This window comes from Vibrio diazotrophicus, assembly GCF_038452265.1.
Taxonomy (GTDB): domain Bacteria; phylum Pseudomonadota; class Gammaproteobacteria; order Enterobacterales; family Vibrionaceae; genus Vibrio; species Vibrio diazotrophicus.
In genome coordinates, this window is sequence record NZ_CP151842.1 from 807,402 (window position 1) to 865,072 (window position 57,671).

Genomic DNA, 57,671 nt, shown 5'->3' on the forward strand with positions numbered 1-57,671 from the left:
GAAATAAGACGAGTGAATAAAACGATTGGTAGTGGGTCTTTGGCAAACATCTACATTCGTAGATGTTTGCGTCCCTAAAATATCAGCTGATTACAAGTACTGTTCTTCCAAATGTACATACGCTCGATGACGTGCTAGCACTTTCTTTTTTGTATTGGCTAGCATACGGCGACGGCGGTTAGCTGATACTGCTTTGTTAAGGAGTTTAGGCCTACGTTTAAGCATAAAACGTCCCCCTTTCAGTACTAACTATCACAACAAACCCCAATTATTCATCCAATCAGGGCGCCAAACTATCAAACTTATTTGACGTTTTTATGTATCCGACTCCTACTTGTTTTTATTTGTAGAGTAAGAGCGGATGCACATATCTATTTATGGGTTCCGAAGAAAAAAATCAAGTGTTTATTTTTGAATTGATGCAGGGTTATCGCTTGTCGATTCTTCTTGCTCAGAATCTAAGCTCTCTTCATCGTTTTGCGAATCATCAATAGACTCATCAAGGGTACTTTCATCACTTTCATCCTCTTCCGGTAAATGAATCACCGTGATGTCATCGGTGCCAGATTCGACGCTAACCACTTTCTGTTGCTCTAAATGGCCAATGATACTTTGATAGTAACGACGTATGTTCTCAACATAGTTTCTCGCTTCATCACCACGTGCATAACCATAGATGGTCTTCGAGAAATATTTCTTCTGACGTAACAAAGGTAGTCTGTCTTTTACTTCTGCCCAAGTATCCGGATCACTGCCCTGAAGTTTGGTGAGTCGACGAGCATCCATCATGTGACCGTAACCGACGTTATAGGAAGCAAGGGCAAACCAGATTTTTTCGTGATCAGAAATGGAATCTGGAACTCGCGCCACCATTCTTCGTAGGTACTCGACACCACCTCTAACCGATTGTTCTGGGTCAAGGCGGTTGGAGACATCAACACTTTTCGCAGTTGGTAGCGTCAGCATCATCATGCCACGTACACCGGTTGGCGATTTAGCTCTAGGGTTCCAGTGAGATTCCTGATAAGCCAGTGCCGCAATCAAGCGCCAGTCAAATTCATCCGAATATTTCTGGAATAGTGGTGCCCATTTAGGCAGTCGGTTATCAAGTGCTCGAATAAATGCACGCGTATCTACATAGTCGAAAGTGCCAATGTGACCGATGTACTTTTCTTCTAATGATGCGAGCGATCCTGATTGTTTTAGTTCACCAAAGAACTCAATCATCATGGCATACAGGCTTTCGTCTTGTGAACGACGCATAAACCAAGAGATAGGTTGGTCTTCTGTCACTTCAAAGGCAGACGCGAGGTCAGGATAAATACGTTGAGAAAGTGAAACTTCTACCGAATCTGCCATAGTAAACAGCAATGAACCTTCAGAAACGCTTTTGAGCAGATCGTTGACGTCTGAGTTGGTATCAATATGGAAATCAAAATCAGGGTAATCTTTCTTTAGTCCGTTGAGCGTTGTTTCAAAGTGAGAATCATCAACCACACTGAAAATAGATTGACCGTCATTTTGATCTTCAAGCTCTTGTTGCTTATTGACAAGCTGCTGAATATTACGCGGACGCCATTGGCCTTTTTTATACACCACTTGTTGAGATACGTAGTAGTAAGCAGGGCCGGCGCGGTAGTCTTTCAGGCGTTCTTCCGATTGACTAAGACCTGCAGCGATGATATCGATCTCGCCGTTTTTGAGAGCAGGAAACAGACTTGAGAGGCGATAAGCGGGCTTCATCTCAAGTTTGACATTCAGTTGTGCTGCAAATTCTCTGGCTAATTCATAATCCAACCCAGAAGGGCCATCTGGACCGATGTAGTAAGAGAGTTGGTTGTTTAATGTACCCACACGCAAGATGCCGCGTTCACGGATCTGGTCAAGTTCACTTTTCGGTTCGGAATCTATTTGGCAACCACTTACGAGAAGAGTCATTAAAAATAGAGTGAAGCCACGGCTGAGTGAATGATAAAAAAGCTTTGTCATTAATTTGAGATCTCTTACATCAATTAGTGCCTTTATATCAAAGGCTGCTCGTATGGCAAAGTGATAGCTTGTTACTAAGCTTGTTGTGTCTGAAAATTGTTCAAACAGGGTGAAATTCAAAATTAATGAAAAAAATGACGCAAACGGTTGCTTTTGGTGTTACGTCACAAAAAAAAATCCTCTATAATGCGCTCGCATCAAAGAGATGAAATCGGCATAAGTTCCAATTAATTAGTTTAACATACTGATAATTAGATGAATTTATACCAATTACACCTCAATCAATGGATATAGAGACCTTTGCACATGAGAATTTTGCGTGGTTCCCCAGCTCTTTCTGAGTTTCGTGTCAATAAACTACTCGAGACGTGTCGTGAACAAAACTTACCTGTGACGGGTATCTATGCAGAGTTCATGCACTTTGCTGATCTCAAGGCAGATTTAGACGACAGTGAAATCGAAAAACTTGAGAAGTTATTGACTTACGGTCCAACAATTCAAGAACACGAGCCACAAGGTTTGCTACTTCTTGTTACTCCTCGCCCGGGTACAATTTCTCCTTGGTCTTCTAAGGCAACAGATATCGCTAACAACTGTGGCTTGGCAAATGTTAAGCGACTAGAGCGCGGTACGGCTTACTACATTGAGTCTGAAGGTGAACTTTCAGCTGACCAAATCGCTAGCATCAACGCTTTAATTCATGACCGCATGATGGAAGTGGTTTTTACTGAACAAGAGCAAGCTGCTGCACTATTCAAATCTGCAGAACCAGCGCCTGTTGCTTACGTTGATCTACTTTCAGGTGGCCGTAAAGCGCTTGAAGAAGCAAACGTTACTCTTGGTCTGGCTCTTGCTGAAGATGAGATCGACTACTTACTTGAAAGCTTTGTGACTAAGCTTGAGCGTAACCCAACTGACATCGAATTAATGATGTTTGCACAAGCAAACTCAGAGCACTGTCGCCATAAGATCTTCAATGCAGATTGGACAATCGACGGCGTGAAGCAAGACAAATCGCTGTTCAAGATGATCAAGAACACAATGGAGATGACTCCAGATTACGTTCTGTCTGCTTACAAAGATAACGCTGCGGTAATGGAAGGCTCTGAAGTTGGTCGTTTCTTCCCGAACCCAGAGACTCGTCAATACGGCTACAGCCACGAAAAAGCACACATTCTGATGAAGGTGGAAACACACAACCACCCAACGGCTATTTCTCCATGGCCAGGTGCTTCTACAGGTTCTGGCGGTGAGATCCGTGATGAAGGCGCAACCGGTATCGGCGGTAAACCGAAAGCTGGCTTAGTTGGTTTTACAACCTCTAACCTTCGTATTCCAAACTTTGTACAGCCTTGGGAAACGGATTTTGGTAAGCCAGGTCGTATCGTTAACGCTCTGGATATCATGCTTGAAGGTCCTTTAGGCGGCGCAGCATTTAACAACGAATTTGGTCGTCCTAACCTTTTAGGCTACTTCCGTACCTACGAAGAGAAAGTGACTTCTCACGCGGGTGAAGAGATCCGTGGTTACCACAAACCAATTATGATTGCTGGTGGTTTAGGTAACATCCGTGATGAACACGTACAGAAGAAAGAAATTCCAGTAGGTGCAAGCTTAATCGTGCTTGGTGGTCCTGCAATGAACATCGGCCTTGGTGGCGGTGCTGCTTCTTCTATGGCTTCAGGTCAGTCTGCGGAAGATCTCGATTTTGCTTCTGTACAACGTGAAAACCCTGAGATGGAACGTCGTTGTCAGGAAGTTATCGACCGTTGCTGGCAGCTTGGTGACGCAAACCCAATCGCATTTATTCACGATGTGGGCGCGGGCGGTATTTCTAACGCATTGCCAGAGCTAGTAGATGACGGCGAGCGTGGCGGTATTTTCCAACTGCGTGACGTGCCAAATGATGAGCCGGGAATGAGCCCGCTGGAAATTTGGTGTAACGAATCTCAAGAACGTTATGTACTGGCAGTTGCGCCAGAAAACATGGCGGCATTCGATGCTATCTGTAAGCGTGAACGTGCTCCATACGCAGTTGTAGGTATCGCGACTGAAGAGCGTGACCTGAAGCTGGAAGATACACACTTCGACAACACGCCTATCGATATGCCAATGGATATCCTGCTAGGTAAAACACCTAAAATGCACCGTGATGCAAAAACAGCGAAGGTGAACAGCCCAGCTATTGATCGTTCAGGTATTGAACTGGGTGATGCGATTGAACGTGTTCTTCGTCTACCAGCCGTTGCAGAGAAAACATTCCTTATCACCATTGGTGACCGTACGGTAACTGGTCTGGTGGCTCGTGACCAAATGGTTGGTCCATGGCAGGTTCCTGTTGCGAACTGCGCAGTAACAGCGGCAAGTTACGACACTTACCACGGTGAAGTTATGGCTATGGGGGAACGTACGCCTGTAGCATTACTGGACTTCGGTGCGTCTGCTCGTCTAGCGGTTGGTGAAGCAATTACTAACATCGCTGCAACTGAAATCGGCGATATCAAACGTATCAAACTATCTGCGAACTGGATGTCTCCAGCGGGTCACCCAGGTGAAGATGCTGGTCTATACGAAGCAGTGAAAGCGGTAGGTGAAGAGCTGTGTCCGGCACTTGGTCTGACTATCCCTGTGGGTAAAGACTCAATGTCGATGAAGACTAAGTGGAACGAAAATGGCGAAGACAAAGAAGTGACTTCTCCACTTTCATTGATCATCACTGCGTTTTCTCGCGTAGAAGATGTTCGCAAGACAGTGACTCCACAGCTTCGCACAGATTTAGGCGAATCAAGCCTAGTGCTTATTGACCTAGGTAACGGTAAGAACCGTCTAGGTGCAACAGCACTGGCTCAGGTTTACAAGCAGTTGGGTGATAAGCCTGCTGATGTAGATAACGCAGAGCAACTAAAAGGTTTCTTCAACGCTATTCAAAGCCTAGTCAGCAACGATAAGCTGATTGCTTACCACGATAAAGGCGACGGCGGTCTATTTGTTACTCTTGCTGAGATGGCATTCGCTGGTCACTGTGGTGTGAAGGCAAACATCGAAGCTTTAGGTGAAGATACTCTTGCTGCGCTGTTCAACGAAGAACTCGGTGCAGTTGTTCAGGTTAAGAACGATGAACTTGAATCTGTGCTGGCAACACTAGCAGATAACGGTTTAGCAGCATGTTCACACGTTATTGGCGCAGTAGAAGCTTCAGACAAGCTAGTGATCACTTCTGGTGAAACAGTACTGGTCGACCGTTCAAGAACAGAACTTCGTACTATCTGGGCTGAAATGACGCACAAAATGCAAGCGATGCGTGACAACCCTACGTGTGCAAACCAAGAGTTTGAAGCGAAGAAAGACAACTCAGACCCAGGTCTGAACGTGAAACTCAGCTTCGATACTAACGAAGACGTAGCAGCGCCTTACATTGCGAAAGGTGCTAAGCCTAAGATGGCAATTCTGCGTGAGCAGGGTGTTAACTCGCATGTTGAAATGGCAGCAGCGTTTGACCGTGCAGGTTTTGAAGCTACCGATATCCATATGAGTGATATCTTGACTGGTCAGGCTGTATTGGAAGAGTACCAAGGCCTTGTGGCTTGTGGTGGCTTCTCTTACGGTGACGTACTGGGTGCTGGTGAAGGTTGGGCGAAGTCAGTGCTATTTAACGCACAGGCTCGTGACCAGTTTGAAACCTTCTTCAACCGTGAAGATACCTTCTCTCTAGGTGTGTGTAATGGCTGTCAGATGCTTTCTAACCTGAAAGAACTGATCCCAGGTGCAGACTTATGGCCTCGTTTCGTACGTAACGAATCTGAGCGTTTTGAAGCTCGTTTTAGCTTGGTAGAAGTTCAGAAATCTGATTCTGTGTTCTTCGACGGTATGGCTGGTTCTCGTATGCCTATCGCGGTTTCTCACGGTGAAGGTCGTGTAGAAGTTCGTGATGAAGCACACCTAGCGGCTATCGAAAACTCAGGTACGGTAGCGGTTCGTTTTGTTGATAACTTGGGTAACCCAACACAACAATACCCGAACAACCCGAATGGTTCGCCAAACGCAATTACTGGTTTAACAACTGCTGATGGCCGTGTGACTATCATGATGCCTCACCCTGAGCGTGTATTCCGCACAGTGGCGAACTCATGGCATCCAGATAGCTGGGGCGAGAACGGTGCTTGGATGCGTATGTTCCAAAACGCACGTAAGAACTTGGGTTAATAACAGACCTGTGAATTAAAGCTACTAAATTTCAGATAATTAAAAACGCAAACCCTTGGGTTTGCGTTTTTTTGTGGGATTAGATTAATGAGGCGACATTTTGTAGTTCCTCCCCTTTTTAAGGGGAGGCTAGGTGGGGTTACTTACGCAGTGGTTGATTGAATTCGTGGACGCGGAATTCAACCTCCTCTAACCCACTCTCATCAGAGGGGGAGAACTGGAGGAGCGAAAAGATTATCTAAACTGACCCGCCTCAGGTAGAAACTCAAAGCCGGCTGTGGCCAGCTTTGCTTCAAGTGCGGTTCGGTCAATATCGAAGTAGGCAACCAGCTTATCTAAATCACCGTTAAAGTCGTCACGCAGCTTCATGTTCACAATGCTCATTAGCATGACTGTGTCCATAGAGGCGAAATTGGCGAGATTCATTATTTGTCCTCGAAATCAGAAATCAGTAAGTTTGCCGCAGCAAAGGCGGCTTTTTCTCTTACTTCTTTTGGTAAAGAAGTATCCGCTGCCACATCGTTCAAAGCACGAACCGCGCAACTAATTGCTTGAGGAATATAGGCTTGATCGCCACTACCAATTTGAGCGTATAACTCACGAACTAAATCACAACAACCGTAAACTTGCATATCTCTATCCTACTTTTACAGAACGACCTACTTTTACAGAATGAATAATACAGAACGAGACGTCTGTCTTATAAATGATAACTGCTCTCAATATACACAGAGAGCAGAATGAAGACAAAAGTTACCTTTGAGCTGGCTCAATGTTGAGTTTCAGCCGGTGAATTATTCACCGTTTATCTGTTGATGAATGTTATTTACTAACTCTTCACTTAAACCGAGTTGCTTCGCCAATTCTTGCAGATACGCTTTTTCCATAAAGTTTTGCTCGTCGGCAACCAAGGCTGAAGCAAGATAAATCTCCGACGCTTGAGCCGGAGTTTGCGCCAGCGCCGCGATTTCGTTCGGGTCTAAAGGCTTTTTCAACTCTTGTTGGAACAGGGTTTGAACGTCGTTATCGGCACCAATCTCATTAATCACTTGGTTTATCTTAGCCATTTCTTGCTCATCTACGTGTCCATCTGCTTTGGCGGAAGCGATCATCGCTTTAAGAATGAGTATTTCATGGCGAGGATTTGATTGGTCAAAGGCCGCTGGCTGAGTTGGTTCATTTTGATTGGCTTGCCAGTCGTTATACATCTTATAAGCGAGAGCCCCCAGAGCCGCAGAACCACCAATGGCGAGCGCTTTTTTGCCCAACTTCTTGGTTTTCTTTGAACCCATTAAAAGGCCTATGATACCTCCGCCGAGTGCACCTGCACCAAGGGTGGCAAGCTGGCTTTTATCCTGAGCTAAAGACTGAGCTTGCTGCTTACCGGATTGAACCAAATTGGAGTTGAGTGCTTGATTGAGTAGGGCTTTGAGATCCATGTCTTTCTCCTTTTTGTTTTTATGCAGTGTAGAAGAGAAATGATGAATCCAGCATTAATAAAAAAGGCTGCCAATAGGCAGCCTTCAAAGATAGACGTTCGAGATTAAGCCATTTTCGACTTGATGTGCTCGACGATATCAGTCATTGCTACTGGCGTTTTGTCACCAGTGCGACGGTTTTTATATTCGAAATTACCTTCGTCCATACTACGATCACCGATAACGATCGTATGAGGAACACCAAGTAGCTCCATATCAGAGAACATAACACCTGGGCGTTCTTTACGGTCATCGAATAGAACTTCGATACCAGCAGCTGTCAGTTCAGCATATAGCTTCTCTGCGGCTTCTTGAACGCGCTCAGATTTGTGCATGTTCATTGGAACGATAGCCACTTGGAACGGTGCAATAGCGTCTGGCCAGATGATACCGTATTTATCGTGGTTCTGTTCAATCGCAGCAGCCACCACACGAGTAACACCGATACCGTAACAACCCATTTCTAGAATAACGTTTTTACCGTCAGCGCCTAGAACACCACAGTTCATTTTCTCAGAGTAGTTAGTACCAAGCTGGAAGATGTGACCAACTTCGATACCACGCTTAAGCATGATAGTGCCTTTACCACATGGGCTTGGGTCACCTTCAACAACGTTACGTAGGTCTTCAACTTGACCTAGTTGAACGTCACGGCCCCAGTTAATGCCGAAGTAGTGTTTACCATCAACGTTTGCACCAGCACTGAAGTCGCGGGTTACAGCAACCGTGCGGTCAACGATGAATGGCAGTTTTAGACCTACTGGACCTAAAGAACCTGGGCCTGCACCGACTAGAGCACGAATCTCTTCTTCAGAAGCCATCTCTAATGGAGAAGCGACTTCTTTCAAGTTCTCTGCTTTAACTTCGTTTAGCTCGTGATCACCACGGATGATCAGGGCAATGATGTCTGCGTCAACTTCATCTGATGCTTTAACGAAAAGCGTTTTAACTGTTTTCTCGATAGGCAGTTCAAATTGCTCAACAAGTTCTGCAATGGTTTTCGCATTTGGCGTATCAACCAGAGTCATCTCTTGAGTCGGAGCTGCAAGTTCTGCTGCAAGTGCAACCGCTTCTGCTTTTTCAATGTTCGCTGCGTAATCAGATTCAGTAGAGAACGCGATTAAGTCTTCGCCGCTTTCCGCTAATACGTGGAACTCTTGAGAGCCGCTACCACCGATAGCGCCGCTATCCGCCAATACTGGGCGGTAATCCAGACCCATGCGGTCGAATGCTTTACAGTAAGCATCGTGCATAGCGTCGTAAGATTTTTGCAGACCTTCTTTATCGATGTCGAAGCTGTATGCATCCATCATAGAGAATTCACGAGAGCGCATCACGCCAAAACGAGGGCGGCGTTCATCACGGAACTTAGTCTGGATTTGGTACAGGTTCAGCGGAAGCTGCTTGTATGAACTCACTTCATTACGCACAAGAGCAGTAATCACTTCTTCTGCTGTTGGGCTTAGTACAAACGGACGAGTGTGGCGGTCAGTAAAGCGAAGCAGTTCTGGGCCCATCTTTTCAGAGCGACCAGTCTCTTCCCATAGTTCAAACGGCTGCACAACGGGCATTAGTGTTTCGATTGCCCCTGCATTGTCGATTTCTTGGCGAATGATGGTTTCGACTTTACGCAGTACGCGAAGACCGGTAGGTAGCCAAGTGTAAAGACCTGAAGCTAGCTTACGGATCATACCCGCACGTAGCATGAGCTGGTGGCTCACTACTTCTGCGTCGTTTGGAGTCTCCTTCAGAGTAGAAAGAAGATATTTACTGGTACGCATTTATGGTATCCGTTTATCAAAGGTGGTAATAAATTTAGCCGCTAATAATATCAGCCAAATGCGAATGTCAAAAGTGTTCAATAGTAGTAACTGTCACTAAGTTACCAGATATGGTGAATTTTACGTTCAAATTGTACAAATGTACTGCGTATTGCTTATCGTCAGGCTTATTTTTCTTGTAAGCAGGACGTGGATCTTGTGCTAGAACTTCGCTAATCACCGCTTGTTTGACGGTTGAATCGGGTAGCGACTGCAAAATAGCCAGAGCTGTAGGGCTGAATTCAACCTCAACTTTTGGAGGCTCCGCATCAGCGTATCCACCTTTTGCTTCTGGTACGGAGTCAGAATAGGGGATATAAGGTTTGATATCGATGATGGGAGTACCATCAACCAGATCAACACTGCCCACTTCTATATAGATTTGGTCGCCTTCTTTTTCTATGCCTCGAAACTCCACCGCAGACATACCAATTCCATTCGGACGAAATGTTGAACGGGAAGCCAATACACCCACTCTTTCATTGCCACCAAGACGCGGTGGACGAACCGTTGGTTTCCAACCTGCTTCAAGATTTTGATCAAACAAGAACAATAACCACAGATGACTGAACTGCTCTAACTCACGTACTGCTTCCATACAGTTCAGCTCGCCTAATAATTTGATGCGTGCTGTTGCGCTGGACACTAAACGCGGCTGGCGGGGAACGGCAAACTTCTCTTTATATGGAGTTTCGATGGTAGCAATCGGCGTGATGGTGTGCATTGGCGTGTATTGAGTTTGGCTAAAGAAATAAAAGTGAAAATATCACACCTAACAGAGAACAGTAGTAATTATTGTTGACAGTAATTCTATTTTGTTATGTTATATTATAACAATAATTAATTGCGAGGTTTCATCCATGAAAGTATTAAGTTCTCTGAAAAGTGCAAAAAATCGTCATCCAGGTTGCCAGATTGTAAAACGTCGTGGGCGTCTTTACGTTATCTGTAAAGCTAATCCAAGGTTTAAAGCAGTGCAGAGATGAGTCATTGCTACGACTTGAATATCGTTATTAACTTATAATATTCGTTAAATACATTTGTTTGGTTTATAACACAACGTATTGTGCTGATTTGGATTATTTTATGCTTAATTTGAAATAATCTGTAACATCTTTGATTTTGTAATGTTCACTCCCTCAAGTACTCTTCGCCGCGCTTTTGACATTTTTGTCACAAATGCATAGAGAAAACTACAAGGAGGAAACAGATGAGTTCGTCTGCTTCAATAAACAAACCAGCACCTAAAAAGTCACTTTTTACCCGCTTCTTAGATGGTGTTGAGTATTTAGGGAATCTATTACCCCATCCGATTACTTTATTCGCTATTTTCTGTTTAGCGATTCTTATTTCATCAGGTATTGCAGGCTACTTTGAAGTCTCAGTTATGGACCCACGTCCAGAAGGCGCTAAAGGCCGTGCCGCTGATGGTATGATCCACGTTGTTAGCCTGCTTAATGCTGAAGGTTTACAACTGATCGTAACTAACCTAGTGAAAAACTTTGTTGGTTTCGCACCTTTAGGCACAGTGCTTGTTGCTATGCTTGGTGTGGCAATTGCTGAATATTCTGGTCTTTTATCTGCTGCAATGCGTGGCCTTGTTATGGGCGCATCTGCTCGCATGGTGACAGTTACAGTTGTATTTGCAGGTATCATTTCTAATACAGCATCTGAACTTGGCTACGTGGTATTGATTCCACTTGCAGCTATGTTGTTCCACTCTTTAGGTCGTCACCCTCTGGCGGGTCTGGCTGCCGCATTTGCAGGTGTATCTGGTGGTTACTCTGCAAACCTTCTGATTGGTACTGTTGATCCACTGCTTTCAGGTATTACTGAAACCGCAGCACAAATGATTGACCCAACTTACACGGTTGGCCCAGAAGTGAACTGGTACTTCATGTTTGTCTCTACCTTCTTTATCGCAGGTATGGGTGCTTACGTAACTGAGAAGATCGTTGAACCTAAACTGGGTAAATACAACCCAGAAGAGGCAGCAGAAGACCTTTCTAAAGACAAGATGGGTACTCTGACTGATATTGAAAAACGTGGTTTGAAGCTTGCTGGTATTGCAGTACTTGCAGTAAGTGCTCTTCTTGCTTGGACTATCGTTCCTGCTGACGGTGTTCTTCGCTCTGCTGAAGGTACTGTTGCTGGTTCACCATTCCTGAAAAGTATTGTTGCTTTCATCTTCGTATTCTTCGCAATCCCTGGCTACGTTTATGGCCGTGTTGTGGGTACGATGAAAACTGACCGTGATGTTATCGATGCGATGGCGAAATCTATGTCTTCTATGGGCATGTACATCGTATTGGTATTCTTTGCTGCTCAGTTTGTAGCATTCTTCAAGTGGACTAACTTCGGTCAGGTATTTGCTGTTGCAGGTGCAGACTTCCTGCAAAACATCGGCTTAACAGGTCCAATGTTGTTCTTCGCATTTATCCTGATGTGTGGCTTCATCAACCTGATGATCGGTTCAGCATCGGCGCAGTGGGCAGTAACGGCACCAATTTTCGTTCCAATGTTAATGCTAGTCGGTTATGCGCCTGAAACGATTCAAGCGGCTTACCGTATCGGTGACTCAACCACCAACATCATCACACCAATGATGAGTTACTTTGGTCTGATCCTTGCGGTTGCAACTCGCTACATGAAGAATCTAGGTATTGGTACGCTAATCGCAACCATGCTGCCTTACTCAATTTGCTTTATCGTAGGTTGGAGCTTGTTGTTCTACGTTTGGGTATTCTTGCTAGGTCTACCAGTAGGCCCAGGTGCTGCAACGTACTATACGCCATAAGTCATGTTCGCTTTAAGCTACATACCTTGATTGGTTATATAGCTTGATTAGTTATATAGATAAGAAAAAACCTGCGAGATTCGCAGGTTTTTTTGTATTTAGAATCGAGCTATTTTTTAAACTTCGCCAGATATCTGTCTAAGTGGTTAGCGAACTCGCGTCGATCAGTCTGAGACAGGGCACTTGGGCCTCCGGTTTGAATACCACTTGATCGCATTGTTTCCATAAAGTCGCGAATATTGAGGCGTGCTTTAATGGTGTCTTTCGTATAAAGCTCACCGCGTGAGTTAAGCGCCAATGCCCCTTTGGTAATAACTTCGTCGGCAAGGGGAATGTCGGAAGTGATAACCAAGTCGTTCGCTTCTACTCGTCTTACAATTTCATTATCAGCAATATCAAAACCTGCAGGGACCTGAATGGAGTGAATATTGACTCGCTTAGGTACTGGAATGATGTGGTTAGCTACGAAGGTACACTCTATCCCTGTGCGTTCTGCTGCACGTACAATCGTTTCTCTTATCACTTTCGGGCAAGCGTCTGCGTCAACCCATATCTTCATTGAGTTTTACCGTTAATTTGTTGTTCCAACTGTTCAATACGCTGAGTGAGCTGAACTATGGTCTGTTCTAACTGAGTAATACGATCCGTATCCCCATTGGCTTTTGCCGCAATTTCTACTTTCGGAACACGATTAGCATTCTTCCAGCTTTTAATCGCAGCAATTAGGGCAGCCATAGGAACTGATGTACTCATACGTGCTCTAACTAACGCAACAGTCGGTTCTTTTCCTTGCTGTTGCAGAGTGGTGAGCACACTTTCGAGCTCTTTAGTGACGTCTTGTGTGAGCATAGGTCATCCTTCTATCTGTTGGCGTGATTTTATATCAGATCGATGGATTATTCCTGCTTAAAAGTTTTAGCGTGTCTTCGTTCGTTTTTCTTCAGCTCAAGAGAGCTAGTGAAAGTAATACGTTCTTGTGCGAGATCTCTTACAAGTAGTGTGAGATATCAGAGTTTTGTGAAGCGGAAAATGCTATTTTCTTGTTTTAACTTATTGAATTTTATTGTTTTAATATTTCTGTTTGCTTTGTATGCAGAAATATTTGCGATCAGGTAATTGCACAAAAAATCCAAAGGCGTAGATTAAACCTCGTCGGAAGGGAACTGACATGGAATTGGATACACCACTGGACGGTGATTTCAGGACGAAAAAGTGATTAACGGATAAATCACTACATGGATACGGATACGAACGGATTCAACAGCTAACAGGAAGTTAGTTGGCAAGGAAAGCAAAAAGGATAAACCCTAGGAAAGGGTAGGACACCATCAGGACGATGGGAAGGACACCGCTCAAGGAACAAGTGATGAGCGCTAACAGGAAAGTTAGCACAAAGGATGAAAACGGACACCGCTAGGAAGGCGATGCAAGGATTTGACTGAAGGATTCGGTTTTTTAAGGATGATGCAGGAAGCACGTATTTGTAGCCGGATTGCTGCGCACAAGACTTAAACCCCAGCACTTAGGTGTTGGGGTTTTTCTTAATTTGAAGTTTTCCAATTCAAATTCTGTTATCTCTGCGATAATTTCTACCGACCACATAGTGACCTTTTTATCGTTATCTATGCGAAAATCAGTAAAATAATAAAAATAATCAGTGGCTTAAATTTTTTTGTTTTTGTTAGTAATAGCAAAAACGCTATTCATTTGATGTTGGAACAAGGATTGTTTGTGACAATAGTGACACGACGAACACTGTTAATTCCCTATACAGAATCGTTCGAGTTGGACTTTTTGATGCTGAATTGCTGTGCTAAAAACAGGGCATATATGAACGGCCCTAAAACAGTTTCGGCATCAAGAGAGTTATTCAAGCGCGTACTCAATGACTCCTCCATTCATGCAATGGCGGTTTTGGATAACTATAATCGTGAGTTTATGGGACATGTGTTTATCGAGCGCGATGATATTAAAGCTGAGCTGGGCTTTATTTTCGATAAGCTGTACTGGAAGCAAGGTTTAGCGTCTGAAGCATTAAAAGCGTTTTTCCCCAAAGCCTGTGAGCGATTAGGACTGATGAGAGTCGTTGCGAGTGCGGAAGTTGAAAATCTCTCCGCGATTAAGATATTGCAAGCTTTAGGGTTTGAAAACAAAGGCGAAAATGAAGAATATTTCGCCCCGAGTTATGACTTCGAATGGATTAGACCATCCGATGCGGTGGCAAGTTAAAGCGCATTGGGATGAAACCGCGCATTTCTAGCTTTCCTTGGTAACAGTCGTCGCCTAAAGCCGAAAATTCAAACAAGTAAACCGTATGCCAAAACCAGCGACCATCGCTGGTTTTCCATTTGTGGCCGCCGAATGAGACGCTTAGCAATTGGAGTTCAAGCTGATCGCACTTTCTCAATACATGTGACTTTGCGATTTCAGACTGACGCCTTTGTTGCCAAAAGAGAAAACAGACAAAGCACAGCGCCAAAATTGCCAATAAGTCTCCAATCATCTTCTATCCTAAGACTTTGTATCTTGTTGAAGTTTAATCAGCGCTTGAGCGAGCTCTTCAGATGGTGTGCCATGCAGAAGTGGTAATAACACCATTCTTAGCTCTGGCAACATGACTAAGTCGGCAAATAGCTGATTGAACAGAGTCTGGTTGCCTGTTTGTGCCAGCCTTAGTAAGAACTGCTCTGCTCGCGAATTTAGGTTCAAAACGTGCCACGCACGACCTGCAATCGCAATCAGAACTTCAGGATGGCTTAAACGCGGGCTCGCTAAGATAGCATCGACAATCTTGCTCAGCAGTTTTTCATCTGAACCGGAAAGCGCACGAGTTAATGCCGACAGTAAGAACAGATCTGGGTCCTTGCTTGATATCTCTGCCTGCGCAAATTCTTCAAGACGTTCGGCCAGTTTAGCGGGCAGTTTAGTATGCTCAAGTGCTCCAAGCAGCGCATAAAGAGGCTGCGTGGGTAAGTGAGAAAGCGCCTTACGCACCATAGGTCCGTTTTGTTCTTGGCTTAAGCGTGCGCAGATATCGGTAATACCTTGCAGACCTACGGTTTGCCAGTTGTTCCAGCCAAGACCGCCCGAGAAATAGTGCTGTGCGTGCTCGTAATACTGACTGCAAGGCATATCTAGCTCAGCGCGAATTTGGCTGTGGAAGACCGCCATTTTGTCTTCAGAAGGCTTAAAGGTGTAGGGATTGTTTGCCAGTTTTTCCTGCTGCTCTTCGGTAAGCTCTTTATTCAGACGAGTACCCATAGCTTCAACCACGTACTTAATGAATTGCCCCACATCCGCTTGTAGCAACAATCCTCGTTCGTCTAAAGCAAATTTCAGAAACCAAATCCAAGGCTGTTTGGTTTCATTCCAGTACGCAATAGCAAGGTGAGCGGTTCGCTTTACAGTATATGGGTAAGCTTGATGTCCTTGTTCTACGTGCGAAAACTGATCGTTGTCGATCGGTTGAATACGTCGGCCAAGGTCGAAAATTTGATATTGGCAGCCACTGTTTTTTAGCAGCGCTGTCAGAGTTTGAATATTGTCCATGGGAGCAAAATGTTCCTACTTTTCTTTGGGGCAAGTAACCCTTCTTTCCCCAATAAATGGTACTCTATGGCCCTTTTTCAAGGTGTACGACCAATAAACTTGGTGAATCATGACAATTAACACAAAACTGGCCCAAGCTTTGGAGCAGTTAGAAGCTGAAATGCGCCAATGTGAAGTATGGCAGTCAACGCCTCCGAGCTTGGAAGCGATGCAGAGTGTTGAGCCATTTTCCATCGATACGCTTGACCCGCATGAGTGGCTTCAATGGGTTTTTATCCCGACAATGCAGAAGTTACTTGATGAAGGACAAGCGATTCCAAGAGGGTTTGAGTTGTCGCCTTATTTTGAGGAAGTCTGGAAGCATCAAGATAAGTTTCAGGCTGTTTTGCTGGTGGTAAACCATATTGATAGGGTATGTCAGTAATGTTGGAAATTATCTACCAAGACGAGTATTTGGTGGCGGTAAACAAACCTGCGGGAATGTTGGTGCATCGTTCATGGCTGGACAAGCATGAGACTCAGTTTGTGATGCAGACATTGAGAGACCAAATTGGTCAGCATGTTTTTCCATTGCATCGTTTAGACCGACCGACGTCTGGTGTGCTGGTTTTTGCGTTATCGAGCGAAATTGCTTCCAACGTTATGCCGATGTTTGCTAATCATGAAATGGTGAAAACGTATCATGCAATTGTCCGTGGTTGGATTGAAGAGGGCGATGTGCTGGATTATCCGCTCAAAGAAGAGCTGGATAAAATTGCCGATAAGTTTGCCAAGCAAGATAAAGAAGCACAGTCTGCGGTGACCGAGTACCAACCACTTGCCAAAGTGGAAGTGCCGTTTTCAACCGGAAAATTCCCAACTACTCGCTACTGTTTAGTTGAAATGAAGCCTAAGACAGGGCGTAAACATCAGTTGCGTCGTCATATGGCGCATCTTCGTCATCCAATTGTTGGTGATACCACGCATGGTGATGGTAAACATAACCGCTTGTATCGCGAAGAGTACGATTGTCATCGCTTATTGCTGCACGCCAGCGAACTGCGTTTTGTCCATCCGTACACTAAGCAAGAGTTGGTATTAAAGGCTTCATTTGATGAAAGCTGGCAAAAGTTGTTTGCTGAGTTTGAGTGGAACCATCCACAGCCTTAAATTGCAGGTCTTACACAAAGCAAAAAGCCTTCTCTCTGAGAAGGCTTTTTCGTAGCAATAATCTTATTGGATTACTTATTCAGGTAGGATTCTACGGCAGTTTTGATGCCAGCACCGTCTAAACCAAGTTCAGCATGCATCTCTTCCTGGGTTCCTTGAGCAATGAACTGGTCAGGAAGACCAAGATTCAGCACCGGCTTGATGATTTTTTCTTTCATCATAAACTCAACAACGCCTGCGCCTGCGCCACCTGCAATCACGTTCTCTTCCAGTGTCACAATGATATCGTGGCTCGCTGAAAGTTCTTTGATTAGTGCTTCATCTAATGGTTTGACGAATCGCATGTCAGCCACGGTTGCATTCAATTCTTCAGCCGCTTCCAGTGCATAAGGAAGTAGGGAACCGAAGCTTAGAATCGCCACTTTTTCACCTTGACGCATCATGCGACCTTTACCGATTTCAAGCGCAGTAAACTCTTGCTTGATTTCAACACCCATACCGTTGCCTCGTGGGTAGCGGACCGCACTCGGGCCTTGATGTTGATGACCGGTATACAGCATTTGACGACATTCGTTTTCATCTGCCGGAGCCATGATGGTCATGTTCGGGATGCAACGCATAAAGCTTAAATCGAATGCACCTTGGTGAGTCTGACCATCAGCACCGACAAGCCCTGCACGGTCGATAGCAAACATCACTGGTAGATTCATAATAGCGATGTCGTGAATCAACTGATCGTAACCGCGTTGCAGGAAGGTTGAGTAAATCGCCACAATCGGGTTGTATTTAGCGATTGCCATACCTGTTGCTAATGTCACGGCATGTTGCTCAGCGATCGCCACGTCGAAGTATTGAGATGGGTACTCTTTCGAGAAGCGAACCATGCCAGAGCCTTCACGCATCGCAGGTGTGATTGCCATCAGTTTTGGATCTTGCGCAGCCATATCACACAGGAAATCACCGAAGATCTTCGAGTAGGTCGGTTTGGTACTTGAGCTCTTAGGCAAGCTGCTATGACTTGGGTCGAACTTAGGCACGCCGTGGTAACCAATCGGATCTTTCTCCGCTGGTTCATAACCTTTGCCTTTCTTCGTCATAATATGAAGGAACTGCGGGCCTTTAAGCTCACGCATGTTTTTCAATGTTTTGACCAGTTCAATCACATCATGACCGTCAACAGGGCCGATATAGTTAAAGCCCAACTCTTCGAAAAGCGTTCCCGGAACGACCATGCCTTTCAGGTGCTCTTCCGTACGACGAACCAATTCTTTGATTGGTGGAATACCAGAGAGAACTTTCTTACCGCCTTCACGAATGGAAGTGTACAAACTGCCTGACAGCACCTGAGCAAGATGGTTGTTCAGTGCGCCAACGTTCTCTGAAATCGACATTTCGTTGTCGTTGAGAATAACCAGCATATCTGGGTGAACGTCACCAGCGTGGTTCATGGCTTCAAATGCCATACCTGCGGTAATCGCACCGTCACCAATCACGCTGACGATCTTACGATCAGCGCCTTCTTTGCCAGCACAAATAGCCATGCCCAAAGCAGCACTGATAGATGTTGAGGAGTGACCGACAGACAAGGTGTCGTATTCGCTCTCTTCGCGCCACGGAAAAGGATGAAGGCCATCTTTCTGGCGAATCGTAGGCATTTTCTCACGACGCCCCGTCAGGATTTTATGCGGATAAGCCTGATGACCCACGTCCCAAATCAACTGATCAAATGGCGTGTTGTAGACGTAGTGAATCGCCACTGTCAGTTCAACAGTACCTAAGCCAGAAGCTAGGTGTCCGCTTGATTGACTAACAGAGTTAAGCAGATACGTTCTGAGTTCATCACAAAGCTTTGGCAGAATGTTTTTAGGCAGACTGCGTAATTCGTCCGGCGTATTCGCCAGAGCCAGTGTTGGATATTTTGAAATATCAAGAGTCATAATTATGCGCGCTTATAGTGTTAATTTTTGCGCTCGATGACGTATCGGGCGAACTCTTCAAGACATTCTGTATTGTAAGGAATGGCTTCAAGTGCTTGAAGTGCTTCCTGTAACAGAGTTTGGGCTTTATTTATCGCTCCGTCCAATCCTAATAGAGCTGGGTACGTACTTTTGTTGAGCTGTTGATCTGAACCTTGAGGTTTACCCAAAGTTTCGGTATCGCCGATGACATCCAAAATGTCGTCTTGTACTTGAAATGCGAGGCCAACGGCATCGGCATATTTATCAAGCTGTGGCAGAACTTGTAGGCCCTTCTCGCCAGCGGCTAAAGCCCCTAAACGAATCGCACAGCGCATAAGTGCGCCGGTTTTATTGCGATGAATTGTTTCGAGCTCTTGCAACGAAATAAGACGATTCTCTGCGCCAAGATCAAGTGCTTGTCCTAAACACATACCTTGTGCACCGGAAGCTTCAGCAAGTACCTGAACCATTTTGATACGATTGACTTCGCCTTCTTCAGACAGAGTACCTTCGGCCAAAATGGTAAATGCTAAGGTTTGCAGGGCGTCACCGGTTAGGATCGCCGTCGCTTCATCGAACTTAATATGGCACGTCGGTTTCCCACGGCGTAGCTCATCATCGTCCATGGCTGGTAAATCGTCATGGATAAGTGAATACGCGTGGATACACTCCACTGCTGATGCAGGGGTGTCTATATCTTCAATAGAGCAACCTAGCATTTGGCCTGTTATATAGACCAAATAGGGGCGAGCACGTTTACCGCCCAGCAGTAAGCCATAACGCATTGCTTCAATCAGCGCTAAGTCTTGGTTTGGCAGGCGGTTTAACCACTGGTCAAGCTGCTCATTATTTCGTTTTTGATAAGAGGTTAGAGCCTCAATCATAGGACACTCTTAAACGTTTCGTTCAGCCGCTAGTCGCATTATCAATCAGAGAAAAAACGACGAGAGACAATAAATAGTTAAGAACAATAAATATCAGTTATTCAGGTAATTCGTTAAATTCACTGAGTGGCGCATCATCTGTGTTGCTTAGCAGAATGCTAACTCGCTGTTCCGCTTCATCCAGTTTACTTTGACCTGAGCGAGCAAGAGCGATACCACGTTCGAATTTTTTCAGTGCATCGTCTAGTGTTAAATCACCATTTTCTAGCTGCTCGACCACTTGATCTAACTCTTCAATGGTCGCCTCGAAAGACATGTTTTCTGGTTTTTTACTCGCCATAATATTATTGCCTTGGGAAAGATGCACGAAAGTTACCTTAGCCTGTGTTGATGGTCAAATTTAACCAACCAATTTTGTCAGAATTACGGAGGTTTTTAGTCGATACCGATAACGAATATGAAAATTCACGGTGGTGCGTTATTCGTAATTAATGAGCATTTTGTGCAATCTATGAATACCGAAGGTGCATATTGGCACGCTTTAAGTATAAACTTGTTGTTGGCGTAATTGAGGCACAAGTGTCCTTTCGTCAATTTTCTATTTAAGAATTTGATTCTCTTGTCGATAAGAGAATAACTGAGAGTCGTTCGGCTCTAATCAATGCGAACATATTGTCTGAGGAGTGCTTCGTGGATTTAGCTACGCTGATAGGTCTGATTGGTGGCCTAGCTTTCGTTATTATGGCGATGGTTTTAGGTGGAAGCCTAACGATGTTCGTCGACGTAACCTCAATTCTTATTGTTGTCGGTGGCTCTACTTTTGTTGTTTTGATGAAGTTTACCATGGGGCAGTTTTTTGGAGCTGCTAAAATTGCTGGTAAAGCATTCATGTTCAAAGCCGACGAACCAGAAGATTTGATCGCAAAAATCGTAGAAATGGCTGACGCTGCACGTAAAGGTGGTTTCCTTGCTTTGGAAGAGATGGAAATCAGTAACAGCTTTATGCAAAAGGGCATTGATTTACTGGTAGATGGTCATGACGCGGATGTGGTTCGTGCAACTCTACAAAAAGACATTGCATTAACGGATGAGCGACACGAATTTGGTTCGGGTGTTTTCCGCGCATTTGGTGACGTTGCACCCGCGATGGGGATGATCGGTACGCTTGTTGGTCTGGTTGCAATGTTGTCGAACATGGATGACCCGAAAGCCATCGGCCCTGCAATGGCGGTTGCACTTTTAACCACTTTATACGGTGCGGTTCTTGCGAACATGGTGTTCTTCCCAATTGCAGACAAATTATCGCTTCGCCGTGAACAAGAAACATTAAACCGCCGTCTTATTATGGATGGTGTGCTGGCAATCCAAGATGGTCAAAACCCACGTGTGATTGACAGCTACTTGAAGAACTACCTCAACGAGGGCAAACGAGCTCTTGATATTGATAGCGAATAACCGGAGCAAATGATGGATGACCAAAAGTGTAAATGTCCACCTCCGGGGCTTCCCGCTTGGTTGGGGACATTTGCAGACCTAATGTCCCTGTTAATGTGCTTCTTCGTACTGCTGCTTTCGTTTTCGGAAATGGACGTACTGAAGTTCAAGCAGATTGCCGGTTCGATGAAATTTGCTTTTGGTGTGCAAAACCGTCTGGAAGTGAAAGACATTCCAAAAGGTACCAGCATCATTGCTCAGGAGTTCCGTCCAGGGCGCCCTGAGCCGACACCTATCGATGTTATTATGCAGCAAACCATAGACATCACTCAGCAGACGTTAGAGTTCCACGAAGGGGACGAAGATCGTGCTGGTGGTACTATGCGTGATGCTGGCGATATGACTGGTGGTCAGTCGCCAGAAACATCGTCCGAAGACAATCAAAATACCGAGTCAGAATCTCAACAACAGCAATCTCAGGCAACTTCAGAAGCGACTGAGACCTTGATGGAAACCATTAAGAACGCGCTGCAACGGGAAATCGAGCAAGGTGCAATCGAAGTGGATAACCTTGGTCAACAGATTGTTATCCGTATTCGAGAGAAAGGCGCATTCCCTGAAGGTTCTGCTTTCTTGCAACCTAAGTTCCGTCCTTTGGTTCGTCAGATAGCCGATCTGGTTAAAGATGTTCCGGGTATCGTTCGGGTTTCTGGTCACACTGATAACCAGAGAATTGATTCGGAATTGTATCGTTCAAACTGGGATCTTTCCTCTCAGCGTGCCGTGTCTGTGGCTCAAGAGATGGAATCGGTGCGCGGCTTCTCACATCAGCGCTTGCGGGTACGAGGTATGGCTGATACCGAGCCTTTGGGACCTAATGACACCGCTGCTCAACGCTCTCGTAACCGTCGTGTGGAAATCAGCATTATGCAGGGCGAGCCGATGTACAGTGATGAAATACCATCAGCACAAGCTGGCTCAATTCAGTAGCTAAGCGACGAAATACAGTTCAAAGGCAAGCATCAGGCTTGCCTTTTTCTTTGGCGCGCTTTTATCGTTGCGTCATTATCGTGTATAATCTCGCCCCCTTAGTGATACCCACTCTGGTCGTCGATGAAATTAGCGTTATTGCTGAGTTCAGAGATGTAGCTAAGTACAAGCTACTATTACGTTAATACTTTAATTGCGAAGACACTTATGAAATTTATTGTTAAGCCCCATCCAGAAATCTTTGTTAAAAGTGAGTCGGTGCGTAAGCGCTTCACGAAAATTCTTGAGTCTAATATTCGCAATATCGTAAAGAGCCGTACGACAGGCGTTGCTGTATTTAACCGTCGTGACCACATTGAAGTGACCTCTGAAAGTGACCGCTTCTTTAATGAAACGCTGGAAATTTTGACCAGAACTCCGGGTATTCAACAAGTTTTGGAAGTTAAGCAGTCAGAATTCAAAGATCTTCACGATATTTACGAGCAAGTGCTTGAAACTAGCCGTCATCTGATTGAAAACAAAACCTTCGTGGTTCGAGCTAAGCGTCGTGGTAAACACGATTTTTCTTCAATCGAGCTTGAGCGTTACGTTGGTGGCGGTCTAAACCAAGCGGTTGAAAGCGCAAAAGTTAAGCTAACCAATCCTGATGTGACGATTAACGTTGAAGTTAACTATGAGTTGCTCAACCAGATAATCAAACGTTACAAAGGGTTAGGTGGTTTTCCTCTTGGTACTCAAGAAGATGTACTAAGCCTGATCTCTGGTGGTTTTGATTCGGGTGTTTCAAGCTACTTACACATTAAGCGTGGCTCAAAAGTTCACTACTGTTTCTTCAACTTAGGTGGCCCTGCTCACGAGATTGGTGTTAAGCAAGTTGCCCACTTCTTATGGAACAAATATGGCTCTTCTGCCAAGGTGCGTTTCATCTCTGTTGATTTCGAACCGGTTGTGGCGGAAATTCTTGAGAAAATAGATGACGGCCAAATGGGCGTTATTCTTAAGCGCATGTTTATGCGTGCAGCTGGTCAGGTCGCAGAAAAATTCAATATTGAAGCTTTGGTTACAGGTGAAGCATTAGGTCAGGTATCAAGCCAGACTCTGACTAACCTGCGCCATATCGATGGTGTGACTGATACCTTGATTCTTCGCCCTTTGATTAACTGGGATAAAGAAGACATCATCACGCTTGCTCGTGAAATCGGCACTGAAGACTTCGCGAAAACAATGCCAGAATACTGTGGTGTTATCTCGAAGAGCCCGACGGTTAAAGCGGTGAAAGCGAAATTGGAAGCGGAAGAAGCGAAATTCGATTTCTCTATTCTGGACAAAGTAGTGTACGACGCTCGTGTTATGGATATCCGTGACATTGAGAAAGAGAGCCAAGAGCAAGCGCCTGAAGTAGAGCAAGTTGCAGCGGTTCAGGAACACGCAGTTGTACTTGATATTCGCAGTGCAGATGAACAAGAAGATAAGCCGCTAGAGATTGATGGTGTGGAAGTGAAGCACATTCCTTTCTTCAAACTTTCAACTCAGTTTGGCGATCTTGATCAGTCTAAGACTTACTTATTGTATTGTGAACGTGGCGTAATGAGCCGTTTACAAGCTCTGTACTTGCAAGAGCAAGGCTACAAGAACGTGAAAGTTTATCGCCCATAAGCGTTAGCTGAATACACTAAATAGTAAAGGCGCAACCTGTTGATTCAGGTTGCGTTTTTTTATGTTTGTCAGATATTCAGACATAAAAAAACACCGCCAATAGGCGGTGCTAAAAATTTGACAGACAGGTCAAAATAAATACAGGAAGTATATGTTTTGTAACAGGGGATAACTGCACAAAACAGGCGGTAGAATTCTACCTAACTCGAAAATCGAGTATGCAAACACAACATCGTAATAATAAAGCCAATTGATTCAGGAGAATCAAGCCGTTCAGGCTCATATTACGGGACGAAATATAGATTTTCTCTGGCTGGTTAGCAATGGACAATTTATAATGTTTCAGATAAAAAAAACTAATGAATATTTGGAACAATACATAGGATTGAACCATGTCCAGACGATTACCTCCATTGAACTCACTGAAAGTGTTCGAAGCCGCCGCTCGCCATTTGAGTTTTACTCGTGCAGCAGAAGAACTTTTTGTGACTCAAGCCGCTGTTAGTCATCAAATTAAGGCTCTTGAAGAGTTTCTAGGATTAAAGCTATTTCGTCGTCGTAATCGCTCTTTATTGCTTACCGAAGAGGGACAAGCGTACTTTCTGGACATCAAAGATATCTTTGGTTCATTGGCTGAAGCGACCGATAAGTTATTGGAACGTAGTGAAAAAGGTGCGTTGACCATCAGTCTTCCACCGAGCTTTGCCATTCAGTGGTTAGTGCCTCGGCTTGCCGACTTTAACCAACAGCAACCGGATATTGATGTGCGTATTAAAGCGGTCGATATGGAAGAAGGCTCGTTGACGGATGATGTGGATGTCGCTATCTATTATGGGCGAGGTCACTGGCCTGGTTTACGTGCTGATAAGCTCTATCAAGAGTTTTTGATTCCTCTTTGTTCGCCTTCTTTGTTACTGGGTCAGAAGCCACTGAACTCATTAAGCGATCTTCCTCTACACACTTTGTTACACGATACTTCACGTCGCGATTGGAAACAGTTCGCTAAAGAGAACCATATCGATGGGGTAAACGTGAATCACGGACCAATCTTTAGTCACTCAACCATGGTGCTACAAGCGGCTGTTCACGGGCAAGGTATTGCATTGGGGAACAACGTATTGGCACAACCAGAAATCGACGCAGGCCGCCTTGTAGCGCCGTTTGATGAAGTACTAATGACTAAGAACGCCTTCTATGTGGTTTGTCATGAGAAGCAAGCGGATATGGGGCGTATTGCGACATTCCGCGACTGGATGCTGAAGAAAGCACGTAGCGAGCAAGAGGTCATATTAGATGAATAACGTAAGAATAGAGGGGGAGGAGAACTCCCCTCTGTTTATTTTTGCCCATGGTGCTGGTGCAGATATGGAGCACGAGTTTATGTCGCAAGTGGCAACAGGACTCGCAAGTAAAGGCATTCGTGTCGTACGTTTTAATTTTCCTTATATGGTAAAACGAGCGGAAGACGGTAAACGTCGACCGCCGGACCGCGCGCCGAAACTTCTGGAAGCATTCGAACAAGTCATTGCCGAGCATGCGTCTCAACCGGTTGTTATCGGTGGTAAATCTATGGGCGGAAGAATGGCTTCGATGCTAAGCGATAACCCTATGGTCAAAGGTATTGCTTGTTTGGGTTTTCCTTTCCATCCGCCGGGTAAAGTTGAAAAGTATAAGGGAGAACATTTGGCTTCATTGGAAAAACCGTGTCTGATTTTGCAAGGTGAGCGCGATACCTTTGGTAGCAGAGAAGAGTGTTCAAGCTTCCAGTTTAGTAGCCAAGTAAAGATTGAATATATTCCCGATGGCGACCACAGCTTCAAACCTCGCAAGTCATCCGGTCATACTGAAGTCAGTAATATCGCTCTTGCCGTGGAACATTTAACTCAATTTATTCTGGAACTGAACAATGAAAAGTAAGTATTTGCTCACCTTAGGTGGTTTGTTTTCTGGTATCGCCGTTGCGTTGGGAGCATTCGCTGCTCACGGGTTAAAGGCGTATGTCACGCCGTATCAGATAGACGTGTTCCAAACAGGGGTTCAGTATCAGTTCATCCATGCGGCAGCTTTGATTGCTTGTGGTATTTTGTTGGTTTTGTCTCGCAGTGAAAAAGCGCAAAAATATTTTAGCCGCGCGGCGATTTGCTTTATCATCGGCATCTTTTGTTTTAGTGGCAGCTTATATGCGCTAGCCCTAACAGGAATAAAGTGGTTTGGACCAATTACTCCAATGGGTGGTCTACTCTTTATGATTGGCTGGGCGATGTTTGTTCTGGCTGCCATAAATTTTGATGAGGTGAAACAGTGAAACAAGTGATGCTCTATTGTCGTGCGGGCTTTGAAAAAGAGTGCGCAGGCGAGATCCAAGATAAAGCAACCCAACTTGAGGTTTTTGGTTTCCCTCGTGTCGTTAACAACTCAGGCTTTGTTTTGTTTGAGTGCTACCAAGACGGCGATGCAGACAAACTGATAAAGAATATCGATTTTCAGGCGCTGATATTCTCTCGCCAGATGTTTGCTGTGGCGGCTGAGTTTACTGCTTTACCAACAGAAGACCGTATTTCGCCGATTTTATCTGAACTTGCTGACATCGAAGCATTTCCAATGTGCGGCGATGTTCGTGTTGAAACACCAGATACTAATGAAGCGAAAGAACTGCTGAAATTCTGTCGTAAGTTCACTGTGCCACTGCGCCAAGCGTTGCGTGGTAAAGGTATCCTGACTGCAAAAGACAACGCCAAACGACCTGTTCTGCATGTGTGTTTTGTTAAGTCTGGTCATTGTTTCGTCGGTTACTCATACAGCCAGAACAATTCTAAGTTCTTTATGGGCATCCCGCGTTTGAAATTCCCAGCGGAGGCGCCAAGTCGTTCAACACTAAAGTTGGAAGAAGCATTCCATGTATTTATTCCACGTGAAGAGTGGGATGACCGTTTAGCGTCGGGCATGTGGGCGGTTGATTTGGGCGCGTGCCCCGGCGGCTGGACTTATCAACTCGTTAAACGTTCAATGTTCGTACATGCTATCGATAACGGTATGATGGCAGACAGTTTGATGGAAACCGGTCAGGTAAAACATCATATGGTTGATGGTTTCAAATTTGAGCCGCCACGTAAAAACGTGACTTGGTTGGTTTGCGACATGATTGAAAAGCCTTCTCGTGTGGCACAGTTGATGGGCGAGTGGATCATTAGCGGTTGGGCGAAAGAAGCGATCTTTAACCTTAAACTGCCAATGAAAGGTCGTTACGATGAAGTGCTGCAAGATATTGAGAACTTAAAGATTTTCCTAAAAGATCATAATGTTAAGTTCAAGCTTCAGGCGAAACATCTTTATCATGACCGTGAAGAAATTACCGTGCATGTACAAACGTTAAAAACGATCTCTCCACACTAATCCTCGTTTTAATTGAAGCTGTAAGGGCTGCGTTCATTAACCTGACTTGTACTTGCAGTTTCAATTGGTTAGAAGATAGCCATATATACAAAAAAACGCGCCTTAAGCGCGTTTTTTGTGTATGTGCTAGTCACTCTTTGTTAAAGCGAATGTCTTGAAGATTAAAGCCAAGTTCAATGTCGGTCTTCAGCGTGGAGATTTGCTTACAAATACGCGCCATTTCAATATGTTCGTCGAGCTTCTTGCGGTATTTGGGGGCAAGTTCCGAACTCGCAAAGGCTTCCTCAATGCTAGCAAACTGAGTCAGGATCTCTTTGGCAGCTTTAGGGCCTATTCCAGCAACACCGGGAACTTGGCTGGAGCTGATGCCCGTTAATCCCCAGTAATCCGCAAGCTGTGAAGGCTTAACCCCAAATTCCTTTTCAATAAAAGGTGCATCCAACCAGCGGTGCTGGAAATAATCTCTGATTTGCAATGTGGGAGAGAGCAGTTGGCAATAGCCTTTATCAGTGGAAATGATAGTGACTTTTTCATTGTGGCTTGCCACTTTACACGCCAGCGTTGCCACCAAATCATCCGCTTCATCGCCTTCAGAAAGCAGTGAATCAATACCTAACTCCCACCAAGCTTGCTGAATACGATCTAATCCTTGCTGTAAGGGCTCAGGCATTGGCTTACGGCCTTCTTTATAAGACGGCAATAGCTCTGCTCGCCATCCTCTGTCCTGCAGGTGGTGATCAAACACAGCAATAATATGTGTCGGTTCAGATTCGCTGATTATACGTGCGAGTGTTCGAGAGGTCGTGTTTATGGTTCGCTCGATATCATTAGGATCAGGTTGCGCTGAGTGAACGCGGCGAATGAGGTTAAGAGCATCAATAATGACAAGATGAATAGACATAAACACAAAAAAATAAGGAGCGATAGCCCCTTATTCTAATGAAATTCAATGAGATTACTACCGTAGCTCGTCTTTCATACTCACAGACTAACTTTCTATACGATAACAAGGTACATAAGCACTTCCTCCCGGAAGCTTCATACGATGTTGCTCGACAAAGTCTTTTAGCAGCTTATCCATCTTCTTCATCAACTTCGGATCACCATGAAGTCTGAAAGGCCCATGACGTTCGATTTCACGAATACCTTCCGCTTTCACGTTACCCGCAACGATACCGGAGAACGCTTGGCGTAAATTCGCAGCCAGAACTTCTGGACGTTGGTTAAGGTGCAAATCTAAGTTAGCCATGTTTTCATGAGTCGGTTCAAACGGAAGCTGGAACTCAGGCTCAATTTTCAAAGACCAGTTAAAGCTATACGCGTCTTCGTTGTCTTTACGTTGTTGACGAATTTTAGGCATGGCATTTTTCATGATGCGCGCGGCTTCCGCTGGGTCATCAACCACTATGGTGTAGTGTTTCTGGGCTTCTGGGCCCAACGTTTCACCAATAAATTCATCAATTGAACGGAAATACTCTTCGCTCTCTTTCGGGCCAGTTAAGACGATTGGCATCGGCTGAGTTGCGTTGTCCGGATGCATCATAATACCCAGTAAATAAAGCAGTTCTTCAGCTGTACCCGGCCCGCCCGGGAAGATAATAATACCGTGAGCCATTCGAACAAATGCTTCTAAGCGTTTTTCGATATCCGGCATGATGATCAGTTCATTCACGATTGGGTTTGGCGGCTCTGCAGCGATAATTGAAGGTTCAGTTAAACCAATATAGCGTTTATCCGCATAGCGTTGTTTAGCGTGACCAATCGCCGCGCCCTTCATTGGACCTTCCATCGCCCCCGGACCACATCCGGTACAGATATTTAGCTCACGTAGTCCCAGCTCATTACCTACTTCACGGGTGTATTGATATTCGACAGGGTTGATTGAGTGACCACCCCAGCACACCACTAAGTTTGGAGCCGTACCCGGAATAAGCGCTCCGGCGTTACGTAAAATACCAAACACTAAGTTCGTAATGTGTGTTGAGTTGGTGAGATTGAGCTTCTGTCCTTCCGCGATGTGCATATTGACGTAAACAATATCACGCAGCACTGAGAACAGATGTTCCTGAATCCCTTTGATAATGTGGCCATCAACAAACGCGTGTTCTGGCGGATTGGTGAGTTCCAGTTTTACGCCACGTTCACGGCGCATTACCGTGATATCAAAATTCGTGTATTTATCTAACAGTTCTTTTGAGTTATCGGTATGGCTTCCAGAGTTCAGTACCGCTAGGCTACAGTTGCGGTACAGCTGGTAAAGATCACTGGATGCAGTTTTTTTTAATCGTTCTACTTCCAGTTGTGAGAGTAAATCCATACTCCCCGCCGGGCTGACTTGAGTGATCATGAGAGCCTCCTTATTTAGAGGGAAAGAAGATCGCGAGGACCTTAATTAAACGCTAGTGGAGATAGCACATCATATACCAATCAAGACGAACAGGTGTTCAGAAAGTGCGTAGGAAGATTCGAGAGCCTCATTACTAGCATGATTTTCTATGCAATGAAAAAAGGCGTAGACGCGAATAAAAAGCAGCAAATCCGTTTCTTGATGGGTATATCAGTATCAATAAGCTAACTTGTTGATATTTCAAGTTTCAATCTAGTGTGCTTTGTATAGTAAGGAGAACACGATACTCTATAAACTGTGATATGTATCGTGTAATTGAAGTGAGTTTGCTTAAAATTCGCTCAGTTTACTTTTATTTGCTGTGCCTTGCTTGCTGTTATTTCCAAGTGATCTGATTTGGACCAAATTTTTTCCCGTTATTCAGCGCTAAATGTAGGCGCTCAAGAACGATTTCAGGAGAATCAGAGTCTTTAAACAAGGTACTTGCTGCGCTTAAAGTGATAGTGATGTTTTTGTCACGGAACTTAAACGGCAAATGGGAAATGCTGCGCTGAATTTTTTGCACAATCTGGTAGCACTCTGAATCAGAACGCTCTGGCAGTAACAACACAAACTCTTCACCAGAAAAGCGCGCTACAGTATCAGTATCTTCAATGTTGTTCTTGATAGTGCGAGCGATAATTTTCAGTGCTTTATCACCGGCGGTATAACCAAAACTGTCATTGATCACTTTGAATTTGTCGATATCGAGCATAACAACGCGAAGGTTGTGTTGTGCGCGAATCCAGCGACGGTATTCGAGTTCTAGACGGTCATTAAATGCAGTACGGTTGTAAACCTTGGTGAGCGGATCTTGCAGCATGCGCTGAGCTTGATCTTCTAGGCGACGACGATAATCTTGCGTCACTTCGAAAAGCGTTTCCATTTGGTTTTTGGTGTAATCCATACGCTCAATTAACGCTTGTTCACGAGCTTCTGCCAGTGTCAGTCGTTCAGAGAGCGAAGCTAATTCGCTCATTAATGGATTTAAAGTGTTTTTAAGAGCGTTGATTTCAGTACCATCTCGAACCGCAGTTTGACTTCTTGAGACCAGAGAACTCAGTTCCCGATGCATATCTTTGCGGTGTTCGAAATAGTTATGGCTTTGTTCAACGTTCAGGGCAGAGCTTTTTAAGCTGGTGGACAAAGATGCGTTCACCTGCTCTAAAAACTTTTCAGACGTCTTTCTTTCGTAATTCGTGCCAGCGACAACCAGCTTCAATACTTCTAGTGTGAGTTCGAGTAAAACTTGTGTACTAACACCGATCAGCAGCTTAGCTCGAATATCACTCAGTAAATCTCCAGACTCACCTTCAAAATCAAGCTCAGTGATGAGCTGTTGTAGCTCTTCGTTTAACTTAAGAAGAATTTCTTTGTCTGCACTTTGAGTCAGCTCTTCAACGACGGCATTCGGATTTGAGGTGATGATTTTTATTGAGCGTTCATAGATAGTAAGAAGGCGTAAAGCTTGCTCTACTTTAGACAGATTCTGCCCAGTCGAAAAACTGAGAAGATCACGAAGATCGCGTTTGATTTTAGACGGTAAACCAGGGATGCGTAGTAATACTTCACCGCTATGCTTTACCTGTTCATCTAAATGTTGGTTCTGCTTTTCGGTGTCTAACGTTTGCTTCTTCAACATGCGCTCCAATACGGCCAAGCGAGGAATTAAAATGCTGACATCTTTCTGCTGCTCAAGCGCTTCTCGTAATTCGACCAAATTTTGGTTGAGGCGACTATCCTCGCCCTTACAGGCAAGACTGAGTGATGCGACGATTCGTTTTAGGACTTTTTGCTCTAGTTTAAATTTGAGCGAGCTATCCCTGTGTGTTAAACGCGTCTGTTCCAACTGCATTTTGAGTTGGTGTAACTGAATCTGGATATCTTGCTCTAATGCGCCCATTTATAAAAATGCTAAATATTTAGGGAGATCTAATCCTACTTACTAATCTGTCGATAATAGCAAATTTATTTGATACGTCATCGTATCTCTTTGTTAAACGGCTGGGAACTAACCATCTTTTAATATTTTTTTGATATTCTCCTCATTATTGTGAGATGAGTGGACTTTTATCAAACCTTGGTTGATGGCGTGCTTACAGGATTTTCGCATGTTATTTGATGCAAAGCTGGCAGCAGGAGCATTATCAATCGCTTTCAAATAGACCCAATGAGAGCAGTTTTCTTTCATACTCAGTTCGCGTGCAGCACTAGTTGCCATCAACAGAATATCCAACAGTTCTTTGTCGTTAATTGCCGTGTAAGCTCTCGGCAAAAATGGATAATCGGTAATCCCCATTCGAATAATTCGGTTAATTTTGCGCTCAGGTTGAAACTCTCGAATCCATTGCTGAATCTTTTCAAACATCTCTTCAGGCGGGCTGTCTCTGTCAGTGCTTGGCTCGATGAATAGTAAGTTTGAATCAGAAAAATGATAAAGCCTTGTCGGTTCGTCAATTTTAGATTTTAAGTATTCGCCAAACGCTCGCTCTAGCTCTAAGCCAGCAGTATAACCGTGTTGAAGATACATGTTACGCAGGAATGGTACGTCAATCATGGCGAAACGAAGACGGTCATTCAGCGGTTCATGAATCAGTTCACCAACATGCCAAAGTTCATAGTTTTGGCTGCTTCTTTGCAGTGATTTCGGTAGTTTTGCATTCAACATGCGTAAGTTGCGCAGGCGTGAACGAGAGTGAGTAAACAAGTTGGTATTGAGTTCTTCAATCTCTTCGTTTTGAGTTTGGATAACGTAGCTTCGACGCAAAACTAATAAAAATAACGCTCCCGCCACAATAAATAGAGTAAAGGTCAATTTTTGCAATTTTGAGTATTGACGCTTCGTCTCTTTAAGTTCGTTTTCCTGACCGACTAAGTGCAGCGTTTGCTCGACAAACTCTTTTTGCTGACGGAAAGCATCTTCGCTGATTTGGTTGAGTTTTTCCTGATGGAGATTTTCCAACACGTAGCTGCGTTTCATGGCTTCAAGCGCCAGAGCATGCTTACCGAGTTGCTCATAACCTTGAGAGAGCAGGCTATAGGCTTGCTGTTCAATATGTTGGTTGCCAATCGACTGGCTGATTGCTAATGCTTTCTGAGCATTGAGAATCACTTGTTCGCTTCGCTGTTGATGGTACGCAAGGCTTGCATTAAGCAGCGCAGCTTTCCCTTTCAGATGAGGAATGTCCGCATACTGAAGAAGATCTTCGGCACGTTGTAAATACTGTTCCGCGAGCGGGTAGTTATAGAGATGGATATACGTGGCGGCGAGACTGAGTCGAGTCCCGATGACGCTTTCGATATTGTTGTTATTATTCTCATGATCAATCACGTTGAAATAGTTCACCAACGCGAGGTTGTACTTGCCTAAATCAAAGTAGACATCACCCATACGTTTTAACACCATGGCAAGCTTAGGTGATTTCTCATAGTTATCGTAAAAATCGGCTGCTTCCGATAAGTGAACTAGGGCTTTATCCAACACGCGTCGCTCAAAGAATAACTGAGCCAATAATGTGTTGGTTCTTGCCAGTCTGGCACTTGAGTTCGACTCAATAGAGCTCCAGTAAGCTATCAGCAGTTCAGAGAGCGCGAGGTTGTAACGTTCATGGTCTAAGTAATGGCTGCCGACCATGATGTGATAGTCGATCTTCGTATCTTCAGACTGGATAAACTCCAAGTCTTCTTTAAGCTCAATAAACAGTTTGTTGGCCAGTTCAACATCATTAGCTTTCGATGCTATTTCAGCCCGTAACAGTTTAATTTTGTAGCCAATTCCACGAGCAGGGAAATCTTTGCTTCTGATGGATTCGTATTGTTGTGTGATATCACGCAGTTTTTCGCGCGCATCAGTCACATCGTCGTTATCCAGCCAACGCAGGCGAATTTGCAGTAACTGAATTTCTAACTGTAAATAGGGTAGGTTGAATTCTTGCGCGGTGTTAAAAGCGTCATCCAATAGTCGAAATGCGGCAATCGGATAGCCGAGATTAAACTCGGCTTGTGCGAGGATTTTCATCGCAGCTACAGTGCTCGCAGGCGTGCGCAGACGGCTGTCGGTTTCGTCTCTTGCAACGGTGGATGGGTTTTGCTCGGATTTCTCCGCCATCTTCCTTACGGTTAAATACTCACTTGTGAGTTCTTTAGCTTGTTGTGGCGATATTTCTATCAAGCTTTCAGCTTCGTTTAGCGTCGGTGATGAATACGTTGCCGCTTGTGAAAATACTGAAAAAAAGAAAAGAGCTAGAGAAAACCAACGCTTCCAGCGAATATATCCCATCCTTAATTGTGTCCTTTTTATTGGCGAGCCATACGTTTGTTGTCTTGTGGTGCTGCTTGTTCTGTTGAACGGTACGGGTTGATATCTAGGCCGCCACGTCGAGTATAACGAGCAAATACAGTCAGTTGCTCTGGTTTGCAGAAGCGAGTGATGTCCGTAAATATACGCTCAACACATTGTTCGTGGAACTCATTGTGTTCACGGAAAGAGACTATATAACGTAATAGCGCTTCGCGGTTAATTTTTGGACCTCGATACTCAATTTCAACGCTACCCCAGTCCGGCTGATTGGTGATCAGACAGTTTGATTTCAAAAGGTGGCTATGCAGAGTTTCGCTAATAATAGTATCTTCCGCAGCACCTTCTAGCAGTGATTCGTCGAAATCGTAGCTATCAATTTCGATGTCTTGATCGTCAATGCAATCGCCTTTCATTGTGACAATAGGCTCTGCCGTGTAATCACTTAAAGGCTTGACCTTAACCTCAACGGTTTCGCCAGCACAAGCAGAGAGATCCGTAATCAAATGTTGTTCAACCTGTTGCCAGTTTTCAAACTTAGTTTGGTTAAAGCTGTTCAGATAAAGTTTGAACGACTTCGACTCAATTAAATTTGCACTGGTAGCTGGGATCGCAACTTCGCCGATAGCCACTTGTGGCAGACCTTTGGTATTCAACCAAGACAACTCATAAAGTGTCCAGATATCACAGCCTTTAAACGGCAGTTCACTACCTAAATTCAGGTCATCACGGTTTAAGCTACGTGGAACAGGTTGCAGTAGTGTTGGGTCATACTGATGTGAGTAATCGGTTTTTTTACCTAAAGTCAGACCTGCTAACTCTTTGGCATCGGAATATTTGCTCATACTTAATGCTTAATTCGATTAGAATAGACAGAATTTTACGCAATACCGCAGCCTGTGTCATCAAAGGGCTGCTAGTTAGCTCAATCGAATTTGAACAGTGGAGATTTTCATGGCGCATTCTGTTGCAGAAGCCTTACATACTTTTAGTCAGCGCTATCTAGATGCTTATCAAGCCGCACACCAACATTTACCTGAAAATGAAGAGTTGGCGGACTGGGTTTCGCCGTGCGTTAAGCAAAAGTTTGAGAATAGTGTGTATTGGCAGCCTGTAGCCAGAGATGAAGTCGCTGATCTTACTAATGTCGAGAACGGTATTGAGATTGCTTTGCATGAAGATATTCATGCTTTTTACGGTATTCAATATAGTGCGGATATGGCAGCGAGCTGGAACGGCAATGCTCTTAATTTATTGCAAGTTTGGAGTGATGAAGATTACCAACGTTTGCAAGAGAACATTCTCGGTCATCTGGTTATGCAGCGTCGTTTGAAACAGAAACCAACGGTATTTATTGCAACCACTGACGATGAAATGGAAGTGGTATCGATTTGTAATCTGACTGGCAACGTTATTCTCGAAAAATTAGGCACAGATAATCGCCAAGTGCTCAGTGACGATGTTGCTAGCTTTCTGCTGCAACTTGAGCCGGAGGTAGACGCATAATGTACGTGGTTGAGCTAGAGTTTGAATGTTTTGATAACACCACGATCACCGCGGTAGATAAAGCGATCAATGGATTGATGGATGCACTGCGCTACAACGGTCAGGTGCTAGGTCGTGAGTTTCCCATCGTCATGGGGGATGGAGAGTTTAGTGTTCGTGCTGTGTGTCCTGAAAAAGACAGCCTTCATCCAAACAACCATTCTGATTTTGTTAAAGTGTGTTTTAACCGACTTGCGGATGCTTGCTTACTTGCTCCTAAGTTTCGCTTGCTTGGCAGAGATATCAATTCTGAGCAAGCTGCGGAAGAAGAAACACCTAGCTGGCAGGTTCTTTATACCACCTATGTTCATACCTGTTCTCCACTGCGTAGCGGTGAAACCTTGTTGCCGATTCCTCTTTATCGCAATGAAGCGACGTTTAATGGCGACCATAAGGCAGTTGTTAAATGGCAGACAGAGTGGCAGGCGTGTGACGAGCTACAAATGGCAGGGGGCTGCAAAGCGGAACATGCAGCTTTGAAAGAGATTTGCGATGTAGACAGTGACTTATTCCGTCGTGGTTGGGATTTAAGTAAACGTATTGAATACATTACTAAAATACCGACTTACTACTATCAATACCGTGTTGGTGGTAAAAGCTTGGCGGATGAAAAAGCTCGCCCTTGTCCTAAATGTGGTGGGGAATGGATACTGGATGAACCTCTGCATGATATCTTTTATTTCAAATGTGATAGCTGCCGAATCGTATCCAATATCTCTTGGGATCATCTGAAGTAATTGGCAAGTTTGAACAATCAATAAGAGCCGCTGGTCTAAAATCAGCGGCTCTTTTTTGAAGAGGCAGTATTAGGCGATGTGAGTTATTTGGCAAGGGTCCCAGCGTGCTTCAAAGCTCATTGCACTGAGGTTAGTCCTGTGTGCTTCCGCTTTTGCGGAGTACATATGTTTATCCGCGAGACTCAAAATATCTTCTGCTTTCAACCCAGAGTCAGGATAGTAAGAGACACCACCAATACTTAACCCTACGTCATGTTGTACTCGTTGTGTAAAGTCATCGATCAACCGTTGGCCTACTACATTTGCACAATCAATACTGGTGTTAGGTAATAGAATAATAAATTCGTCTCCACCGTATCGAGCTGCTGTTTCAGATTGGCGCAAGGTCTTTTGGCAGGCAGTGGCAAAATCAATCAACACTTGGTCACCCGCGAGGTGTCCAAAATTATCATTAACTTGTTTAAATCTGTTCAAATCGATATAGAGCAGGGTGAAGTGTTGCTCAGATCGGAAGCTTAGCGCCCACAGTTTTTTGAGTTCTTCTAATAGAGCTCGCTGGTTATATAGTCCGGTGAGAGAATCGCGCATTGAGAGTTCTTCAAGCTCTCTGGTTCGCTTTTTAATGCGTCTTTCTATGCTATTTGCGTACTGAAGTAGCTGCTTATTTGCATTATCAACTTCATGATTTTTCGATGAGATATAAGTGTCGAAGATAAATTGATTATCGAAATAGATAACTTTTTGCAGTGCAGCGAGTGTTGAAATCGGGCTGCGACCACATTGTGCAAAATGTTTGTTGATTTCTTGATTAAGTAACGAGTGTATCTGCTGGACGCTGGCAAGATAGAACTTAGGGCTTACCCCCATTCTTTGATGAACCTTGCCAATTTTTATACGCTGTTCAGCATACTTTTGGTTGTAGTTACCACAGAAAATATCCGCCACATATTTCTTCATGGCGTTGTGAAGTCCTCCTAGCGTTTGTTTGTCTGCAATAGTTAGAGCCACTTCAGGTATTTTTATCTGATGTGCGTAAAACTGTTGCACAACCGTAGGGATGAGAGGTAACAACCACTCTTCACATGCTTTTAACAGGACTTCATCTTCTTCCGTAATGTCCATCAGCCCTTTTCGACGATCGAGTTCGTGCTCTGTGATGTTCATTTGTTCTAGAAGTGAAAGAGATAAGTCGTGCATGCTGAGTAAATAATCGTCTAATAAATGGTGCTCAAGCTTAGCGAATAATGACGATAATTAAGCCATTGTAGGTAGAAAAAGGAATATTCCTACAAGCATCTTTTGATCCCAAAAAGCAAAAGGGCTCCAATAGGAGCCCTTAACTATTTTGATAACTATATAGTGATAACAAAAGGTTATCGATTACCAGCCTTTAACTGCGCCACCTTGGAAGATGTCAGATGCAGCTTTTGCTACTTCGTCTGTTTGGTACGCTTTTAGGAACGTTTGTACGTTTTCAGCGTTTACGTTGTCTTCACGAGCAACAAGCAGGTTCACGTATGGTGATTCTTTGTTTTCTACGAAGATACCATCTTTCTCTGGAGTCAGATTGATAGAGCTTGCGTAAGTTGTGTTGATGATAGAAAGCGCTACGTCATCAAGAGAACGTGGAAGTTGAGCTGCGTCTAGTTCAACAATCTTGATGTTTTTAGGGTTTTCTACGATATCACGAACAGTAGCTAGAAGACCTACGTCTTCACGTAGTTTTAGCAGACCTTGTTGCTCAAGAAGTAGCAGAGAGCGACCTAGGTTAGTCGGATCGTTTGGTACTGCAATACGGTCACCGTCTTGGATCTCATCAACAGATTTTACTTGCTTAGAGTAGCCAGCGATTGGGTAAACAAATGTATTACCAGCAATAGCCAGTTTGTAGCCACGGTCAGCAATTTGTTGATCTAAGTATGGCTTGTGTTGGAATGCGTTTGCATCGATTGAACCGTCATCAAGCGCAGCGTTTGGTGTTACGTAGTCAGTGAAAGTTACAAGTTCAACATCTAAGTTATATTTGTCTTTTGCAATTTTCGCAGCCACTTCTGCTACTTGAGCTTCAGCACCCGCAATAACACCAATTTTTACTTTGCTGGTATCCGCTTCTTTATCACCACAGCCAGCTAGTACAAGCGCAGATGCTGCAGCAGCAATGGTCAGTAAACTTTTAAGATTGAATTTCATGGTAATCTCCTTGTTAGAAATTCTTGTATCGTTTTATCTGTGATCAACGCGGCGTACGAATGCATCACCGATTGATTGAATTATTTGTACTAGAACAATAAGCATGACAACGGTTACTGCCATTATCACCACATCGTAACGGTGGAAGCCGTAACGAATAGCCACATCACCTAGGCCGCCGCCACCCACTGTACCAGCCATCGCTGAGTAGCTCACAAGAGTAACCAGCGTGATCGTTACAGAGTTTAGAATGGTCGGCATTGCTTCTGGTAACAGCACCTTGCGAATAATTTGCATTGGTGTTGCGCCCATAGATTGTGCAGCTTCAACAAGACCAGTTGGAACTTCCAATAATGCCCCTTCAATCAAGCGAGCAACAAAAGGAATTGCGCCGATAGTTAGAGGTACGATTGCTGCTGTTGTGCCAATGAACGTTCCCACAAGCAATTTAGTTACTGGAATAATCGCTACCATCAACACAAGAAACGGTACTGAACGGCCAATGTTGACGATTGCGCCAAGTATGCTGTTCAACTTAGTGTTTTCTAGCAAACCACCTTTTTTAGTCGTGTGCAGAATAACGCCTAGTGGAATACCCAGCGCGAAACCAATAACGCCAGCAACAGCTACCATATACAAAGTCTGCCAAGTTGCTGTTAAAAGCAGGTCACCGTTTAGTGATAACCAGTTAGCAATGGTATTAAAGGACATAACCAAGCACCTCTACTTTTACTTTATTGTCACGAAGGTATTGAATTGCAGCGTTATCGTTTTCTTCATCACCGAAGATTTCCGCTACCATCATGCCGAACTTCACACCGCCAGCGTAATCAAGATCTGAACTCAGGATGCTGACATCAATGTTGAATTTTCGCGAAATTTGCGACATCAACGGTGCATCAACAGTTGCGCCGGTAAATTCCAAACGAACTAATGGGTAACTGCCTTGCACTCGTGTTGGCTGCAAACGTGCTTGGTAATCATCAGGAATCGATAAATCCAGTGTTGAACGAATGAACTGATGAGCAAGTTCTGTTTTTGGATGAGCAAAAATATCACCCACAGAACCTTTCTCTACTAATTCACCGTCACCGATGATAGCCACTTCATGACATATACTTTTTACTACATCCATCTCGTGGGTAATCAACAAAATAGTGATGTTTAACTTACGGTTAATCTCTTTCAAAAGCTCAAGAATCGACTGCGTAGTCGCAGGATCGAGAGCACTGGTTGCTTCATCACACAGCAACACTTTTGGATCAGATGCCAGAGCACGAGCTATCGCAACACGTTGCTTTTGACCACCACTTAGATTTGATGGGTAAGTGTCACGTTTCTCTGACAAGCCAACCAACTGAAGAAGTTCAGAAACTTTCTTCTCAATATGACTAACACTTTGACCAGCAAGCTCTAACGGCAGAGCAACGTTTTCAAACACAGTACGCGAAGAAAGCAGATTAAAATGCTGGAAAATCATGCCGATGTTACGGCGTGCTTCGCTCAATTGCTTCGAGCTCAGCTTAGTAAGGTCAACACCATCAACAATAACGCTACCGTTAGTTGGGCGTTCTAACATGTTCACACAACGAATCAGCGTACTTTTACCAGCACCTGATGAGCCAATAACACCAAAGATCGTGCCTTGTTGGATGTTAAGGTTGATGTCTTTTAAAGCATTGATTTCTTTCGTGCCTTGATAAAACACCTTGTTGACGTGACTAATCTCAATCATTGAAAAACCTGCGCAGGGATAAATCTTGGTTGTTTTGTAACGAGTTACCTTTGTATTACTAAAAAAGCAGCAACAACAGAATAAAATATTTAACTCGTTCTAACTTGGTAGAGGATGCTATGGCTTAACTAAGTTCAAGTCAATAGATATTTTTACGTCTAGACGTCTAAATGGTTGTTTGAGTGATACTGTTAAGTAATTAGATAGTGATGAAAGAAATAAAGCGTGCAATAATTCGCGTAGTTTGACTTTAAAGAGATGAATATTTTGGCGAAACCAGCTGTGTTTTTAGACCGTGACGGCGTAATAAATGTCGATCATGGCTATGTAAGCGACGAACATGATTTTGAGTTTATCGACGGTGTTTTTGAAGCCGCGAAAACACTGCATGAAATGGGCTATCTACTTGTATTGGTGACCAACCAGTCGGGTATCGCTCGTGGCATGTTCAGTGAAGATCGTTTTCTGTCATTAACGCAGTGGATGGACTGGAACTTCGTTGATAATGGCGTTGAGCTTGATGGCATCTACTATTGTCCTCACCATCCCGAGTATGGTGTAGGCAAGTATAAAGAAGATTGTGATTGCCGTAAGCCAAAGCCGGGTATGTTTATCTCTGCTCGTGACTTTTTGAAGATCGATATGGCGAACTCTGTGATGGTGGGTGACAAAGCGGAAGACATGATGGCCGCAGAAGCAGCCGGAGTCGGTACCAAGATCTTAGTTCGTACAGGCAAGCCTGTGACTGAAAAAGGTGAAAGTTTAGCCACTGTTGTACTGGACAGTTTGCGCGAAGTGCCTAACTATTTAAAAGAGCGTAAATAATACCATTACTAGTAATCGGTAGTTGAGACATTGCTGGGGTTGGTATTAAGAGGTCGCTTAGGCGGCCTTTTTTATTATTTGAAGAGAGAATCATCATGAATAGAAACGATATCCTAGTCGCATTCTGCTTGGTGGCGCTACCCTTGACTGCACTAATGGCGTGTTCAAGCTCAACCGAAGTCGATGGACTTAAAGTTAGGGACAGTGATTTTCAACATTACCTTTGCGACGATGAGAAGCAGTTTGATGTAGCTTACGTATCAGAAGAAAACGCAGTGTTAAAGACCTCGGAAAGCCTGTATCGCTTGGTTCGTATTCCTTCCGGCTCTGGAGCGAAGTACATATTGGATGACCACACTTCAGCGGTAGTGAATCCTGTTACCTTGTTCACGAAAGGGGATGACGCTAGGTTAGAAGTCAAAGGTATTATTTATAAAACTTGCCGGATTGAGTGAAATTTTGCTTATATATGGCCTTGAGTAGAAGTAGTGCGGTGGTTTTCCACCGCTTTTATCACCTTGCAGACCATATTTCATGAGCAGAAAACTCACCATTCTTGATATCGCAAAACTTTCCGGAGTCGGTAAATCTACCGTTTCTCGTGTACTCACTAATGATCCAAAGGTGAAGCCTGAAACTAGAGAGAAGGTTGAGCGCGTCATTGCTGAATCAGGTTATGTCCCTTCTAAATCGGCGCAGTCGATGCGCGGCGGCAGCCAGAAAGTTATCGGTGTGATTATTTCTCGCCTTGATTCGCCTTCTGAAAATCGTTCTGTCAGCAGCATGCTTGAGATCTTTTACGCTCATGGTTATGACGTCGTGATCATGGAAAGTCAGTTCGATCGGCAGAAAACCAACGAACATTTGGATGTATTGTTAAAGCGCAATGTGGACGGCGTGATCATTTTTGGCTTTACGGATTTAGATGCGCAAGCTTTGGTACCTTGGCAGTTGAAATCGGTGGTGATCGCTACTCATTCTGAGCAGGTTTCCTCAATTAATTACGATAATATCGGTATCATCAATCAGGCATTGGATTACGTTAAGCAGCAAGGGCTAAATCAAGTCAGCTTTATCGGCGTCGATCCTCAAGATGCCACAACTGGCGAAATGCGTTTGCAAGCCTATCTAGATTGGTGTCAGAAGCAACAAATAACACCCTGTTATCAAACGGGTAAATTGAAACACGAAAGTGCCTATCAATTGGTTGATAAGGTACTGTTTGAAAATACTCAAGCCATCGTCTGTGCCAGTGACACCCTAGCGTTAGGTGTGATTAAGCGCTTGCAAGAGTGTCAGCGTGAAGATGTTGTGGTGACAGGTGTTGGCGGTAATGAGTTACTGACTTTCTTGTTCCCTAAAGTCTACAGTGTTGATCCTGGTTATCGGCAAGCAGGATCGCAGGCAGCGAATCTGTTAATTTCGCATCTTAGCGGTGATGTACAACATCTGGTTCATCTCACTCAAGTTCCTGCCCTCTGAGTACCTGCGACATTAACCAATAGGGCGAGAAAGTCTTTTTTCGCCTTGAATGCTTCTCGTCTTGAAAGCCTTCCGCTTTGAATAGTATTCGCTTTGATCACTTCTCTCTTTTACCACTTCTTGCTTTGATCATTTCTCTGTTTTTACGTGAAAGCTTGCATATCTTTTGTTGAAAAAAACACCGCCTAATGTGATCGTTCTCAATTTATGGGACTGTTCCCATTTTAAGTCTGATTTGTATGTGCCACTATACTGAAAACTTAATGGGAATGTTCCCATTATCAATTAGACTAATATAAAAGCTATAAGTAACAGGGTGGACAAAGGTATGAGTAAGATAGCGAGACAAGATGTAGAACGTCTTGTTGAATTGGTTGGCGGTAGTGAAAACATCGCCAGTGTTAGCCACTGCCTAACACGTTTACGGTTTGTGTTAAATGAACCAGAAAAAGCGGATAAGCAAGGTTTGGAATCGCTGAGTTTAGTGAAAGGTTGCTTTACTAACGCAGGACAATTCCAAGTTGTGATCGGCACTGAAGTCGACCAAGTGTTTAAAGTGCTTTTGGATATCACAGGTCAATCTGGCGCTTCAAAAGACGATGCGAAACTTGCAGCACGCCAAAATATGAATCTTTTGGAACGCGGTATCTCCCATCTTGCAGAAATTTTCGTACCGCTGCTTCCTGCGATTATTACCGGCGGTTTGATCTTGGGTTTCCGCAACGTGATTGGCGACATCAAGATGTTCGACGGTCAGACCTTAACGGAAATCAGTCAGTTCTGGGCAAGTGTACACTCATTCTTATGGTTGATCGGTGAAGCTATCTTCTTCTTCCTACCGGTTGGTGTGTGTTGGTCAACTGTGAAGAAGTTAGGTGGAACGCCTATTCTTGGTATCACTTTGGGTGTGACACTGGTTTCGCCTCAACTGATGAACGCTTATCTGATTGGTAAACAAGTGCCGGAAGTCTGGGATTTTGGCCTATTCGTAATTGAAAAAGTGGGTTATCAGGCTCAGGTTATCCCTGCGATCTTAGCTGGTGTAATGCTTGCCTTTATTGAAAACACCCTAAAACGAGTGGTTCCAGCTTATCTCTATCTGGTTGTTGTACCGTTTGTTTCATTAATTTTGGCTGTTATCTTAGCGCATACGTTAATTGGACCGTTCGGCCGTGTATTGGGTAATGGCGTTGCCTTTGCTGCAAAAGCTGCAATGACGGGTGATTTCGCGGTACTGGGCTCGATGATATTTGGTTTCTTGTACGCACCACTGGTTATCACTGGTATTCACCACACCACCAACGCTGTTGATCTACAGTTGATGCAAGAGTTGGGCGGTACACCAATTTGGCCTTTAATTGCGCTTTCTAACATCGCTCAAGCTTCAGCTGTTGTAGGCATTATTCTGATCAGCAAGAAACATGGTGAGCGCGATATTTCTGTACCAGCGGCAATTTCTGCTTACTTAGGTGTGACTGAACCGGCTATGTACGGTATCAACCTCAAATACAAGTTCCCAATGCTATCCGCAATGATTGGTAGTGCTTTGGCTGCAGCGGTATGTGGTAGTGCTGGTGTAATGGCGAATGGTATCGGTGTGGGTGGTCTGCCGGGCATTTTATCTATTCAGCCTCAGTACTGGAGTATCTACCTTGTTGCAATGTTAGTTGCGATTGTGGTTCCAGCAGCACTGACTTTAGTAATGTACAAGCGTGCACAAGTCAAAGGCGATTTATCAACCGCTTCAGCATAACGTTTTTATGAGTGGCTTTTTGCCACTCTTTTTTCTGTTTTTGATTTTTGGTAAGTGAGAAAAGAATGGCCTTTGCTAATAGTGAATCCGACTGGTGGAAAACTGCATCTATCTATCAAATTTATCCTAAAAGCTTCTGTGACAGTGGCGCAAAAGGAACCGGAGATATCCAAGGCATTATTTCTAAACTGGACTATCTGCAAACTCTGGGCATTGATGCCATCTGGTTAACGCCTGTCTATCAGTCACCAATGATTGATAACGGTTACGACATTGCGGATTACTACTCGATCAATCCTGATTTTGGCACCATGAGTGACTTCGATAACCTACTTGAGCTGGCTCATCAGAAAGGTATTCGTATCATTATGGACATCGTTGTGAATCATACTTCGACACAGCATATGTGGTTTCAGTCAGCGTTGGCAGATAAAGCTAGCCCTTATCGTGACTACTACATTTGGAAGTCCCCCGTTGATGGCGAAGTGCCGAATAACTGGCAGTCAAAGTTTGGTGGCAGTGCTTGGGAATATGATGAAAAGTCGAACCAGTATTACTTGCATCTGTTTGCTAAGGAGCAAGCGGATCTGAACTGGGAAAATCCTCTGGTTCGAGATGAAGTAAAAGAAGTTATCAGCTTCTGGGCTGAGAAAGGTGTGGACGGCTTTCGTTTGGATGTGATTAACCTGATTTCCAAACAGCAGGATTTCCCAAACGATGAGGTGGGTGATGGCCGCCGTTTTTATACTGATGGCCCGCGTGTGCATGAGTTTTTACAAGAAATCAGCCGTGACGTTTTCCAAAAGTATGGCAGTGTGACGGTAGGGGAAATGTCATCGACAACATTGGAGCATTGTCAGCAATATTCGTCATTAGATAACAAAGAGTTATCTATGGTTTTTAACTTCCATCACCTGAAAGCGGATTATCCTAACGGAGAAAAGTGGACCAAAGCCCCCTTTGATTTCATACAACTCAAGCAGGTATTTAACCATTGGCAAACTGGCTTGAATGGGAAAGGTTGGGGAGCACTGTTCTGGTGTAATCACGATCAACCCCGAGTGGTCAGTCGTTTAGGCAATGATAGCGAGTACCGTGTTGAGTCGGCCAAAATGCTCGCAACGTCAATACATATGATGCAGGGCACACCTTACATATACCAAGGTGAAGAGATTGGTATGACGAACCCAGGGTATAGCGATATTTCGCAATACCGAGATGTTGAAAGTACCAATATGTACGACATTATGGTCAAGCAAAATGGTGTCAGTGAAGCGGATATGTTGGCGATTCTGGCGCAGAAATCTCGTGATAATTCTCGAACGCCAATGCAATGGAATAGTAGCCAATATGCAGGTTTCAGTGCTGGAGAACCTTGGATTTCTGTTGCCAGCAATTATCCTCAAATCAATGCAGAACAAGCTTTAAGTGAAGAGGATTCGGTATTTTATTACTATCAAAAGTTAATTCAGTTGAGAAAGGAGATTACCGTTATTACTGACGGTGACTATCAAGACTTACTACCCGAGCACGAAGCCATTTTTGCTTATCAAAGGCGCAGTGCTACACAGACTCTGGTGTGTTTGAATAACTATTATGGTGCTGACGCAGAGTGTGAATTACCACAAGAACTTGAGTTGAATAATGCACGTTATCTTATCGGCAATTATTCAGACATTGAGAATCAGCTAGTTGAGTTTAAGCAAAGGTTAAGAGCTTACGAAACCAGAGTCATTTTGATTGAGCACCCCCTGTAGTCTCAATAAACACAAGCCCTTTTTATAGGGGCTTGTTCTTTTGCGCTAATGCTCTGATATTTTTAGAGTATTCTGAAATGAAAAAAGCCAGCTCAATGAGCTGGCTTTTCTATATATGGTGGAGGGGGACGGATTCGAACCATCGAAGGCGGAGCCGGCAGATTTACAGTCTGCTCCCTTTGGCCACTCGGGAACCCCTCCAGGGTGTTTTCCTAATCTTTTACAAGAGAAGGCTTGAATGAAGTTTTCCCAACGCATCAATCAAGTTTTGCTCTCATGAGAACTTATCGTCGCATAAGAAAATATGGTGGAGGGGGACGGATTCGAACCATCGAAGGCGGAGCCGGCAGATTTACAGTCTGCTCCCTTTGGCCACTCGGGAACCCCTCCAGGGTGTTTTCCTATTCTTTTACAAGAAGAGGCTTGAGTGAAGTTTTCCCAACGCATCAATCAAGTTTTATTCTCGAGAGAACTTATTGTCTCAAAAGAAAATATGGTGGAGGGGGACGGATTCGAACCATCGAAGGCGGAGCCGGCAGATTTACAGTCTGCTCCCTTTGGCCACTCGGGAACCCCTCCAGGGTGTTTTCCTAATCTTTTACAAGAAGAGGCTTGAATGAAGTTTTCCCAACGCATCAATCAAGTTTTGCTCTCACAAGAACTCATCGTCTCACAAGAAAATATGGTGGAGGGGGACGGATTCGAACCATCGAAGGCGGAGCCGGCAGATTTACAGTCTGCTCCCTTTGGCCACTCGGGAACCCCTCCAGGGTGTTTTCCTAATCTTTTACAAGAAAAGGCTTGAATGAAGTTTTCCCAACACATCAATCAAGTGCGGAGCGCATATTATCAAACTCGGACTTTGTGTAAACCCTTTTTTTGTCTTTTTGAATTGAATGCTGGCTTTTTGGGCAAAGATGGCCGTAATTCCCCATTTTCTTTTTGAAATAGTGGTTTGAAAAGGAGATGGAAATATCAAATTTACGTTCCTTTACGTTTCCACGTGCTATAACTCGTTATAATAAAAGTTCTTTCTTATATGCTGATGTGGTTTATGAAAAACGTTTCGATTCTTTCTGCTGTTCTTGCTATTGCCTTATTAAGTAGCCAAGGCGCTGTCGCTGCGGGGCCAAGAAGTGCACCTGCTATCTCTGTTGTCACTGATTTAGTGCAGGTTCATCAAATCTCTCAATCACTTTCTTTAGTTGGCAAATTGGAAGCTGAACAGTCAGTCATTATTTCGCCAGAAGTGGCAGGAAAAGTAGACGTTATTGCGGTCAAAGCCAATCAGGAAGTAAAGAAAAATCAATTATTGGTGCAGTTATCTGACGAAAAAGCTCGTGCTTCTGTCGCCGAAGCAAAAGCGTATTTGCGTGATGAAAAACGTAAGCTGGCCGAATACGAGCGTTTGTTAAAGAGAAGCGCCATCACTCAGACTGAAATTGATGCTCAGAAAACCAGTGTTGACATTGCTCAGGCGCGCTTAGAAGCGGCAGAAGCGAACTGGAATGATCTTCATATCAAAGCCCCATTTGCTGGCACAGTAGGTTTTATCGATTTCAGCCGAGGTAAGATTGTTAGTACCAGCACTGAACTGATGACGTTAGATAACCTTTCATTAATGCAGTTGGATCTTCAGGTTCCTGAACGTTATTTGTCGATGCTTTCTAAAGGCATGAAAGTGGTTGGGACAACCCATGCTTGGCCGGGCAAGACATTTGAAGGCGAAGTGGTTGGTATCGATACTCGCGTAAATACTGAAACGCTGAATTTAAGAGTGCGCATTCATTTTTCCAATGCTGGTGGCTTACTTAAACCCGGAATGTTGGTTTCAGCGAACTTAGCTTTCCCAGCAATTGAAGCGCCGATTATTCCAGTTCAGGCTCTCGAATACTCTGGCACCAAGCGTTATGTTTACGTTGTGAACCAAGAAAACAAAGCGGTTCGAACAGAAGTGCTTTTAGGTGCTCGTGTTGAAAACCAAGTGGTGATTGATCAAGGGCTAGGAATTGGTGAGAAAGTGGTTGTTCAAGGCATAGTTAACATGCGTGATGGCGCTAAAGTGTCCGAAGTGACGGCTGAGGGTCTGCCAGTGAACAAGGATGACAACTAATGTTGATCTCTGATGTTTCTGTAAAACGCCCAGTTGCCGCGCTTGTTCTAAGTATGCTGCTGTGCGTGTTTGGCTTTGTCTCTTTTACTAAGCTTGCTGTGCGAGAAATGCCGGATATTGAAAATCCGGTTGTTTCCATCTCAACCCGATATCAAGGCGCTTCTGCGACCATTATTGAAAACCAGATTACTTCTGTTCTGGAAGAACAGTTAACGGGTATCAGTGGCGTCGACGAAATTACATCAGTGACTCGTAACGGTTCGTCTCGTATTACGGTCACCTTCAACCTTGGTTATGACCTGAATACCGGCGTCAGTGATATTCGTGATGCGGTTGCGCGGGCTCAGCGCTCTTTGCCTGAAGGGGCGGATGACCCTCTGGTGTTTAAGAACAATGGTTCTGGCCAAGCTTCTATGTACATTAACTTGAGTTCATCGACGATGGACCGAACTCAGTTAACCGATTATATGGAACGAGTTCTGGTTGACCGCTTTAGCCTGATTTCAGGTGTCAGCTCTGTGGACGTCTCTGGCGGTTTGTACAAAGTAATGTATGTGCGATTGCAACCAGAATTGATGGCGGGGCGGGGTGTGACCACTTCAGATATTTCAGCCGCATTACGTCGTGAGAATATCGAAAGCCCAGGAGGTCAAGTCCGTAACGATTCTACGGTGATGTCGGTTCGTACCGCTCGAACTTATCAAAAGCCGCAAGACTTCGAGTACCTAGTGGTTAAACGTGTTAACGGGTCGCCGATTTATCTCAAAGATGTGGCTGATGTATTTCTTGGCGCTGAGAATGAAAACTCGACGTATAAAACAGACGGTGTCGTGAACGTGAGCATGGGGATTGTTCCTCAGTCAGATGCTAACCCGCTGGAGGTGGCGAAACGGGTTCATCAGCAGGTCGATAACATTCAGAAATTCCTGCCTGAAAACACCAAGCTGGTGGTGAACTACGACTCAACAATCTTCATTGAACGCTCTATCGAAGAGGTATACAGCACCTTATTTATTACTGGTGGCTTAGTTGTTTTAGTGCTCTATATCTTTATCGGTCAGGCTCGTGCGACATTGATCCCTGCGATTACCGTACCTGTATCCTTGATCTCTTCTTTTATTTCGGCCTATTACTTTGGCTTCTCTATTAACCTCATCACCTTGATGGCACTGATTCTGTCGATTGGTCTGGTTGTGGATGACGCTATTGTGGTGGTGGAAAACATCTTCCACCATATTGAACAGGGCGAGAAACCTTTGCTTGCTGCCTATAAAGGCACACGTGAAGTGGGCTTTGCTGTTATTGCCACGACCTTAGTGTTGGTGATGGTGTTCCTGCCAATCTCCTTTATGGATGGAATGGTCGGTTTACTGTTCACTGAGTTTTCGGTGTTGCTGGCAATGTCGGTGATTTTCTCGTCATTGATAGCACTGACCCTCACGCCTGTGCTGGGCAGTAAGATTCTTAAAGCAAATGTGAAACCGAATGGCTTTAACCGTTTTGTTGATAAATTATTCGCAAAGCTGGAATCGGCTTATCGCACTATGTTGCGTTTTGCTTTGCGCTTTAAATGGTTTGCTCCTCTAGTCATTCTTGGCTGTATTGGTGGCAGTTACCAGTTTATGCAAAGTGTTCCCGCGCAACTGACGCCGTCTGAAGACCGAGGAGTTATCTTTGCGTTTGTACGAGGCGCAGATGCAACCAGTTACAACCGTATGTCTGCCAATATGGACTTAGTGGAAGCTCGATTGAAACCTTTGCTTGGGCAAGGCTTCTTAAGATCGTTCAGTATTCAGTCGCCAGCATTTGGTGGTAATGCTGGAGATCAGACGGGTTTTGTAATTATGACGCTGGATGATTGGAATCAGCGCAGCATTACCGCTCAAAACGCACTGGGTGAGGTAAGAAAAGCATTAGCAGGTATTCCCGATGTCCGTGTGATTCCATTTATGCCTGGTTTCCGAGGCGGCTCCAATGAGCCGGTACAGTTTGTACTTGGCGGCTCAGATTATACTGAGCTCAAAGAGTGGGCTGAGAAACTAGAAGCGGAAGCGGAAAGCTCAACCTATATGACAGGTGTGGATATCAACTATTCAGAGAAAACGCCTGAACTGGTGGTGACGGTTGATAAACAAAGAGCATCGGAACTGAACATCAGTGTGCAAGATATTTCGGATACGCTGGAGGTAATGCTGGGTGGTAAGGCGGTTACCACCTTCGTCGAGCGTGGTGAAGAGTATGATGTTTATTTACGCGGTGACGAAAACAGCTTCAATAATGCTGCAGATTTAAGCCAAATCTATATGCGTACTGGAAACGGCGATCTTGTCACTCTGGATACCGTGACCAAAATTGAGGAAGTGGCATCGGCTATTCGCCTGTCACACTACAACAAGCAAAAAGCGATTACCATTACTGCGAACTTAGCTGATGGGGCAACCTTAGGTCAGGCTCTGGATTTTATGGATCAAAAAGCTTTGGAAATATTGCCAATCGACATCTCCGTCAGTTATTCCGGTGAGTCTAAAGACTTTAAGGAAAACCAGTCGAGTGTTGCGGTGGTATTCGCACTAGCCTTGTTGGTGGCTTACTTGGTGCTTGCCGCTCAGTTTGAAAGCTTTATCAACCCGATGGTGATTATGTTTACTGTACCTATGGGGGTGTTCGGCGGTTTCCTTGGCCTATTTATTATGGGGCAGGGAATGAACGTATATAGCCAAATAGGTATGGTGATGCTGATTGGTATGGTGACCAAGAACGGTATCTTAATTGTTGAGTTTGCCAACCAGTTACGCGACCGTGGCGTTGAGTTTGAAAAAGCGATTGTGGATGCTTCTGCGCGACGCCTTCGTCCTATTCTAATGACAGCATTTACAACTCTGGCTGGCTCTATTCCACTGATTGTCTCTACTGGCGCTGGTTATGAAAGCCGTGTGGCTGTGGGTACGGTTATTTTCTTCGGGATGGCATTCGCTACCGTGGTTACCTTGTTTGTTATTCCTGCAATGTGCCGTTTAATTTCAGCGAAGACACAAGCTCCGGGGCATGTTGAAGCGGAACTGAACAGAGAGTTGGGGCACGATAACAAAGGCCGAACAACTCACTAAGCCCCTTGCCTTAAACCCAAAATCAAAAAGCCCGCAAAATAGCGGGCTTTCGTTTTTCAATTCTTGTTCAACTTCGTCTAATTGTCTTTCACGGTGTCTAGATATATTTCACCGAGTAACGCGAAGGCTTATGGTTCATCGCTAATACGATGTTGAGTACAACAGCACCTGCGATAGACAAGATAATAATTGACGGTGTTAAGAAGAACAGCGAAGTAAACACAATGATGCAGTCTAAAACGAGTTGTGTTTTGCCCACCGAAATGCCGAACTTGTCCTGAATAAACAGACATAGCACGTTAAAACCACCCAAGCTTGAGCGGTGGCGGAACAGAATCAGCATACCTAACCCTGTCAGAAGGCCGCCAGCTAAAGCGCAGTAGGCGGGATCAACGTGTTCGATAGTGATGAAGTTCGACAAGTGATCAGTAAAGACAGAAACCAAAGCGCAAGAGATAGCCGTGTTGACCGAGAACCTAACCCCAAAGCGTTTCCATGCAAGCAGGTAAAAGGGCATGTTGACGAAGAAGTAGAGTGCGCCGAAGCTCCAAGGGAATACATGCGTCAGTAATAGTGCTAAACCCGCAGTACCACCTGTGATCAAATTGGCTGCTTTGAGAAAAAATAGTCCCTGAGACACGATAAAGGTGCCAGTGAAGATCGCTACCCAATCTTCCTTCCGTGAATGTGTTTCCATTTAAGATGCCACTAATTGCTAAAAAATAAGTAATTGGTAAAGAATAAGTGGATACTAATTAAAACCTGATCTTTTCGGTAGCTAGCGAACAAAAATTAGGGTAAACCTATGTAATCCCAAATTTACACAGTGTAAAGAAAATGTAGACACTCATCTGAAAAGCGCAAAAGATGAGCGGTGTTGTCAATCAACATGAAAAAACTGCATGATAATTTCTGTAATTTGGGCTTTATGATATAAATCAAATTATGTAGAATGCGCGCCATATTACGGTGACGAAAACGTTTGCTTTTGGTCGTTGTGTGGTTTTTTGCTACTTTCAGTCAAATCTGAGTCAGGAGATACAGATGCTTAAGCGTGATATGAACATCGCTGATTATGATCCGGAGCTATACGCTGCCATTCAGGAAGAAACTCTTCGCCAAGAAGAGCACATTGAACTTATCGCTTCAGAAAACTACACCAGTCCGCGTGTAATGGAAGCTCAAGGTTCTCAGCTAACAAACAAATACGCTGAAGGCTACCCTGGCAAGCGTTACTACGGCGGTTGTGAGTACGTTGATAAAGCGGAATCTCTAGCAATTGACCGTGCATGCCAGCTATTTGGCTGTGAGTACGCTAACGTTCAGCCACATTCTGGCTCTCAAGCAAACAGCGCAGTGTACATGGCTCTTCTAAACCCAGGTGACACTGTTCTAGGTATGAGCCTAGCGCACGGCGGTCACTTGACTCACGGTTCACCAGTAAACTTCTCTGGTAAACACTACAACGTGATTCCTTATGGTATCGACGAAGCGGGTCAAATCAACTACGACGAAATGGAAGCTCTTGCTCTTGAGCATAAACCTAAGATGATCATCGGTGGTTTCTCAGCTTACTCACAAATCGTTGATTGGAAACGCATGCGTGAAATCGCTGACAAAGTCGATGCTTACCTGTTTGTTGATATGGCGCACGTTGCTGGTCTGATTGCTGCGGGTGTATACCCAACGCCAATTCCACACGCACACGTTGTTACTACTACAACTCACAAAACACTAGCAGGCCCACGTGGCGGTTTGATTCTTTCAAACGCTGGTGAAGAGATGTACAAGAAGCTGAACTCAGCAGTATTCCCTGGCGGCCAAGGTGGTCCTCTAATGCATGTTATCGCTGGTAAAGCGGTAGCGTTCAAAGAAGCGATGGAACCTGAATTCAAAGCTTACCAACAGCGTGTTGTTAAGAACGCAAAAGCAATGGTTGCTCAGTTCCAAGAACGTGGTTACAAAATCGTTTCTAACAGTACTGAAAACCACCTGTTCCTTGTTGACCTAATCGACAAAGACATCACAGGTAAAGAAGCGGATGCAGCTCTAGGTGCCGCGAACATCACTGTAAACAAAAACTCAGTGCCAAACGATCCTCGTAGCCCATTCGTAACTTCTGGTATCCGTGTTGGTACACCTGCAATCACTCGCCGTGGTTTCAGTGAGGAAGATGCGAAAGCATTGGCTAACTGGATGTGTGATGTTCTAGACAACATCAACGACGAAGCGGTTATCGAAGCAACAAAACAAAAAGTGCTTGATATCTGTAAGCGTCTACCAGTTTACGCTTAATCGCTTGAACATATGGAAAAGGCCTGCAATGCAGGCCTTTTTTGCATCTTTAAACTGGCGAACTCATTGGCTATATAACATCGCCATAGAACTGTGGTTAGTTCTATTTAGCCATACTGATCAAAGTGCCGGATTTACATTTGAACATGTAGTATTTGTTGCTTTCGGTGAACTTACCTAAGCCTTCACCATCACAATATTCAATATTAATCTCGCGCATCACTTCGAGTGTATCTTCACTTGCCAAAGCAAACTTAGAACCATCTGAACAGACAATGCGAACTTTGCCATCGTCGCTGACAGAGTAGATATCGACTTCTGTATTACATAACTCGAAAGAAGCTTCGCGGAAGTTGTCTGTCTGAGAGTTCGAAGAACAACCGGCTGTAATTGCTGCTGTTGTCAGAGCGAAAGCGAGCATCGTTAAATTTTTCATTATCATTGTCCTTCATGATTTAAGAGTCAGTGGTTAGCCTATAAAACTATTTGCATCTATTCAATGATAGACACAAAAAAGGCGACATATCCGAAGACATATCGCCTTTTCATTGATTTAGTTGTTCAAGTATTGATTACTTTACTTCTAAACCTTGCGCTTGCATATCTGCGTGGTAAGAAGAACGCACAAACGGACCACAAGCCGCGTGGGTGAAACCAAGCTCTAGCGCGATATCTTTTAGCTCATCAAACTCTGCTGGTGGAACGTAACGCTCAACTGGCAAATGGTGACGGCTTGGCGCTAGGTATTGGCCTAGGGTTAGCATAGTAACGCCGTGAGCACGAAGGTCTTTCATCACTTCGATGATCTCTTCTTTTGTCTCACCAAGGCCCATCATCAAACCTGATTTTGTTGGAATCTCTGGATGCTGCTCTTTGAATTTTTGTAGCAGTTGCAGTGACCACTTGTAGTTCGCACCCGGACGCGCTTTACGGTACAGGCGAGGCGCTGTTTCCAAGTTGTGGTTGAACACATCCGGCGGGTTGTCTTTCAACAAGTCCAGCGCTACATCCATACGACCACGGAAATCAGGAACCAAAGTTTCAATTCGAATATTTGGATTCAAAGCGCGAATTTCACGGTTACAGTCAGCAAAGTGTTGTGCACCTCCATCACGAAGATCATCACGGTCTACAGAGGTGATAACCACATACTTCAGCTTCATATCACTGATGGTTTTCGCTAGTTTTTTCGGCTCATCGACTTCTGGAGCAACAGGGCGACCATGGGCAACATCGCAGAATGGGCAACGACGTGTACAAATAGCACCTAAAATCATGAAGGTCGCCGTACCGTGGTTGAAACACTCAGCCAAGTTAGGGCAAGACGCTTCTTCACAAACAGAGTGCAGGTTGTTCTTACGCATTGCTGATTTGATGTCTTGGATACGTTGGCTGTCTGCTGGCAGCTTGATCTTCATCCACTCAGGTTTACGCAAGATTTCTTTTTGTTCTGTCGGCATGTTCTTTACAGGAATCAGTGCCATTTTATCAGCGTCACGGTATTTGACGCCTTTTTCCATTTGAATGGGTTTGCTCATACTTTGTTACCGATTGAGGGTGCTTCAGTGCTGAATTCGACATGCTCGTAGCCGAATAGCGGTACGAGTTCTTGGATTAATTGTTTTTCTACTTGGTGGATATCTGCCGGGCCACCTAAGTTGCTTACTTGTACCATTTCCATGCCTTGGTAACCGCAAGGGTTAATTCGCAAGAATGGAGTGAGATCCATATTGACGTTTAACGCTAGCCCATGAAATGAACAGCCTTTACGAATTCGTAGACCAAGTGAGCAGATTTTTCTTCCGTCAACGTAGACACCCGGAGCATCCGGACGCGCTGCAGACGAAATATTGTAAGCTTTCAGAGTATTGATAACCAAATTTTCAATATCCGTTACCAGATCTCTAACGCCTAATTTTTTACGTCTTAGGTTAATTAAAAAATACACCACTAACTGACCTGGGCCGTGATAAGTCACCTGACCGCCACGGTCACTTTGTACAACCGGAATATCACCTGTGTTGAGCAAGTGTTCAGCTTTACCTGCCTGACCCTGTGTAAATACTGGGTTGTGTTCGACAAGCCAGACTTCATCACGAGTCTCTTCGTCACGCTGATCGGTAAATTCATGCATAGCCTGCCAAACAGGATGGTAGTCTTGTCGACCCCATTGTCTGACAACAAGCTGGTTATCTAGTGTCATATTCCGTCAGTGGTTGTGAAAATTTTGGTGATTATAAACGCCTTAAGAGCGAGGAACTACTCATAGAGGGCATTTTTTTGACCATAATTTAAGTAATGTTTTGTTAACGTTCTGATAAATAAAAAGAAAGCAGCTTAACGCTGCTTTCAAAAATATTTTAATTGATATCGAATTATTTGATTTGGTTCAGTTAAAGAACCATGCGTACAATTTCAATATCACCCAGTTCTTTATACAGGGTTTCCACTTGCACGATAGAAGTGGCGGTAATGGTCACTGACACTGAATGATAGTTACCTTTCGCACTAGGCTTAACTCGTGGGTTGTAATCGCCAGGAGCGTGGCGTTGAATTACTTCCAGTACAAGCTCAGGTAATTCTGGTTTTGCATGGCCCATCACCTTGTAGGTAAAAGAACAAGGGAACTCAAGCAGGTCTTTTAATTTTGCATCAGAGTTGATGGTCAACATATTGGAAACTCCAAGTTTGGCATTCGATTAAGCGGTGCGGAATATTACAGCCTATCGAAGTGGATCTCAAGTGAACAAAAAAGCCGCTTTACTCTTCCTACTTGAAGCTGCAGTGGTGTTGGCTGCATTCGTTCGCCCCAATCACATAGTTATCTATGCTCATGGGGACTCACTTATTTGCCGCCTACCTGCAGTTCCAAGTAGTTTGAGTAAAAAGCAGCTTCCCTGTCAAATTACTAAAATACTATATCCAATTGCTAGAATTGGTATTAGAACAAGCCTTTGAATAGTAGAACAATGTAGTCCCATAGGCGGCTGAACAAGCTACCTTCATTCACATCTTCCAGTGCTAATAGAGGGTACTGAGCAACATCTTCATTGTCTACTTGGTAGTAAAGCTTACCAACTACATCACCTTTCTTAATTGGGGCTTTTAGTTCTTTTTCAAGTACAAAGCTTGCAGTTAGGTTTTTCGCTTGACCTCGTGGAAGAGTTACATAAGTGTCTTCATCAACGCCTAGAGCTACGGTTGACTTGTCACCCATCCAGATTTGCTCTTCAACAAAGGTTTCACCTTTCTTATGTGGTGCAACGGTTTCGAAGAAACGGAAGCCGTAACTTAATAGCTTCTTGCTTTCAGATTTACGAGCATTCGCATCTTTAGTGCCCATTACAACGGCTACAAGACGCATCTTACCTTCGGTTGCTGAGCTTACTAGGCTGTAACCAGCGTTCGATGTGTGGCCTGTCTTGATACCGTCAACGTTCATGCTCTTATCCCATAACAGACCGTTACGGTTGTACTGAGTGATGCCGTTGTAAGTGAATTTTTGCTCAGAATAAAGTGCGTATTCATCTGGCACATCACGAATCAGCGCTTGACCTAGCAGAGCCATATCGTGAGGTGTTGAGTATAAATTTGGATCGTCTAGACCGTGTACGTTCGCGAAATGCGTGTTGGTCATTTTCAGAGAACTTGCCCAAGCATTCATTAAGTCTACGAAAGCATCTTCTGAACCGGCGATATGTTCAGCCATGGCTACACAAGCGTCGTTACCAGACTGAATGATAATACCTCGGTTCAGGTCACTCACTTTTACCGTGGTGCCGACTTCGATAAACATCTTAGAAGAGTCTGGGAAATTTTTAGCCCACGCGTTTTTACTAATCACGACATCGTCATTAGGAGAGATATTTCCACGCGCGAGTTCTTGGCCGATAACGTAGCTCGTCATCATTTTGGTCAAACTTGCAGGAGACAGCTTTGTGTCCATCTCTTTTTCAGCCAGAATCTTACCTGAATGAAAATCCATCAGAACATAGCCTTTTGCGGCGATCTGTGGTGCGTCTGGCATAACTATAGGTGCAGCTGCGGCTGTGAATGAGATAAGAGTAGAAAGCGCAGTGGACGACGCCAGAACAGAATTTAGAATCAATTTTTTCATGGTAAATGCGTGTTATCTAGTTGGTTTTGTAT

52 protein-coding genes and 4 tRNA genes are annotated in these 57,671 nt (G+C 44.3%); 23 read left to right on the top strand and 33 right to left on the bottom strand.

The features are described 5' to 3' along the window. Nucleotides 1–90: 90 nt before the first annotated feature. Nucleotides 91–225: a hypothetical protein gene (locus tag AAGA51_RS03675; protein WP_255209411.1), complete on the bottom strand. Its 135-nt coding sequence runs from the start codon at nucleotides 223–225 to the stop codon at nucleotides 91–93. 180 nt (nucleotides 226–405) lie between these two features. Further along, nucleotides 406–1,989, bottom strand: coding sequence for a membrane-bound lytic murein transglycosylase MltF (mltF, locus tag AAGA51_RS03680; RefSeq protein WP_042488996.1), 1,584 nt, complete (start codon nucleotides 1,987–1,989; stop codon nucleotides 406–408). Nucleotides 1,990–2,295: 306 nt separating this feature from the next. Between mltF and purL the strand changes: the two genes are divergently transcribed. Beyond that, complete coding sequence (gene purL / locus AAGA51_RS03685) at nucleotides 2,296–6,192, top strand: phosphoribosylformylglycinamidine synthase (RefSeq protein WP_042488994.1); 3,897 nt, start codon at nucleotides 2,296–2,298, stop codon at nucleotides 6,190–6,192. 234 nt (nucleotides 6,193–6,426) lie between these two features. Here the strand turns inward: purL and AAGA51_RS03690 are convergent, their stop codons facing one another. The 5 genes from AAGA51_RS03690 to tsaA all read right to left on the bottom strand — a co-directional run bounded on the left by AAGA51_RS03690 (nucleotide 6,427) and on the right by tsaA (nucleotide 10,214). Then, on the bottom strand, nucleotides 6,427–6,618 hold the full coding sequence (locus AAGA51_RS03690) for a DUF4250 domain-containing protein (RefSeq protein ID WP_042488991.1): 192 nt from the start codon (nucleotides 6,616–6,618) through the stop codon (nucleotides 6,427–6,429). Further along, entirely contained in the window at nucleotides 6,618–6,824 is a 207-nt protein-coding gene (locus AAGA51_RS03695) for a YaeP family protein (RefSeq protein WP_042488988.1), read from the bottom strand. The genes AAGA51_RS03690 and AAGA51_RS03695 overlap by 1 nt, the downstream gene beginning before the upstream one ends. A gap of 162 nt (nucleotides 6,825–6,986) precedes the next feature. Then, nucleotides 6,987–7,631 (bottom strand): tellurite resistance TerB family protein, encoded by a 645-nt coding sequence (locus tag AAGA51_RS03700; RefSeq protein WP_042488984.1) that lies wholly within the window; start codon nucleotides 7,629–7,631, stop codon nucleotides 6,987–6,989. Between the two features lie 104 nt (nucleotides 7,632–7,735). Beyond that, complete coding sequence (locus tag AAGA51_RS03705) at nucleotides 7,736–9,451, bottom strand: proline--tRNA ligase (protein ID WP_042488981.1); 1,716 nt, start codon at nucleotides 9,449–9,451, stop codon at nucleotides 7,736–7,738. Between the two features lie 67 nt (nucleotides 9,452–9,518). Then, nucleotides 9,519–10,214, bottom strand: a complete 696-nt coding sequence (tsaA, locus tag AAGA51_RS03710; RefSeq protein ID WP_042488978.1) for a tRNA (N6-threonylcarbamoyladenosine(37)-N6)-methyltransferase TrmO — start codon at nucleotides 10,212–10,214, stop codon at nucleotides 9,519–9,521. 136 nt (nucleotides 10,215–10,350) lie between these two features. Between tsaA and ykgO the strand changes: the two genes are divergently transcribed. Together ykgO and AAGA51_RS03720 are read left to right on the top strand one after the other, a co-directional pair. Next, entirely contained in the window at nucleotides 10,351–10,476 is a 126-nt protein-coding gene (ykgO, locus tag AAGA51_RS03715; protein WP_081878768.1) for a type B 50S ribosomal protein L36, read from the top strand. A 224-nt stretch (nucleotides 10,477–10,700) separates the two neighbouring features. Beyond that, nucleotides 10,701–12,287, top strand: coding sequence for an AbgT family transporter (locus AAGA51_RS03720; protein ID WP_042488976.1), 1,587 nt, complete (start codon nucleotides 10,701–10,703; stop codon nucleotides 12,285–12,287). Nucleotides 12,288–12,396: 109 nt separating this feature from the next. Here the strand turns inward: AAGA51_RS03720 and AAGA51_RS03725 are convergent, their stop codons facing one another. Together AAGA51_RS03725 and AAGA51_RS03730 are read right to left on the bottom strand one after the other, a co-directional pair. Beyond that, on the bottom strand, nucleotides 12,397–12,846 hold the full coding sequence (locus AAGA51_RS03725; protein ID WP_042488973.1) for a YaiI/YqxD family protein: 450 nt from the start codon (nucleotides 12,844–12,846) through the stop codon (nucleotides 12,397–12,399). Further along, nucleotides 12,843–13,136, bottom strand: coding sequence for a hypothetical protein (locus AAGA51_RS03730; RefSeq protein ID WP_042488970.1), 294 nt, complete (start codon nucleotides 13,134–13,136; stop codon nucleotides 12,843–12,845). Before AAGA51_RS03730 ends, AAGA51_RS03725 begins: the two co-directional genes overlap by 4 nt. Nucleotides 13,137–14,018: 882 nt before the next feature. On the opposite strand from AAGA51_RS03730, the gene AAGA51_RS03735 reads away from it, so the two are divergent. Next, nucleotides 14,019–14,516 (top strand): GNAT family N-acetyltransferase, encoded by a 498-nt coding sequence (locus tag AAGA51_RS03735; protein ID WP_081878767.1) that lies wholly within the window; start codon nucleotides 14,019–14,021, stop codon nucleotides 14,514–14,516. Here the strand turns inward: AAGA51_RS03735 and AAGA51_RS03740 are convergent. After that, a complete protein-coding gene (locus AAGA51_RS03740; protein WP_042488963.1) occupies nucleotides 14,488–14,790 on the bottom strand; it encodes a DUF3301 domain-containing protein in 303 nt (100 codons plus the stop codon). The genes AAGA51_RS03735 and AAGA51_RS03740 overlap by 29 nt on opposite strands. 8 nt (nucleotides 14,791–14,798) lie before the next feature. Continuing rightward, nucleotides 14,799–15,836 (bottom strand): DUF3549 family protein, encoded by a 1,038-nt coding sequence (locus AAGA51_RS03745; protein WP_042488960.1) that lies wholly within the window; start codon nucleotides 15,834–15,836, stop codon nucleotides 14,799–14,801. Between the two features lie 109 nt (nucleotides 15,837–15,945). On the opposite strand from AAGA51_RS03745, the gene AAGA51_RS03750 reads away from it, so the two are divergent. Both AAGA51_RS03750 and truC read left to right on the top strand, forming a co-directional pair. Next, complete coding sequence (locus tag AAGA51_RS03750) at nucleotides 15,946–16,260, top strand: YqcC family protein (protein ID WP_042488956.1); 315 nt, start codon at nucleotides 15,946–15,948, stop codon at nucleotides 16,258–16,260. Beyond that, complete coding sequence (truC, locus tag AAGA51_RS03755; RefSeq protein WP_174435427.1) at nucleotides 16,251–16,985, top strand: tRNA pseudouridine(65) synthase TruC; 735 nt, start codon at nucleotides 16,251–16,253, stop codon at nucleotides 16,983–16,985. The genes AAGA51_RS03750 and truC overlap by 10 nt, the downstream gene beginning before the upstream one ends. A 71-nt stretch (nucleotides 16,986–17,056) precedes the next feature. On the opposite strand, the gene dxs is transcribed toward truC, so the two are convergent. The 3 genes from dxs to xseB all read right to left on the bottom strand — a co-directional run bounded on the left by dxs (nucleotide 17,057) and on the right by xseB (nucleotide 20,167). Beyond that, nucleotides 17,057–18,922 (bottom strand): 1-deoxy-D-xylulose-5-phosphate synthase, encoded by a 1,866-nt coding sequence (gene dxs, locus AAGA51_RS03760; RefSeq protein WP_042488950.1) that lies wholly within the window; start codon nucleotides 18,920–18,922, stop codon nucleotides 17,057–17,059. Nucleotides 18,923–18,942: 20 nt separating this feature from the next. After that, a complete protein-coding gene (gene ispA / locus AAGA51_RS03765) occupies nucleotides 18,943–19,827 on the bottom strand; it encodes a (2E,6E)-farnesyl diphosphate synthase (RefSeq protein WP_042488947.1) in 885 nt (294 codons plus the stop codon). Between the two features lie 97 nt (nucleotides 19,828–19,924). Continuing rightward, a complete protein-coding gene (gene xseB, locus AAGA51_RS03770) occupies nucleotides 19,925–20,167 on the bottom strand; it encodes an exodeoxyribonuclease VII small subunit (protein ID WP_042488944.1) in 243 nt (80 codons plus the stop codon). A gap of 350 nt (nucleotides 20,168–20,517) precedes the next feature. Here xseB and pomA point away from each other — a divergent pair, with 350 nt between their 5' ends. From pomA to rlmM, 7 genes are all read left to right on the top strand, one after another. Next, nucleotides 20,518–21,282: a flagellar motor protein PomA gene (gene pomA, locus AAGA51_RS03775; protein WP_042488941.1), complete on the top strand. Its 765-nt coding sequence runs from the start codon at nucleotides 20,518–20,520 to the stop codon at nucleotides 21,280–21,282. A 12-nt stretch (nucleotides 21,283–21,294) separates the two neighbouring features. Beyond that, nucleotides 21,295–22,251, top strand: a complete 957-nt coding sequence (locus AAGA51_RS03780) for a flagellar motor protein MotB (RefSeq protein ID WP_042488937.1) — start codon at nucleotides 21,295–21,297, stop codon at nucleotides 22,249–22,251. 207 nt (nucleotides 22,252–22,458) lie between these two features. Continuing rightward, on the top strand, nucleotides 22,459–23,907 hold the full coding sequence (gene thiI, locus AAGA51_RS03785) for a tRNA uracil 4-sulfurtransferase ThiI (RefSeq protein ID WP_042488934.1): 1,449 nt from the start codon (nucleotides 22,459–22,461) through the stop codon (nucleotides 23,905–23,907). A 392-nt stretch (nucleotides 23,908–24,299) separates the two neighbouring features. Beyond that, the gene (locus AAGA51_RS03790) at nucleotides 24,300–25,208 is read left to right on the top strand and encodes a transcriptional regulator GcvA (protein WP_042488931.1); all 909 of its coding nucleotides are present in this window, start codon (nucleotides 24,300–24,302) and stop codon (nucleotides 25,206–25,208) included. Beyond that, nucleotides 25,201–25,824, top strand: a complete 624-nt coding sequence (locus AAGA51_RS03795) for an alpha/beta fold hydrolase (RefSeq protein ID WP_042488928.1) — start codon at nucleotides 25,201–25,203, stop codon at nucleotides 25,822–25,824. The genes AAGA51_RS03790 and AAGA51_RS03795 overlap by 8 nt, the downstream gene beginning before the upstream one ends. Beyond that, the gene (locus AAGA51_RS03800; RefSeq protein WP_042488925.1) at nucleotides 25,814–26,212 is read left to right on the top strand and encodes a DUF423 domain-containing protein; all 399 of its coding nucleotides are present in this window, start codon (nucleotides 25,814–25,816) and stop codon (nucleotides 26,210–26,212) included. Before AAGA51_RS03795 ends, AAGA51_RS03800 begins: the two co-directional genes overlap by 11 nt. Further along, on the top strand, nucleotides 26,209–27,300 hold the full coding sequence (gene rlmM / locus AAGA51_RS03805) for a 23S rRNA (cytidine(2498)-2'-O)-methyltransferase RlmM (protein WP_042488922.1): 1,092 nt from the start codon (nucleotides 26,209–26,211) through the stop codon (nucleotides 27,298–27,300). The genes AAGA51_RS03800 and rlmM overlap by 4 nt, the downstream gene beginning before the upstream one ends. Before the next feature lie 130 nt (nucleotides 27,301–27,430). On the opposite strand, the gene xni is transcribed toward rlmM, so the two are convergent. The 5 genes from xni to queF form a co-directional block, all read right to left on the bottom strand. Further along, nucleotides 27,431–28,201: a flap endonuclease Xni gene (xni, locus tag AAGA51_RS03810; RefSeq protein ID WP_042488919.1), complete on the bottom strand. Its 771-nt coding sequence runs from the start codon at nucleotides 28,199–28,201 to the stop codon at nucleotides 27,431–27,433. Between the two features lie 87 nt (nucleotides 28,202–28,288). Beyond that, nucleotides 28,289–29,647, bottom strand: coding sequence for a nucleotide 5'-monophosphate nucleosidase PpnN (ppnN, locus tag AAGA51_RS03815; RefSeq protein ID WP_042488915.1), 1,359 nt, complete (start codon nucleotides 29,645–29,647; stop codon nucleotides 28,289–28,291). Between the two features lie 376 nt (nucleotides 29,648–30,023). After that, nucleotides 30,024–31,589: a GGDEF domain-containing protein gene (locus tag AAGA51_RS03820; RefSeq protein WP_042488911.1), complete on the bottom strand. Its 1,566-nt coding sequence runs from the start codon at nucleotides 31,587–31,589 to the stop codon at nucleotides 30,024–30,026. Between the two features lie 108 nt (nucleotides 31,590–31,697). Then, nucleotides 31,698–33,956 (bottom strand): tetratricopeptide repeat protein, encoded by a 2,259-nt coding sequence (locus AAGA51_RS03825; protein ID WP_174435428.1) that lies wholly within the window; start codon nucleotides 33,954–33,956, stop codon nucleotides 31,698–31,700. Nucleotides 33,957–33,982: 26 nt separating this feature from the next. Continuing rightward, nucleotides 33,983–34,828 (bottom strand): NADPH-dependent 7-cyano-7-deazaguanine reductase QueF, encoded by an 846-nt coding sequence (queF, locus tag AAGA51_RS03830; protein WP_042488905.1) that lies wholly within the window; start codon nucleotides 34,826–34,828, stop codon nucleotides 33,983–33,985. A gap of 109 nt (nucleotides 34,829–34,937) precedes the next feature. On the opposite strand from queF, the gene syd reads away from it, so the two are divergent. Beyond that, nucleotides 34,938–35,489: a SecY-interacting protein gene (syd, locus tag AAGA51_RS03835; protein WP_042488903.1), complete on the top strand. Its 552-nt coding sequence runs from the start codon at nucleotides 34,938–34,940 to the stop codon at nucleotides 35,487–35,489. Beyond that, nucleotides 35,489–36,265, top strand: a complete 777-nt coding sequence (locus AAGA51_RS03840) for a Zn-ribbon-containing protein (protein WP_042488900.1) — start codon at nucleotides 35,489–35,491, stop codon at nucleotides 36,263–36,265. Before syd ends, AAGA51_RS03840 begins: the two co-directional genes overlap by 1 nt. Before the next feature lie 69 nt (nucleotides 36,266–36,334). On the opposite strand, the gene AAGA51_RS03845 is transcribed toward AAGA51_RS03840, so the two are convergent. The 4 genes from AAGA51_RS03845 to metN form a co-directional block, all read right to left on the bottom strand. Further along, a complete protein-coding gene (locus AAGA51_RS03845) occupies nucleotides 36,335–37,462 on the bottom strand; it encodes a GGDEF domain-containing protein (RefSeq protein ID WP_042488898.1) in 1,128 nt (375 codons plus the stop codon). Between the two features lie 183 nt (nucleotides 37,463–37,645). After that, nucleotides 37,646–38,455 (bottom strand): MetQ/NlpA family lipoprotein, encoded by an 810-nt coding sequence (locus AAGA51_RS03850; protein ID WP_042488896.1) that lies wholly within the window; start codon nucleotides 38,453–38,455, stop codon nucleotides 37,646–37,648. Nucleotides 38,456–38,488: 33 nt separating this feature from the next. Beyond that, a complete protein-coding gene (locus AAGA51_RS03855; RefSeq protein WP_042488894.1) occupies nucleotides 38,489–39,166 on the bottom strand; it encodes a methionine ABC transporter permease in 678 nt (225 codons plus the stop codon). Beyond that, the gene (gene metN, locus AAGA51_RS03860; protein ID WP_042488892.1) at nucleotides 39,156–40,190 is read right to left on the bottom strand and encodes a methionine ABC transporter ATP-binding protein MetN; all 1,035 of its coding nucleotides are present in this window, start codon (nucleotides 40,188–40,190) and stop codon (nucleotides 39,156–39,158) included. Before metN ends, AAGA51_RS03855 begins: the two co-directional genes overlap by 11 nt. A 267-nt stretch (nucleotides 40,191–40,457) precedes the next feature. On the opposite strand from metN, the gene gmhB reads away from it, so the two are divergent. From gmhB to treC, 5 genes are all read left to right on the top strand, one after another. Next, the gene (gene gmhB, locus AAGA51_RS03865; protein ID WP_042489142.1) at nucleotides 40,458–41,015 is read left to right on the top strand and encodes a D-glycero-beta-D-manno-heptose 1,7-bisphosphate 7-phosphatase; all 558 of its coding nucleotides are present in this window, start codon (nucleotides 40,458–40,460) and stop codon (nucleotides 41,013–41,015) included. A 95-nt stretch (nucleotides 41,016–41,110) separates the two neighbouring features. Next, nucleotides 41,111–41,470: an MliC family protein gene (locus AAGA51_RS03870; RefSeq protein ID WP_042488889.1), complete on the top strand. Its 360-nt coding sequence runs from the start codon at nucleotides 41,111–41,113 to the stop codon at nucleotides 41,468–41,470. A 79-nt stretch (nucleotides 41,471–41,549) separates the two neighbouring features. Continuing rightward, a complete protein-coding gene (gene treR, locus AAGA51_RS03875) occupies nucleotides 41,550–42,497 on the top strand; it encodes a trehalose operon repressor TreR (protein WP_042488886.1) in 948 nt (315 codons plus the stop codon). Between the two features lie 328 nt (nucleotides 42,498–42,825). Then, a complete protein-coding gene (treB, locus tag AAGA51_RS03880) occupies nucleotides 42,826–44,250 on the top strand; it encodes a PTS trehalose transporter subunit IIBC (protein ID WP_042488883.1) in 1,425 nt (474 codons plus the stop codon). A 65-nt stretch (nucleotides 44,251–44,315) separates the two neighbouring features. After that, a complete protein-coding gene (treC, locus tag AAGA51_RS03885; protein ID WP_042488880.1) occupies nucleotides 44,316–46,007 on the top strand; it encodes an alpha,alpha-phosphotrehalase in 1,692 nt (563 codons plus the stop codon). Nucleotides 46,008–46,123: 116 nt separating this feature from the next. On the opposite strand, the gene AAGA51_RS03890 is transcribed toward treC, so the two are convergent. From AAGA51_RS03890 to AAGA51_RS03905, 4 genes are all read right to left on the bottom strand, one after another. Then, nucleotides 46,124–46,208: transfer RNA gene (locus tag AAGA51_RS03890), tRNA-Tyr, on the bottom strand. 104 nt (nucleotides 46,209–46,312) lie between these two features. Continuing rightward, nucleotides 46,313–46,397 (bottom strand) — tRNA-Tyr (locus AAGA51_RS03895). A gap of 104 nt (nucleotides 46,398–46,501) precedes the next feature. Then, nucleotides 46,502–46,586, bottom strand: a tRNA-Tyr gene (locus AAGA51_RS03900). Between the two features lie 104 nt (nucleotides 46,587–46,690). After that, nucleotides 46,691–46,775, bottom strand: a tRNA-Tyr gene (locus AAGA51_RS03905). 286 nt (nucleotides 46,776–47,061) lie between these two features. Here AAGA51_RS03905 and AAGA51_RS03910 point away from each other — a divergent pair. Together AAGA51_RS03910 and vexH are read left to right on the top strand one after the other, a co-directional pair. Beyond that, nucleotides 47,062–48,120, top strand: a complete 1,059-nt coding sequence (locus AAGA51_RS03910) for an efflux RND transporter periplasmic adaptor subunit (protein ID WP_042486510.1) — start codon at nucleotides 47,062–47,064, stop codon at nucleotides 48,118–48,120. Then, the gene (vexH, locus tag AAGA51_RS03915; RefSeq protein WP_042486503.1) at nucleotides 48,120–51,227 is read left to right on the top strand and encodes a vibriobactin export RND transporter permease subunit VexH; all 3,108 of its coding nucleotides are present in this window, start codon (nucleotides 48,120–48,122) and stop codon (nucleotides 51,225–51,227) included. The genes AAGA51_RS03910 and vexH overlap by 1 nt, the downstream gene beginning before the upstream one ends. 97 nt (nucleotides 51,228–51,324) lie before the next feature. Here vexH and AAGA51_RS03920 read toward each other — a convergent pair whose 3' ends face one another. Continuing rightward, nucleotides 51,325–51,924 carry a YitT family protein gene (locus tag AAGA51_RS03920; protein ID WP_042486501.1) on the bottom strand — a complete coding sequence of 200 codons (600 nt, stop codon included), beginning with the start codon at nucleotides 51,922–51,924 and terminating at the stop codon, nucleotides 51,325–51,327. A 347-nt stretch (nucleotides 51,925–52,271) separates the two neighbouring features. On the opposite strand from AAGA51_RS03920, the gene glyA reads away from it, so the two are divergent. Then, nucleotides 52,272–53,522: a serine hydroxymethyltransferase gene (gene glyA, locus AAGA51_RS03925; RefSeq protein WP_042486497.1), complete on the top strand. Its 1,251-nt coding sequence runs from the start codon at nucleotides 52,272–52,274 to the stop codon at nucleotides 53,520–53,522. A 103-nt stretch (nucleotides 53,523–53,625) separates the two neighbouring features. Here the strand turns inward: glyA and AAGA51_RS03930 are convergent, their stop codons facing one another. The 5 genes from AAGA51_RS03930 to AAGA51_RS03950 form a co-directional block, all read right to left on the bottom strand. Continuing rightward, on the bottom strand, nucleotides 53,626–53,958 hold the full coding sequence (locus AAGA51_RS03930; RefSeq protein ID WP_042486494.1) for a hypothetical protein: 333 nt from the start codon (nucleotides 53,956–53,958) through the stop codon (nucleotides 53,626–53,628). Between the two features lie 136 nt (nucleotides 53,959–54,094). After that, the gene (lipA, locus tag AAGA51_RS03935) at nucleotides 54,095–55,060 is read right to left on the bottom strand and encodes a lipoyl synthase (protein WP_042486491.1); all 966 of its coding nucleotides are present in this window, start codon (nucleotides 55,058–55,060) and stop codon (nucleotides 54,095–54,097) included. Continuing rightward, entirely contained in the window at nucleotides 55,057–55,725 is a 669-nt protein-coding gene (gene lipB / locus AAGA51_RS03940; protein WP_042486489.1) for a lipoyl(octanoyl) transferase LipB, read from the bottom strand. The genes lipA and lipB overlap by 4 nt, the downstream gene beginning before the upstream one ends. Nucleotides 55,726–55,915: 190 nt before the next feature. Beyond that, nucleotides 55,916–56,194, bottom strand: coding sequence for a DUF493 family protein YbeD (gene ybeD, locus AAGA51_RS03945; RefSeq protein ID WP_042486486.1), 279 nt, complete (start codon nucleotides 56,192–56,194; stop codon nucleotides 55,916–55,918). A gap of 269 nt (nucleotides 56,195–56,463) precedes the next feature. Further along, nucleotides 56,464–57,639 carry a serine hydrolase gene (locus AAGA51_RS03950; RefSeq protein WP_042486485.1) on the bottom strand — a complete coding sequence of 392 codons (1,176 nt, stop codon included), beginning with the start codon at nucleotides 57,637–57,639 and terminating at the stop codon, nucleotides 56,464–56,466. Nucleotides 57,640–57,671 lie beyond the last annotated feature (32 nt).

Coding starts and splice junctions, on each gene's coding strand:
- AAGA51_RS03750 (WP_042488956.1), top strand. CDS start 15,946: ATGACAATTAACACAAAACTGGCCCAAGCTTTGGAGCAGTTAGAAGCT.
- xni (WP_042488919.1), bottom strand. CDS start 28,201: ATGTCTATTCATCTTGTCATTATTGATGCTCTTAACCTCATTCGCCGC.
- AAGA51_RS03745 (WP_042488960.1), bottom strand. CDS start 15,836: ATGGACAATATTCAAACTCTGACAGCGCTGCTAAAAAACAGTGGCTGC.
- lipA (WP_042486491.1), bottom strand. CDS start 55,060: ATGAGCAAACCCATTCAAATGGAAAAAGGCGTCAAATACCGTGACGCT.
- AAGA51_RS03850 (WP_042488896.1), bottom strand. CDS start 38,455: ATGAAATTCAATCTTAAAAGTTTACTGACCATTGCTGCTGCAGCATCT.
- ykgO (WP_081878768.1), top strand. CDS start 10,351: ATGAAAGTATTAAGTTCTCTGAAAAGTGCAAAAAATCGTCATCCAGGT.
- ispA (WP_042488947.1), bottom strand. CDS start 19,827: ATGATTGAGGCTCTAACCTCTTATCAAAAACGAAATAATGAGCAGCTT.
- truC (WP_174435427.1), top strand. CDS start 16,251: ATGTCAGTAATGTTGGAAATTATCTACCAAGACGAGTATTTGGTGGCG.
- syd (WP_042488903.1), top strand. CDS start 34,938: ATGGCGCATTCTGTTGCAGAAGCCTTACATACTTTTAGTCAGCGCTAT.
- AAGA51_RS03705 (WP_042488981.1), bottom strand. CDS start 9,451: ATGCGTACCAGTAAATATCTTCTTTCTACTCTGAAGGAGACTCCAAAC.
- treB (WP_042488883.1), top strand. CDS start 42,826: ATGAGTAAGATAGCGAGACAAGATGTAGAACGTCTTGTTGAATTGGTT.
- vexH (WP_042486503.1), top strand. CDS start 48,120: ATGTTGATCTCTGATGTTTCTGTAAAACGCCCAGTTGCCGCGCTTGTT.
- AAGA51_RS03870 (WP_042488889.1), top strand. CDS start 41,111: ATGAATAGAAACGATATCCTAGTCGCATTCTGCTTGGTGGCGCTACCC.
- AAGA51_RS03790 (WP_042488931.1), top strand. CDS start 24,300: ATGTCCAGACGATTACCTCCATTGAACTCACTGAAAGTGTTCGAAGCC.
- AAGA51_RS03720 (WP_042488976.1), top strand. CDS start 10,701: ATGAGTTCGTCTGCTTCAATAAACAAACCAGCACCTAAAAAGTCACTT.
- AAGA51_RS03690 (WP_042488991.1), bottom strand. CDS start 6,618: ATGAATCTCGCCAATTTCGCCTCTATGGACACAGTCATGCTAATGAGC.
- AAGA51_RS03820 (WP_042488911.1), bottom strand. CDS start 31,589: ATGGGCGCATTAGAGCAAGATATCCAGATTCAGTTACACCAACTCAAA.
- tsaA (WP_042488978.1), bottom strand. CDS start 10,214: ATGCACACCATCACGCCGATTGCTACCATCGAAACTCCATATAAAGAG.
- AAGA51_RS03930 (WP_042486494.1), bottom strand. CDS start 53,958: ATGAAAAATTTAACGATGCTCGCTTTCGCTCTGACAACAGCAGCAATT.
- purL (WP_042488994.1), top strand. CDS start 2,296: ATGAGAATTTTGCGTGGTTCCCCAGCTCTTTCTGAGTTTCGTGTCAAT.
- thiI (WP_042488934.1), top strand. CDS start 22,459: ATGAAATTTATTGTTAAGCCCCATCCAGAAATCTTTGTTAAAAGTGAG.
- AAGA51_RS03910 (WP_042486510.1), top strand. CDS start 47,062: ATGAAAAACGTTTCGATTCTTTCTGCTGTTCTTGCTATTGCCTTATTA.
- AAGA51_RS03695 (WP_042488988.1), bottom strand. CDS start 6,824: ATGCAAGTTTACGGTTGTTGTGATTTAGTTCGTGAGTTATACGCTCAA.
- AAGA51_RS03675 (WP_255209411.1), bottom strand. CDS start 225: ATGCTTAAACGTAGGCCTAAACTCCTTAACAAAGCAGTATCAGCTAAC.
- AAGA51_RS03780 (WP_042488937.1), top strand. CDS start 21,295: ATGGATGACCAAAAGTGTAAATGTCCACCTCCGGGGCTTCCCGCTTGG.
- glyA (WP_042486497.1), top strand. CDS start 52,272: ATGCTTAAGCGTGATATGAACATCGCTGATTATGATCCGGAGCTATAC.
- xseB (WP_042488944.1), bottom strand. CDS start 20,167: ATGGCGAGTAAAAAACCAGAAAACATGTCTTTCGAGGCGACCATTGAA.
- AAGA51_RS03725 (WP_042488973.1), bottom strand. CDS start 12,846: ATGAAGATATGGGTTGACGCAGACGCTTGCCCGAAAGTGATAAGAGAA.
- metN (WP_042488892.1), bottom strand. CDS start 40,190: ATGATTGAGATTAGTCACGTCAACAAGGTGTTTTATCAAGGCACGAAA.
- ppnN (WP_042488915.1), bottom strand. CDS start 29,647: ATGATCACTCAAGTCAGCCCGGCGGGGAGTATGGATTTACTCTCACAA.
- treR (WP_042488886.1), top strand. CDS start 41,550: ATGAGCAGAAAACTCACCATTCTTGATATCGCAAAACTTTCCGGAGTC.
- lipB (WP_042486489.1), bottom strand. CDS start 55,725: ATGACACTAGATAACCAGCTTGTTGTCAGACAATGGGGTCGACAAGAC.
- AAGA51_RS03700 (WP_042488984.1), bottom strand. CDS start 7,631: ATGGATCTCAAAGCCCTACTCAATCAAGCACTCAACTCCAATTTGGTT.
- treC (WP_042488880.1), top strand. CDS start 44,316: ATGGCCTTTGCTAATAGTGAATCCGACTGGTGGAAAACTGCATCTATC.
- dxs (WP_042488950.1), bottom strand. CDS start 18,922: ATGACTCTTGATATTTCAAAATATCCAACACTGGCTCTGGCGAATACG.
- AAGA51_RS03920 (WP_042486501.1), bottom strand. CDS start 51,924: ATGGAAACACATTCACGGAAGGAAGATTGGGTAGCGATCTTCACTGGC.
- AAGA51_RS03840 (WP_042488900.1), top strand. CDS start 35,489: ATGTACGTGGTTGAGCTAGAGTTTGAATGTTTTGATAACACCACGATC.
- AAGA51_RS03740 (WP_042488963.1), bottom strand. CDS start 14,790: ATGATTGGAGACTTATTGGCAATTTTGGCGCTGTGCTTTGTCTGTTTT.
- ybeD (WP_042486486.1), bottom strand. CDS start 56,194: ATGTTGACCATCAACTCTGATGCAAAATTAAAAGACCTGCTTGAGTTC.
- queF (WP_042488905.1), bottom strand. CDS start 34,828: ATGAGCAAATATTCCGATGCCAAAGAGTTAGCAGGTCTGACTTTAGGT.
- AAGA51_RS03855 (WP_042488894.1), bottom strand. CDS start 39,166: ATGTCCTTTAATACCATTGCTAACTGGTTATCACTAAACGGTGACCTG.
- AAGA51_RS03795 (WP_042488928.1), top strand. CDS start 25,201: ATGAATAACGTAAGAATAGAGGGGGAGGAGAACTCCCCTCTGTTTATT.
- AAGA51_RS03800 (WP_042488925.1), top strand. CDS start 25,814: ATGAAAAGTAAGTATTTGCTCACCTTAGGTGGTTTGTTTTCTGGTATC.
- mltF (WP_042488996.1), bottom strand. CDS start 1,989: ATGACAAAGCTTTTTTATCATTCACTCAGCCGTGGCTTCACTCTATTT.
- AAGA51_RS03950 (WP_042486485.1), bottom strand. CDS start 57,639: ATGAAAAAATTGATTCTAAATTCTGTTCTGGCGTCGTCCACTGCGCTT.
- AAGA51_RS03730 (WP_042488970.1), bottom strand. CDS start 13,136: ATGCTCACACAAGACGTCACTAAAGAGCTCGAAAGTGTGCTCACCACT.
- AAGA51_RS03845 (WP_042488898.1), bottom strand. CDS start 37,462: ATGCACGACTTATCTCTTTCACTTCTAGAACAAATGAACATCACAGAG.